Source organism: Arcicella gelida (assembly GCF_034931025.1).
GTDB lineage: Bacteria > Bacteroidota > Bacteroidia > Cytophagales > Spirosomataceae > Arcicella > Arcicella gelida.
Map to the genome: position 1 here is coordinate 115,344 of NZ_JAYGIL010000002.1, position 57,671 is coordinate 173,014.

Annotated in this window: 49 protein-coding genes and 1 pseudogene (2 of these 50 cut by a window edge); 23 read left to right on the top strand and 27 right to left on the bottom strand. The window is 34.3% G+C overall.

The features are described from left to right. On the bottom strand, nucleotides 1–163 hold the 5' end (the start) of the coding sequence (locus tag VB776_RS00530; protein ID WP_323324963.1) for a porin family protein. The gene continues 446 nt to the left of window position 1, outside the view; 163 of the gene's 609 nt are visible here — the first part of the coding sequence; the start codon lies at nucleotides 161–163; its stop codon lies beyond the left edge, outside the window. 299 nt (nucleotides 164–462) lie between these two features. Here VB776_RS00530 and VB776_RS00535 point away from each other — a divergent pair, with 299 nt between their 5' ends. Beyond that, nucleotides 463–897, top strand: coding sequence for a KTSC domain-containing protein (locus tag VB776_RS00535; RefSeq protein WP_323258869.1), 435 nt, complete (start codon nucleotides 463–465; stop codon nucleotides 895–897). 38 nt (nucleotides 898–935) lie between these two features. Here the strand turns inward: VB776_RS00535 and VB776_RS00540 are convergent, their stop codons facing one another. The 7 genes from VB776_RS00540 to leuC form a co-directional block, all read right to left on the bottom strand. Then, complete coding sequence (locus tag VB776_RS00540; protein ID WP_323324965.1) at nucleotides 936–2,138, bottom strand: DUF1501 domain-containing protein; 1,203 nt, start codon at nucleotides 2,136–2,138, stop codon at nucleotides 936–938. A 27-nt stretch (nucleotides 2,139–2,165) separates the two neighbouring features. Further along, nucleotides 2,166–3,587 (bottom strand): DUF1800 domain-containing protein, encoded by a 1,422-nt coding sequence (locus VB776_RS00545; RefSeq protein WP_323324967.1) that lies wholly within the window; start codon nucleotides 3,585–3,587, stop codon nucleotides 2,166–2,168. Between the two features lie 173 nt (nucleotides 3,588–3,760). Continuing rightward, nucleotides 3,761–4,822 (bottom strand): 3-isopropylmalate dehydrogenase, encoded by a 1,062-nt coding sequence (gene leuB, locus VB776_RS00550; RefSeq protein ID WP_323324969.1) that lies wholly within the window; start codon nucleotides 4,820–4,822, stop codon nucleotides 3,761–3,763. Nucleotides 4,823–5,038: 216 nt separating this feature from the next. Beyond that, nucleotides 5,039–6,550, bottom strand: a complete 1,512-nt coding sequence (locus VB776_RS00555; protein WP_323324972.1) for an alpha-isopropylmalate synthase regulatory domain-containing protein — start codon at nucleotides 6,548–6,550, stop codon at nucleotides 5,039–5,041. Between the two features lie 136 nt (nucleotides 6,551–6,686). Beyond that, on the bottom strand, nucleotides 6,687–7,283 hold the full coding sequence (gene leuD, locus VB776_RS00560) for a 3-isopropylmalate dehydratase small subunit (RefSeq protein WP_323324974.1): 597 nt from the start codon (nucleotides 7,281–7,283) through the stop codon (nucleotides 6,687–6,689). 75 nt (nucleotides 7,284–7,358) lie between these two features. Then, complete coding sequence (locus VB776_RS00565; RefSeq protein WP_323324976.1) at nucleotides 7,359–7,715, bottom strand: four helix bundle protein; 357 nt, start codon at nucleotides 7,713–7,715, stop codon at nucleotides 7,359–7,361. Nucleotides 7,716–7,850: 135 nt separating this feature from the next. Continuing rightward, complete coding sequence (gene leuC, locus VB776_RS00570; RefSeq protein ID WP_323324978.1) at nucleotides 7,851–9,248, bottom strand: 3-isopropylmalate dehydratase large subunit; 1,398 nt, start codon at nucleotides 9,246–9,248, stop codon at nucleotides 7,851–7,853. A 307-nt stretch (nucleotides 9,249–9,555) separates the two neighbouring features. Between leuC and VB776_RS00575 the strand changes: the two genes are divergently transcribed. Then, nucleotides 9,556–11,781, top strand: a complete 2,226-nt coding sequence (locus VB776_RS00575) for a sodium-translocating pyrophosphatase (protein ID WP_323324980.1) — start codon at nucleotides 9,556–9,558, stop codon at nucleotides 11,779–11,781. Nucleotides 11,782–12,433: 652 nt separating this feature from the next. Here the strand turns inward: VB776_RS00575 and VB776_RS00580 are convergent. Next, the gene (locus VB776_RS00580) at nucleotides 12,434–13,168 is read right to left on the bottom strand and encodes a hypothetical protein (RefSeq protein WP_323324982.1); all 735 of its coding nucleotides are present in this window, start codon (nucleotides 13,166–13,168) and stop codon (nucleotides 12,434–12,436) included. Between the two features lie 462 nt (nucleotides 13,169–13,630). On the opposite strand from VB776_RS00580, the gene VB776_RS00585 reads away from it, so the two are divergent. Beyond that, nucleotides 13,631–14,149 (top strand): hypothetical protein, encoded by a 519-nt coding sequence (locus VB776_RS00585; protein ID WP_323324984.1) that lies wholly within the window; start codon nucleotides 13,631–13,633, stop codon nucleotides 14,147–14,149. A 607-nt stretch (nucleotides 14,150–14,756) separates the two neighbouring features. Here the strand turns inward: VB776_RS00585 and VB776_RS00590 are convergent. Further along, entirely contained in the window at nucleotides 14,757–15,389 is a 633-nt protein-coding gene (locus VB776_RS00590; RefSeq protein WP_323324986.1) for a nitroreductase family protein, read from the bottom strand. Between the two features lie 208 nt (nucleotides 15,390–15,597). On the opposite strand from VB776_RS00590, the gene VB776_RS00595 reads away from it, so the two are divergent. The 3 genes from VB776_RS00595 (at nucleotide 15,598) to VB776_RS00605 (ending at nucleotide 17,624) form a co-directional block, all read left to right on the top strand. Then, entirely contained in the window at nucleotides 15,598–15,849 is a 252-nt protein-coding gene (locus VB776_RS00595; protein WP_323325451.1) for a winged helix-turn-helix transcriptional regulator, read from the top strand. 155 nt (nucleotides 15,850–16,004) lie between these two features. Beyond that, entirely contained in the window at nucleotides 16,005–16,574 is a 570-nt protein-coding gene (locus VB776_RS00600; protein WP_323324989.1) for a hypothetical protein, read from the top strand. A gap of 57 nt (nucleotides 16,575–16,631) precedes the next feature. After that, nucleotides 16,632–17,624, top strand: a complete 993-nt coding sequence (locus VB776_RS00605) for a hypothetical protein (protein WP_323324991.1) — start codon at nucleotides 16,632–16,634, stop codon at nucleotides 17,622–17,624. 80 nt (nucleotides 17,625–17,704) lie between these two features. Here VB776_RS00605 and VB776_RS00610 read toward each other — a convergent pair. The 4 genes and pseudogenes from VB776_RS00610 to VB776_RS00625 all read right to left on the bottom strand — a co-directional run bounded on the left by VB776_RS00610 (nucleotide 17,705) and on the right by VB776_RS00625 (nucleotide 22,505). Then, nucleotides 17,705–19,413 (bottom strand): annotated as a pseudogene (locus tag VB776_RS00610) (alpha/beta hydrolase-fold protein). An 80-nt stretch (nucleotides 19,414–19,493) separates the two neighbouring features. Continuing rightward, the gene (locus tag VB776_RS00615) at nucleotides 19,494–20,606 is read right to left on the bottom strand and encodes an XdhC family protein (protein ID WP_323324993.1); all 1,113 of its coding nucleotides are present in this window, start codon (nucleotides 20,604–20,606) and stop codon (nucleotides 19,494–19,496) included. A 171-nt stretch (nucleotides 20,607–20,777) separates the two neighbouring features. Continuing rightward, a complete protein-coding gene (locus VB776_RS00620; protein WP_323324995.1) occupies nucleotides 20,778–21,926 on the bottom strand; it encodes a cysteine desulfurase family protein in 1,149 nt (382 codons plus the stop codon). Nucleotides 21,927–21,980: 54 nt separating this feature from the next. Next, nucleotides 21,981–22,505: a DUF937 domain-containing protein gene (locus VB776_RS00625; protein ID WP_323324997.1), complete on the bottom strand. Its 525-nt coding sequence runs from the start codon at nucleotides 22,503–22,505 to the stop codon at nucleotides 21,981–21,983. 110 nt (nucleotides 22,506–22,615) lie between these two features. On the opposite strand from VB776_RS00625, the gene VB776_RS00630 reads away from it, so the two are divergent. Further along, entirely contained in the window at nucleotides 22,616–23,044 is a 429-nt protein-coding gene (locus tag VB776_RS00630; protein ID WP_323324999.1) for a nuclease A inhibitor family protein, read from the top strand. Between the two features lie 41 nt (nucleotides 23,045–23,085). Here the strand turns inward: VB776_RS00630 and rplT are convergent, their stop codons facing one another. Then, nucleotides 23,086–23,430 carry a 50S ribosomal protein L20 gene (gene rplT, locus VB776_RS00635; RefSeq protein WP_184136617.1) on the bottom strand — a complete coding sequence of 115 codons (345 nt, stop codon included), beginning with the start codon at nucleotides 23,428–23,430 and terminating at the stop codon, nucleotides 23,086–23,088. A gap of 120 nt (nucleotides 23,431–23,550) precedes the next feature. After that, complete coding sequence (gene rpmI / locus VB776_RS00640) at nucleotides 23,551–23,745, bottom strand: 50S ribosomal protein L35 (RefSeq protein ID WP_323298683.1); 195 nt, start codon at nucleotides 23,743–23,745, stop codon at nucleotides 23,551–23,553. Nucleotides 23,746–23,921: 176 nt separating this feature from the next. Between rpmI and VB776_RS00645 the strand changes: the two genes are divergently transcribed. The 7 genes from VB776_RS00645 (at nucleotide 23,922) to VB776_RS00675 (ending at nucleotide 34,146) form a co-directional block, all read left to right on the top strand. Then, nucleotides 23,922–25,094, top strand: a complete 1,173-nt coding sequence (locus VB776_RS00645; RefSeq protein WP_323325001.1) for a tetratricopeptide repeat protein — start codon at nucleotides 23,922–23,924, stop codon at nucleotides 25,092–25,094. A 166-nt stretch (nucleotides 25,095–25,260) separates the two neighbouring features. Further along, nucleotides 25,261–27,207, top strand: a complete 1,947-nt coding sequence (gene thrS, locus VB776_RS00650; protein WP_323325003.1) for a threonine--tRNA ligase — start codon at nucleotides 25,261–25,263, stop codon at nucleotides 27,205–27,207. 177 nt (nucleotides 27,208–27,384) lie between these two features. Next, nucleotides 27,385–27,945 carry a translation initiation factor IF-3 gene (infC, locus tag VB776_RS00655; protein ID WP_184136626.1) on the top strand — a complete coding sequence of 187 codons (561 nt, stop codon included), beginning with the start codon at nucleotides 27,385–27,387 and terminating at the stop codon, nucleotides 27,943–27,945. Between the two features lie 166 nt (nucleotides 27,946–28,111). Then, nucleotides 28,112–28,483: a hypothetical protein gene (locus VB776_RS00660; RefSeq protein WP_323325005.1), complete on the top strand. Its 372-nt coding sequence runs from the start codon at nucleotides 28,112–28,114 to the stop codon at nucleotides 28,481–28,483. Nucleotides 28,484–28,661: 178 nt separating this feature from the next. Further along, entirely contained in the window at nucleotides 28,662–29,915 is a 1,254-nt protein-coding gene (locus VB776_RS00665; protein ID WP_323325007.1) for a TolC family protein, read from the top strand. Nucleotides 29,916–29,961: 46 nt separating this feature from the next. Beyond that, nucleotides 29,962–31,056, top strand: coding sequence for an efflux RND transporter periplasmic adaptor subunit (locus VB776_RS00670; protein ID WP_323325009.1), 1,095 nt, complete (start codon nucleotides 29,962–29,964; stop codon nucleotides 31,054–31,056). Between the two features lie 12 nt (nucleotides 31,057–31,068). Then, the gene (locus VB776_RS00675; RefSeq protein WP_323325011.1) at nucleotides 31,069–34,146 is read left to right on the top strand and encodes an efflux RND transporter permease subunit; all 3,078 of its coding nucleotides are present in this window, start codon (nucleotides 31,069–31,071) and stop codon (nucleotides 34,144–34,146) included. A 217-nt stretch (nucleotides 34,147–34,363) separates the two neighbouring features. Here the strand turns inward: VB776_RS00675 and VB776_RS00680 are convergent, their stop codons facing one another. The 5 genes from VB776_RS00680 to VB776_RS00700 all read right to left on the bottom strand — a co-directional run bounded on the left by VB776_RS00680 (nucleotide 34,364) and on the right by VB776_RS00700 (nucleotide 38,888). After that, complete coding sequence (locus VB776_RS00680; RefSeq protein WP_323325013.1) at nucleotides 34,364–35,260, bottom strand: class I SAM-dependent methyltransferase; 897 nt, start codon at nucleotides 35,258–35,260, stop codon at nucleotides 34,364–34,366. A 97-nt stretch (nucleotides 35,261–35,357) separates the two neighbouring features. After that, entirely contained in the window at nucleotides 35,358–36,956 is a 1,599-nt protein-coding gene (locus VB776_RS00685) for a hypothetical protein (RefSeq protein ID WP_323325015.1), read from the bottom strand. Nucleotides 36,957–36,983: 27 nt separating this feature from the next. Next, nucleotides 36,984–37,391 (bottom strand): EVE domain-containing protein, encoded by a 408-nt coding sequence (locus tag VB776_RS00690; protein WP_184136599.1) that lies wholly within the window; start codon nucleotides 37,389–37,391, stop codon nucleotides 36,984–36,986. 128 nt (nucleotides 37,392–37,519) lie between these two features. Further along, the gene (gene menB / locus VB776_RS00695; protein ID WP_323325017.1) at nucleotides 37,520–38,332 is read right to left on the bottom strand and encodes a 1,4-dihydroxy-2-naphthoyl-CoA synthase; all 813 of its coding nucleotides are present in this window, start codon (nucleotides 38,330–38,332) and stop codon (nucleotides 37,520–37,522) included. Nucleotides 38,333–38,435: 103 nt separating this feature from the next. Continuing rightward, on the bottom strand, nucleotides 38,436–38,888 hold the full coding sequence (locus VB776_RS00700; RefSeq protein ID WP_323258827.1) for a DUF2452 domain-containing protein: 453 nt from the start codon (nucleotides 38,886–38,888) through the stop codon (nucleotides 38,436–38,438). Nucleotides 38,889–39,283: 395 nt separating this feature from the next. On the opposite strand from VB776_RS00700, the gene VB776_RS00705 reads away from it, so the two are divergent. The 5 genes from VB776_RS00705 (at nucleotide 39,284) to VB776_RS00725 (ending at nucleotide 45,801) form a co-directional block, all read left to right on the top strand. Further along, nucleotides 39,284–39,778 (top strand): QcrA and Rieske domain-containing protein, encoded by a 495-nt coding sequence (locus VB776_RS00705; protein WP_323325019.1) that lies wholly within the window; start codon nucleotides 39,284–39,286, stop codon nucleotides 39,776–39,778. A gap of 77 nt (nucleotides 39,779–39,855) precedes the next feature. Beyond that, complete coding sequence (locus VB776_RS00710) at nucleotides 39,856–40,920, top strand: AMP-binding protein (protein ID WP_323325021.1); 1,065 nt, start codon at nucleotides 39,856–39,858, stop codon at nucleotides 40,918–40,920. A 33-nt stretch (nucleotides 40,921–40,953) separates the two neighbouring features. Next, nucleotides 40,954–41,721 carry a hypothetical protein gene (locus VB776_RS00715; RefSeq protein ID WP_323325023.1) on the top strand — a complete coding sequence of 256 codons (768 nt, stop codon included), beginning with the start codon at nucleotides 40,954–40,956 and terminating at the stop codon, nucleotides 41,719–41,721. Nucleotides 41,722–41,795: 74 nt separating this feature from the next. Beyond that, nucleotides 41,796–44,720, top strand: coding sequence for a BamA/TamA family outer membrane protein (locus VB776_RS00720; RefSeq protein WP_323325025.1), 2,925 nt, complete (start codon nucleotides 41,796–41,798; stop codon nucleotides 44,718–44,720). A 55-nt stretch (nucleotides 44,721–44,775) separates the two neighbouring features. Next, nucleotides 44,776–45,801, top strand: a complete 1,026-nt coding sequence (locus VB776_RS00725) for a sensor histidine kinase (protein ID WP_323325027.1) — start codon at nucleotides 44,776–44,778, stop codon at nucleotides 45,799–45,801. Between the two features lie 37 nt (nucleotides 45,802–45,838). On the opposite strand, the gene nhaD is transcribed toward VB776_RS00725, so the two are convergent. From nhaD to VB776_RS00750, 5 genes are all read right to left on the bottom strand, one after another. Next, nucleotides 45,839–47,110: a sodium:proton antiporter NhaD gene (gene nhaD / locus VB776_RS00730; protein WP_323325029.1), complete on the bottom strand. Its 1,272-nt coding sequence runs from the start codon at nucleotides 47,108–47,110 to the stop codon at nucleotides 45,839–45,841. A gap of 285 nt (nucleotides 47,111–47,395) precedes the next feature. After that, nucleotides 47,396–48,763, bottom strand: a complete 1,368-nt coding sequence (locus VB776_RS00735; protein ID WP_323325031.1) for a HAMP domain-containing sensor histidine kinase — start codon at nucleotides 48,761–48,763, stop codon at nucleotides 47,396–47,398. Between the two features lie 95 nt (nucleotides 48,764–48,858). After that, a complete protein-coding gene (locus VB776_RS00740; RefSeq protein ID WP_323325033.1) occupies nucleotides 48,859–49,551 on the bottom strand; it encodes a response regulator transcription factor in 693 nt (230 codons plus the stop codon). A 320-nt stretch (nucleotides 49,552–49,871) separates the two neighbouring features. Continuing rightward, on the bottom strand, nucleotides 49,872–51,155 hold the full coding sequence (gene hemL, locus VB776_RS00745) for a glutamate-1-semialdehyde 2,1-aminomutase (protein ID WP_323325035.1): 1,284 nt from the start codon (nucleotides 51,153–51,155) through the stop codon (nucleotides 49,872–49,874). Nucleotides 51,156–51,317: 162 nt separating this feature from the next. After that, complete coding sequence (locus VB776_RS00750) at nucleotides 51,318–52,925, bottom strand: ABC transporter substrate-binding protein (protein WP_323325037.1); 1,608 nt, start codon at nucleotides 52,923–52,925, stop codon at nucleotides 51,318–51,320. Nucleotides 52,926–53,007: 82 nt separating this feature from the next. On the opposite strand from VB776_RS00750, the gene VB776_RS00755 reads away from it, so the two are divergent. The 4 genes from VB776_RS00755 to VB776_RS00770 all read left to right on the top strand — a co-directional run bounded on the left by VB776_RS00755 (nucleotide 53,008) and on the right by VB776_RS00770 (nucleotide 56,970). Further along, on the top strand, nucleotides 53,008–53,463 hold the full coding sequence (locus VB776_RS00755; protein WP_323325039.1) for a GNAT family N-acetyltransferase: 456 nt from the start codon (nucleotides 53,008–53,010) through the stop codon (nucleotides 53,461–53,463). Nucleotides 53,464–53,612: 149 nt separating this feature from the next. Continuing rightward, complete coding sequence (locus VB776_RS00760; protein WP_323325041.1) at nucleotides 53,613–55,730, top strand: Tex family protein; 2,118 nt, start codon at nucleotides 53,613–53,615, stop codon at nucleotides 55,728–55,730. Between the two features lie 139 nt (nucleotides 55,731–55,869). Beyond that, a complete protein-coding gene (locus VB776_RS00765) occupies nucleotides 55,870–56,397 on the top strand; it encodes a DinB family protein (RefSeq protein ID WP_323325043.1) in 528 nt (175 codons plus the stop codon). Between the two features lie 18 nt (nucleotides 56,398–56,415). After that, entirely contained in the window at nucleotides 56,416–56,970 is a 555-nt protein-coding gene (locus tag VB776_RS00770) for a C40 family peptidase (protein WP_323325045.1), read from the top strand. On the opposite strand, the gene VB776_RS00775 is transcribed toward VB776_RS00770, so the two are convergent. Further along, nucleotides 56,967–57,671, bottom strand: partial view of an AEC family transporter gene (locus VB776_RS00775; protein ID WP_323325047.1) — the 3' portion only. It continues 225 nt past the right edge of the window; the window shows 705 of its 930 coding nt (coding positions 226–930); the start codon falls outside the window, past its right edge; the stop codon is at nucleotides 56,967–56,969. The genes VB776_RS00770 and VB776_RS00775 overlap by 4 nt on opposite strands.

Sequence of the window (57,671 nt, forward strand, 5' to 3'; positions counted from 1 at the left end):
AAAATACTCCTGTGGCTAAACCCGTTTTAGTAGAAGTATTTGAGTTGGAAGATAAATTAGAGAAATTTACACCAGCCGATGGACCGAAAGATAAATTTTGAGCTTTTGATAAGCTAGCTACTAATAAAATAGCTACGATGAATAATCCTGATTTCTTGTTCATAATTTTAAAGAATAATTGAATGATAATTGATTACGATAAATAACTTCAAAATATCATTCCATTCTTTAAAACTTGTCTTTTGTTGAGTAAAAGACATAGAAATTCGAAAATTTTCCTCAAAATTCCCCAAAGTGTATGCCCATTTTATCTGTTATGACTAGTTCATTTTTCGATTATCTCACAGATTGATAGACAAGTAAAGCAACAGATTGAATTTTAATCCCTAATTTTGCACCCGAATAATATTTTGCAAAGTATTAACAGGTGTTTAATGCGGTTATTCACATTTTGACAAATTCATGAAAAAAATCAATTCTTATAGAACATTATTTGGTGCAACAAAAACAACTGAGCTTTCCGAATTAAAAAAAACATATAGAAATTTAATCAAAGAGTGGCATCCTGACAAAATTCAAGATAATGAAGAGTTACAAGCTCAGGCGGCTATTAAAAGTAAAGTAATCATCGAAGCTTATAATCTTTTGGTGGCGATTGCTCCTGAAACGCAAGCAGCTAATTTGGAAGAATATACTCGTATCACTACGACTTCTATCATTGAAGATTTTGATTATAAAGACGAAACTTTAAAAATCATTTTTCAAGATAATGTAGTTTACGAATACTTTGGTGTACCTAAAAATACTTATGTAAAATTAGTGAATGCTCCGTCTTTGCCAAGATTTGCCAAAAGACATATCTATCATTCATTTACGTATAGAAATGTAAGTAAATAATTTATTTGGGGAGTTTTTAGCTCCCCAAATAATATTTTCTAAACAAAATTTAAGCTATCAAAACGCTTACCAAGTATTAATTCGTCATTTACTCCTAACCAATTTCGTAAAAGAGTAGCGTAAATTTTACGGAAATCTACAGAGTATTTCAAATCTCCTTCATCTAAATCTGTCAGATTGGGTGCTTCATTCATTACTTTGTCTGATTTTAGCTTTCCTCCCATCAAAAACACATTATTGGCTGTTCCGTGGTCAGTTCCTCCGCTGGCATTTTGTTTTACTCTTCTGCCAAATTCAGAGAAAGTCATCAGCAAAACATCATCCAACTTATTGTTTTGTTTCAGCTCATTCAAAAACACATCCATTGTTTCGGCATAATTTCTCAATAAACGCTCTTGCTGACCAACTTGATTGACATGCGTATCAAAACCAGAAATACTGACATAATACACATTGGTCGGCATTCCTGAAAGTATCAATTCTGAAATAGTTTTTAGTCTTTGCCCTAATTCCCCATTTGGGAAACTCGCTTTTGTTTGATAAACCTTCGATTTTGTGTGTAAATACTCTGCCGAAGAAGCTGTTTCTGCCAAGGTTTTATACAAATAACTTACATTATCTGAATGCTCTGCTGGCTGAGATTTTGCAATTTTAGCAATAAAATCTCCATGTACTTGTCGATATAATTTTTCAGGTTCTAATACCGAAAGTGCTTTAAGCTTCTCTCCTTTCATGGCTAAACTCAGAGTATCATCAATTTCCAACGCTTTGTAAGAAGCACAATTTCCCGTACAATTAGCATCCAAATATCGCCCTAACCAACCCGTTTGTAAATATTGGTCAGCATTAGAAGCCGTCTGCCAAATATCCATTGAACGAAAATGAGAACGATCTGGATTTGGATAACCAACGTTATTGATAATACGCATAAAACCGTTGTCGTACCAAGAACGTAACTTTTCCAAAGCTGGATTCAAACCAATTTCATCATTCAAATTCAATACTTTATCTCTATTAATAGCGATTGTCGGACGCTCACGATAGTAAATATCATTTCTAAAAGGAATTACAGTATTGAGTCCATCATTTCCACCCGACAATTGAATGATTACTAATATTTTATCGGAATTACCATTTAGACCTAAATGTTGCTGCTCAAAGGCTTTCAAGAAATTCGGAATCATTAAGCCACCAGCGGTTGCCAATGCCGAACGTTTGATAAATTCTCTACGATTAACCATAGTATTTCGAATTAGTTAATTTAAAACTTAACACAATTGATATTCAGGAAGCATCATTAACGCTAAAACCATTTTTTTAATGGCTTCGGGCTGATTTTCCTTTTCCATTTTGGCTATAAATCCTTTTTTGAGTTCTTCGCTGATAGAAACCTGTAAGAAATACTCCTCTAATTCATCCAATAATTCTTTGCGATTTTCTTGTGTAAACTGTTTTGAAAATACTTCCCAATTCATCGTTGTTTCAAGCGTATTCTTCTTTCCTTTTTTGGTTTGAAAATCTGTATTGACATCTCCATCGGATTTAGCAACTGTTCTTACAATCGAATTATTAAAAGCTAAATAAGGCAACTGCATCCTGAAAAGTAAACTTGAACTATCAATCCAATTTTTTCCACCAGCCCAACCTGCCACATTTGGCGGATAAAGTATTACTTGCCCCAATACTCTCTGAATAAATAATAAAGATTGCTTTTCAACAAAATGAGAACCAGTACTTCTTTGTAAACTGACCAGTAACTCAACAGGAGATTTGATATGAGTACCGATATTTTTAACATCATAAAACCATGAACTCGTGAAAATTGTCTCCATCAAATCTGAAATATCATAGTCATTTTTGTAGAAATGTGCAGATAATTCTTGGACGATTTTTGTATCAATTTGTTCGTTGACGAAGTTTTTATAGATTTTACTAACAATGAAATTTGCGGTTTCTTTTTTAGCTAAAATCATTTTAATAATGTCTTCTCCATCAAATTTTCCAGTTTTTCCAAGAAATTCCTTCGTTTCAAAATCATGTTGTCGAGTATTAAAAAAGAAGCCGTTTTCTCTTCTATCAAATTCCCAACCAGTAAAAGCTCTTGCCGCTTCTTTTACATCATGTTCAGAATAATTTCCTCGTCCTAATGTGAATAATTCCATTACTTCACGAGCAAAATTTTCGTTGGGACTCTTTTTTTTGTTTTGTTGATTATTCAAAAACTGTAGCATGGCTGGTTCTTTAGAAACTGCCATCAATAAATCTCCAAATTTCCCCAAAGCGTGCTGACGAATGGTATTCAAGTAATGCTGTGCAAAAAGTGGATTGCGAGTTCTACAAGCAAAATGACCATGCCAGAAAAGTGCCATTTTTTCACGCAAAACAGCTTTAGAATCAACCATTTTATTAATCCAAGCGATATTGAGCGCACCCTCCTCCTCTTTAATCATTTTATTTAATTGCTTTCTACGCTGTTCAGTCGTTAGAAGTGTATCTTTTTTCATTGCTTGTAGCTCTGAATAAATATCCATTTTATCGACAACGTTGATAGGCTCAAAATTTTCTGAGTCTTTCAATAATTGTTTTACATTTTTTTTGATTGATTGTCGGCTATACTGATTAATGATTTCTGGCTTTTCGCTAAAGCCTGCTCGCCATAGAAGATGTTGGATGAGTTTTTCCTTAGCCATAATTTTGTCGAGTTTAATTTTAATGACTCTTAGAGTGTAGAACGTGCGGAAAGGTTTAATTATTAAAATGATAATCAATATTATTTAATTTATATTCCTGTAAGAAAAATCTATAAAAACAAAAATCCGCTCTTTGGAAGCGGATTTTGTTTCAATAAATTATGCAAAAAAACTTACGCAATCTGTGCAGCTAACCAGTCTCCTACTTCAGAAGTAGAGAATGCTTTTCCGCCATCTGCAATATCAACCGTAACAACACCTTCTGCTAAAGATTTGTTAACGATGTCTTTGATTTCGTTAGCTTCGTCCATCAATTTGAACGCATATTCAAACATCATCGCTGCTGAAAGTACAGTTCCCAATGGATTAGCGATGTTTTTACCAGCAGCTTGTGGGTAACTTCCGTGAATTGGTTCGAATACTGAAGTATGTAAACCGATAGAAGCTGAAGGCATTAAGCCCATTGAACCAGAAATTACTGAAGCTTCATCAGTTAAAATATCACCGAACATATTTTCAGTGACCATTACGTCGAATCCTTCTGGCCATTGGATAATACGCATAGCCGCAGCATCTACGAATAAGTATTCAGTTTCTACTTCTGGATATTCTTTTTCGATTCCTTGAGCTACTTCTCTCCAAAGTCTTGAAGTTTCTAATACGTTTGCTTTATCAACGATACATACTTTTTTGCGACGTTTCATTGCGTATTCGTAAGCCAAACGAACGATTCTATCAACTTCTGGTTTTGTATATTCGCATACATCCCAAGCTTTATCACGAGTTTCGTTTCTTCCTTTATCACCGAAGTAAATACCACCAGTTAATTCACGAATACAAACGAAATCTGCATTTTCGATTAATTCTCTTCTTAATGGAGATTTGTGTAATAATGACGGGAATACTAAAGTAGGACGAATATTGGCATATAATCCTAATTTCTTACGCATTGCCAATAAACCTTGCTCTGGACGAACTTTTGCTGAAGGGTCATTATCAAAACGTGGATGACCAATTGCACCGAACAAAACTGCATCTGCTTGCATACAAACTTCGTGCGTTTCGTCTGGATATGGATTACCAGTAGCATCAATCGCTACAGCACCTGTTAAAGCGTGAGTAAGATTGATTTCGTGGTTATATTTTTTACCGATTGCATTAACTACTTTTAATGCTTGTTCAATTACTTCTGGTCCGATTCCGTCACCAGATAAAACTGCAATATTTAATTTCATTTATTTTTTTGTTAGACTTGAGGACTTTGGACTTTAGGACTCAAGGATTTTTTATTAGATTTTAAGATAGATTCAAGACACAAGAAGCAAGATTCAAGAATTGAGGATTTTTGATTTTTATGACTTGAAAATTGAAGACTTTAGGATTTTAATTTAGCATTAAAAAAAATCACTAAATCACAATTCACTAACTCACTCAATAGCAACTCACTAATTCTAAATAAGATTAAGCATTTTTTGTGTTGCTTTAATGGCTGAAACTGTTTGGTCAGAATCTAAACCTCTGGTTTTAAATTCTTTTCCGTTGTGTTCCCAAGTAATAATGGTTTCACAAAGGGCATCCGTATTTCCTCCTGGCGGAATCCTTACAGCATAATCAGTCAACATCGGAAGCAATACTTCTTTTTTAAGATATACTTTTTTCAAAGCATTCATAAAAGCATCATACTGACCATCTCCTTGAGCACTTTCTTCAAAAATATGACCATCCACTTTTACTTTTAATGTAGCTGATGGACGAAGATTTTTAGAATGAGTCAACACATAATTGATTACTTCTACTTTTTCTTCTACGATATTGGTATCAATTACATCGGAAATAATATATGGCAAATCTTCCTGAGTAACAACTTCTTTACGGTCGCCCAATTCAATAATTCTTTGGGTTACTCGCTTCAAATCTGCTTGCGATAATTTAATCCCTAATTTTTGAAGATTCTTCTCAATATTAGCTTTACCAGAAGTTTTACCCAAAGCATATTTACGTTCTCTGCCAAAACGTTCTGGCATCAAATCGTTAAAATATAAATTGTTTTTATTATCTCCATCAGCGTGAATTCCTGCGGTTTGCGTAAAAACGTTTTCACCAACTACAGGCTTATTCACTGGAATTCTAAAACCAGAAAATGTTTCAACCAATTTACTCACAGAGTAAAGCGATGCTTCAACGACAGAGGTTTCTACTTCTGGCATAAAATCCTTCAAAACCGCAATCGTACTTGCTAAAGGTGCATTCCCTGCCCTTTCGCCCATACCATTTACCGTTAAATGAAGTCCGTGAACGCCAGCACGCACACCTTCCATCACGTTAGCAATACTTAAATCATAATCGTTGTGTGCATGAAAATCAAAATGTTGATTTGGATAACGCTGTACGATTTGTGACAAAAAGTCATAACATTCACGAGGAGTCAACACACCCAAAGTATCGGGTAGCAATACTCGCTTGATAGGCTGTGTACTCAAGAAATCCAAAAACTGAAATACATAATCAGGCGAATTACGCATACCATTACTCCAGTCTTCTAAATAAACATTGCATTGAATATCTTTAGAACGAGCCAAAGCAATTACTTCTGCTATTTCTGAAAAATGTTGTTCAGCCGTTTTCTTGAGTTGATGCGTTAGATGATTCATCGAACCTTTTGTAAGAAGATTCATCACTTTAGCACCCGCTTCAATCATCCAATTCACCGAAGTTTCACCATCAACAAAGGTTAATACCTCGATTTTATCAATCAATCCGTTTTCGCTTGCCCAAGCAGTAATTTTTTTCACTGCCTGAAATTCACCGTCGGATACTCTTGCAGAAGCTACTTCCAAGCGATCAACTTTTACTTCTTTTAATAATAATTGAGCGATTGCTAATTTCTCAGTAGCCGAAAAAGACACTCCACTGGTTTGTTCACCATCACGGAGTGTCGTATCCATTATTTCTATTTGTCGCATATCTTTGCTGTAAGCAGAAGGCTTTAGGCTGTAGGCTATAAGCTTTAGGCATTAAGTAAAGCTACTGGATGGTTATTCTAATAGCATAATGCATAATGCCTAAAGCTTAAAGCCTATTGCCTAAAGCACAAAGCTCTTAATAAATACTTTTACTAGCAAAACCACCTATTTCTTCTTTCATCGCTTGAAGATAATCAATATCATCAAAACCGTTAGTTAGGTTGTTTTTCTTATATCCATTGATAGCAAAGCTTTCTTGTTCACCTGTAGCAACAATTGTAATTGTTTGTGCAGGTAAATCAATTTCTAATTCTGCCGCTGGGTTTGCTTCGATTGCCAAGAAGATTTTATCTAAAAACTCTGGACTTACTTGTACTGGCAAAATACCGACATTGATAGAGTTTCCTTTGAAAATATCTGCAAAGAAACTTGATACTACACAACGGAAGCCATAATCATAAATAGCCCAAGCAGCGTGTTCACGACTTGAACCGCTTCCGAAGTTATGTCCACCTACAAGGATTTTTCCAGTATAAGTTGGGTTGTTTAATACGAAATCTTGTTTCGGTGAGCCGTCAGTATTATAACGCCAGTCACGGAATAAGTTATCGCCAAAGCCTTCACGTTTAGTAGCTTTTAAGAAACGTGCAGGGATAATTTGGTCTGTATCAACGTTCTCAATTGGCATTGGTACAGCCGTTGAACGAAGTATGTTAAATTTGTCGTATGCCATTTGTTTTTGCTTTAGGCTTTAGGCTGTAAGCTTTAGGCTTTTATAAAATAAAAGACTTCTACTTATTTTGTAAAGCTAATTTCCTATTAATTTTTGACTCAAATGATAGAGCTTCTTTTTAATTAAATTTACTTTGACCGCTAATTCTGAATGTTTTTCTACTGTCACAAAATTCAAATCAGTAGATAATTGTATTAAATATTCAACCTCGTGTGCTGAACCTAAAGCAATTTGAAGAAATCTATTAAAATCTGCATCGCTACTTCTTCCACAACCTTCACTAATATTTGTTGGAATAGAAATAGAGGCACGCCTCAATTGGTTAGTTAATCCATATAACTCGGATTTAGGAAAATCTTTCGTTAAATCGTAGATTTCTAAAACCAAATTATGAGCTAATTGCCAAACGTCATATTTTCTAAAATCTCTCATTTTTATTATTTGCTTTAGGCTTTTAGCGATAGGAAGTAGGCTTTAGGCAATAAGCTTTTTGTATACTTCTTGAAGTCTGGTCTGAAGGACTATTCAATATAAAACGCCTAAAGCTTACAGCCTAACGCCTATAGCCTAAAGCAACGTCCGAGGATCTGTAACCACCCCAGTAACCGCAGCAGCAGCAGCAACTAATGGACTTGCTAATAATGTACGAGAACCTGGCCCTTGACGACCTTCAAAGTTTCTGTTTGAAGTACTTACTGCATATTTACCCGCTGGAATTTTATCGTCATTCATTGCTAAACAAGCTGAACAACCTGGCTGACGTAATTGGAAACCTGCATCTGTAAGAATGTCATAAATACCTTCTTCACGGATTTGTGCTTCAACAATGTGTGAACCCGGAACAATCCAAGCAGTAACATTATCAGCTTTCTTGCGTCCTTTTACGATAGAAGCAAAAGCACGGAAATCTTCGATACGTCCGTTTGTACAACTTCCGATGAAAACATAATCTACTTTCTTGCCAAGCATACTTTCTTGCTCGCCAAAACCCATGTAGTTTAATGATTTATCATAAGTAGCTTTACCGCCTTCTACCGATTCAGCCGTTGGAATATTTTTAGAGATACCAATACCCATACCCGGGTTTGTACCATAAGTAATCATTGGTTCAATATCAGCAGCATCAAAAGTATATTCTTTATCGAATACTGCATCAGCATCTGTTTTCAATGTTTTCCAATACGCTAATGCTTTATCCCAAGCTTCGCCTTTTGGTGTTTGTTCACGACCTTCAAGATAATTGAAAGTAGTTTGGTCTGGAGCAATCATACCTCCACGAGCACCCATTTCGATACTCATGTTACAAACCGTCATACGACCTTCCATTGACATATTTTCAAATACATCACCAGCATATTCTACAAAATAACCAGTCGCACCAGCCGTAGTTAATTTGGAAATGATATATAAAGTAACGTCTTTGGGAGTAACACCTTTGCCCAATGGACCATTTACGTTTACACGCATTTTCTTTGGCTTAGGTTGCATAATACACTGAGATGAAAGTACCATTTCAACTTCAGAAGTACCAATACCAAAAGCAATTGCACCAAAAGCACCATGCGTAGAAGTATGTGAGTCACCACAAACGATTGTCATACCCGGAAGAGTGATACCATTTTCTGGTCCAACTACGTGTACAATACCATTTTTAGGATTATTCAAACCCCAGTGAGAAATACCATATTTCGCAGAGTTCGTTTCCAAAGCTTTCAACTGATTAGCAGAAAGTGGATCAGCTACTGGAAGATGTTGGTTAATCGTTGGCGTATTATGGTCAGCAGTAGCGAAAGTACGATTCGAGAACATCACCCCGATACCTCTTGTTTCTAAACCTAAAAAAGCAACTGGGCTAGTAACTTCATGAATAAAATGACGATCAATGAAGAATACATCTGGGCCGTCTTCGATTTTACGAACAACGTGGGCATCCCATACTTTGTCGAATAATGTTGTTGGTTGCATATTGTTTTTAATAATTAAATTTCGATGCTACAAATTTGAGAAGAATTGAAGATAAAGTATTAACGAATTAAGTTCAAAAAATGCCGTTTTTAGTTCAATATCAATTAATGGTCGTAAAAAAGCATCTACTATTCTTTCAAAGACCGAAATTAATTAGAATTAAGCATTATTTAATTGTCATATTAATATTTACAGTCCAATTTTTTCTTGAAATAGTTTTTTTATAAGAAACTTAAAAATGTATATTTGTAACAGTAGCTATGAATTTTAATCATTAATTTTAAACTAAAACCCTTCAATTACCATTATGAATGACATTATTTACTTAGTACCTGCCTTCGGAATAGTAGGATTACTCTACACTGCATGGCGTTTTAGTTGGGTTTCTAAACAACCTGCAGGAAATGCCGAAATGCAAAAACTCTCTGGTTATATAGCAGACGGGGCTATTGCATTCTTAAAAGCTGAATGGAAAGTATTAGCATACTTTGCCATCCTTACTGCTTTATTATTATTCTGGTTAGGTTCTGATGAAGGCACACCAGAACACCCTATTCATTCTTCTCCATTAATTGCAGTATCATTCTTGATTGGTGCATTATTATCAGCAACGGCTGGTTACATCGGGATGAAAATCGCTACCAAAGCAAACGTTCGTACTGCCGAAGCAGCTCGTACTTCGCTTTCTAAAGCCCTCGATGTTTCCTTCACTGGTGGTTCTGTAATGGGTATGGGTGTGGCTGGTTTAGCTATTTTAGGACTTGGAGGCTTATTTATTGCCTTTTATAATATCTTCGCACAGGGTCAAGCACTTACTTCTGATGAAATGAAAACTGCTATCGAAGTATTAGCTGGTTTCTCTTTAGGTGCTGAATCTATTGCCCTTTTTGCTAGAGTAGGTGGTGGTATTTATACCAAAGCAGCCGATGTTGGTGCTGATTTAGTGGGTAAAGTAGAAGCTGGAATTCCAGAAGATGATGTCCGTAACCCTGCTACTATCGCCGATAACGTGGGTGATAACGTAGGTGACGTGGCTGGTATGGGTGCCGATTTATTTGGTTCGTATGTAGCCACGATTTTAGCAACAATGGTACTCGGACAAGAGATTGAAGTAACTGATAATTACGGTGGCTTCTCTCCTGTTTTGTTACCGATGCTCATTGCAGGTGTTGGTTTGCTGGCTTCTTTGGTTTCAACTTTCTTTGTGAAGATTAAAAGTGAAACTTCTTCGGTTCAAAATGCTTTAAACTTGGGTAACTGGGTTTCTATCATCATTACTTTTATTACTTCGTATTTCTTAGTAAAAAATATCTTACCAGAAACACTCAATCTTCGTGGATTTGAATTTACTGCTAACGGTGTATTTTTAGCTATTGTAGTTGGTTTAATCGTTGGTGCGTTGATGTCGATGATTACTGAATATTATACTGCAATGGGCAAGCGTCCTGTTTTGTCTATCATCGAAAAATCTGGTACTGGACACGCTACCAATATCATTGGTGGTTTAGCAGTTGGGATGGAATCAACAGTATTGCCAATTTTAGTCTTAGCAGCAGGGATTATCCTTTCTTACAAATTCGCTGGACTTTACGGAGTATCAATTGCTGCCGCTGGGATGATGGCTACAACGGCTATGCAATTGGCTATTGATGCTTTTGGCCCTATTGCTGATAATGCAGGAGGTATTGCTGAAATGTCGCAATTGCCTCCAGAAGTACGTGAGCGTACAGATAATTTAGATGCTGTAGGTAATACTACTGCGGCAACGGGTAAAGGTTTTGCAATTGCTTCTGCTGCCCTCACTTCATTAGCATTATTTGCGGCATTTGTGGGTATTGCGGGTATCAAAGCTATTGATATTTATAAAGCCGATGTTTTAGCAGGTCTGTTTATCGGTGGAATGATTCCATTTATCTTTAGTGCTTTGTGTATTTCGGCTGTTGGAAAAGCAGCGATGGAAATGGTGAATGAAGTTCGTCGTCAGTTCCGTGAAATTCCGGGTATTATGGAATACAAGGCTGAACCAGAGTATGAAAAATGCGTTGCCATTTCTACGGAAGCAAGTATCAAACAAATGATTTTGCCGGGTGCTATTGCATTAATTACGCCCGTATTAGTAGGTTTCACAATGGGACCAGAAGTATTGGGTGGTTTATTAGCAGGCGTTACTGTTTCAGGTGTATTGATGGGTATTTTCCAGTCAAACGCTGGTGGTGCTTGGGATAATGCTAAAAAGTCATTCGAGAAAGGAGTATTAATTGATGGTACGATGTACTACAAAAAATCAGAACCACATAAAGCGTCTGTAACGGGTGATACTGTGGGTGACCCTTTCAAAGATACTTCTGGACCATCAATGAACATTCTGATAAAACTGATGTCTATCGTTTCATTAGTAATTGCACCTTACATTGCGGTTCATACTACGGATGTTGGGGCAACATTAGAAAAACAGATTATCCCAATTGTAAAAACGATTAAGAATATTCCTGCTGATGTTAAGGTTACTGTAGTTACGAAGCGTGTTGAATAGAATGCTTTTATTTGGTTTAAAATAGATTCAGTTTTTATTCTGAGTAATGGCTCATACATAGCCGTATAACCTCACCCCCAACCCCCCTCTCCTGTCGAGAGGGGGCTTTTTATTGGTTAATATTTAACTTTTGTTATCTAATCTTTTTAGAAAAAGATATAGTTTCACAAACAATAGATTAAGCATTTGATAATCAATTATTAAAGCCAACAAACTGCTCCCCTTCTCAACAGGAGAAGGGGCTGGGGGATGAGGTTAAATAGCCTATTTTACCCTTACGATTATCCATCCCATTCGTGCGATTGCCTATATTACCCTTACGATTATTCATCCCATTCATGCGATTACCTATATTATCATTACGATTATCCATTCCGTCCGTGCGATAGCCTATCCCGTCCGTAAGATAGCTTATTCAATTCTTGCGATAGCTTATTCTGTCTATAAGATAGCTCATCCCGTTCGTAAGATAGCTTATTCAATTCTTGCGATAGCTTGTCCCGTTCATGCAATAGCTTATCCCGTCAGTGCGATAGCCTATCCCGTCCGTGCGATGGCTTATACCATAATGTACACCGACTAAATATAAAAATGCCCAATACTTATGTTAAAATACAAAAGCATTGGGCATATATTAATTGGTTATTTTATCCTATCGAACGTTTCTAAATGCAATCCCTTTTACCTTCCCATACTCCAAACTGCCTGTTCCAAAAGTCACTTTGATATAAGTCTTAACATCCAAAGCAATATCTACTAAACCAGTCTTTGGGGCATACAACAAAGTATTTCTATTACCACGGGCAATATCCAAAGGCGTATGAGTATTAATCACAGCATTGTTGGCATTGCTCAAATCAGTCGCCAAAGCTTTTAAAGTAGTCACTTTTAAATCAGTTTCGTTAGGATTATACGCTGAATGAAAAGACACCAAAGAAATCAAGGCATTCAAATGCTCTATCATATAATCAAAACTTTGTTGCGAAGAAGAATTCGTTTTTGGCGTAGTCAATACACCGTCCACCATCACAGGCTCAGGTTTTGCCGAGGCTCTTTGACCTTGAATTTTACGGTTAATTCCTTTTGCATCTTCAACAACGGCATCCTCCACGCCACAAATCGAAAATGCCCCACAGACTTTAGTACTTAAAGGACGTAAATCAGCAAACAATTTCTTTCGGTGATTTACCGCATCATCATGTTCCGTACTTAAATCATGAATAACAAGCATAATACTTTTAGCCTCCGCCAATAAAGCTTGCAATTGGCTAAGCTTCAAAGCATCTCTGCTAGGATTATACGCAGCACCAAAATTTTCGCAATAAGAAATAAGGCTTTGGAAATTTGCAATGTTAACAGCATTGCCCGTGTCTTGTAGTGTTGACATAACGATATAATTTAGGTTTGAAAAAACTATTGAGTAAAAATCTTATAATTGCCCATTTATCACAAGCAATTAATATATGTTGAACTTATATCAGTGGCGTATCAACCTGAATAACAGATTGTTGTTTTTGAATGTTAGGTAATTAAAATTAATAAAGAAATTTTTAAAAATTACAATTTTGCTCAAGAAAATTTTATTGGATATATGGTAGGCTGACTTTGCAAAATCAGGATTTAGTAAATCTATTTTAAAATCCCTTGATTTGATGTTCGTTATTCTTTTTTCAATAGGATTGGGTTTAAACCCAATCCTATTGAAAAAAAATTTATTTCACATTACTAGCCAAATTTTGCTTAATATTATTACCTTATCTTAATCGCAGGAATGACAACAACTATCTTTAAAACACAACCTAAACTTTTTATTATATCGCTCTCTTTGTTAGGATTCATATTTTTTACGATGCTCTTTATATTAACAATTTCGGCTTTAAACGATACTATTAATATTGGATTTATCGTTTTTCCTCTCATCTTCTTAGGTTTTTCTTTAGCCTCGCTATATTACTTTCTAAGTATAAAAATCTTAAAATTGACAGCCAATAATCTTGAAATTACTTATTTATTCTTACCAATTTCTCAGCAATATGAGCTTAAAGATATTACAAGTATTAGTCAGAAAAGTAAAAAAGTTTCTTCAAATGCTTTAAGTTCTTCATTAAAAGAGACCTATATCTATACAGATATTATCACTACAATAAAGCTTTTGGGAGGTAAAACAATTCATTTGAATAGTGTTGGAAGATTGGATTTTGATATATTTTATAAAACTTTTAAGCAATTAAAAAGAGGTGAAGTAAATATTAAAGTTCAGAAGAAAAGTTTTAAAAAATATCTAATGGATAATTATGATGGGATGTTTTGGGTACTTATATCACTCTTTCTAACCATTGGTTTAAGTGTAGGTGTGTTAAATAAATAAAGGTTTAAAAAAAGAGATTGGGTAAAGTCATTCTACTATTTACCTGATTGGATATTTTTATTAATTAAAATAATTCTAAAAGTAAAATAAAAATCCCGAAGGGATGTCAGGATTATAGAGAAGCCATTTTAGCAAAAACAAAACCCAGAAAGGGTGATACAATAACAATTTATGAATTCTTTAACCAAATTTTTTCAAGTACTAAATCAATTTTCATAGCATCGGAAGGCGTTTGTGTCACCCTTTCAGGGTTTTGTTAATAACGTTCCTAATATTTCTATAATCCTGACATCCCTTCGGGATTGTTTAATGATAAAACAAAATCCTGAAGGGATGTCAGGATTATAGAAAAGCATTTTCAGCAAAAACAAAACCCTGAAGGGGTGATACAATAATGTTTTATGAATTCTTTAACCAAATTTTTTTACGTGCTAAATCAATTTCCATAGCATTAAAATGCGTTTCTCTCACCCTTTCAGGGTTTTGTAAAAATCATTCTTATTATTGCTACAATCCTGACATCCCTTCGGGATTAATAAATTACAAAAAAAAACTTTGTCAACTATTTGAAAGTTGACAAAGCTAAAACTAAATATCACTCCATCCCTTACTTAATCTCAGTAACAAAAACTTCTTTGGCTGTTCTTACTTTTTTAAGATTCACTAACCAGTCATGTGCTTCATCACGGTAGCCCAAAGGTAGAATTACTGTACTTTTTAATCCTAAAGCTTCTAAACCTAAGAGTTTATCTAATTCAGAAGGAACAAATCCTTCCATCGGAGTAGCATCTACTTTTTGCTCTGCAGCAGCAGCCATAGCTAAACCTAAAGCGATATAGGCTTGTTTTGCAGCGTGCGTTGCATGCCATTCTTTACCAAGTGGCTCGTACATTCCCCATAATCTTTGTTTATAATCATCCATTTTATCTGCTGGCAAACCTCTTTCTGCTAAGGTTTTAGCAAATACTTTCTCTATTTTTTCTAACGAATATCCATCCCAAGCAGCAAAAACTAATAAATGTGAACATTCTGTTATCTGACTTTGATTGAAAGCGATTGCTTGGATTTTTGTTAATAGCTCTTTATCGCTAATGACAAAGATTTGATAAGGTTGTAATCCAGATGAAGAGGGTGCTAAACGTGCAGCTTCAATGATATAATCTACTTTTTCTTGAGGAACGATATTTCCGTTCATTTTCTTCGTTGCATAACGCCACTCTAAAGCATTTAATAATTCCATTTTGGTTTTTCTTAAGATTTATGTTGTAATACTTAATCAACAACATGAACAATCGTAACTTTGTTACCAAAAGTAACGTGACAAAAAAGTAACTAACTGACAAATGATAGAAATTACTGAAAGACCAACGAAGAAAGAATGTGTTAAAACAATACTGGCAATACACGATGTAATGGATATAATTGGCGGAAAATGAAAAATATCAATCATTGCTTGCCTATGCCATCAGAAGATGAGATATACAGATTTATTAAAAGAAATCAACGGAATTTCGGGGAAAGTACTGAGTAGAGAATTAAAAGATTTAGAGATGAACCAACTGATTACAAGAACAGTACAAAATACCAAACCTATTACCGTTGAATATGAAATTACAGAATACGGTGCAACATTAAGACAAGTAACAGACGTAATTGCCGATTGGGGCATTGAACATCGTAAAAGGATAATTGGAGGATAGCTTAATAAGATTTTAGTTCTTTTATATCAAAGATTGAAGCACTTATGTAATTGTAAGTGAATGTATATTTATTTCATCTAAAAATCTTTACTTTTGTACAATATAATAGCCTCATATTCTAACAATTTGGCTTTACACAACATAAATACACTCTAATGATTATTTCATCAAAGTTTTACTACAAACTATCAGTATTATGCTTTCTGCTTTGCTTTAGAACATCCTTATTTTCTCAAGATAAAATTGCATTAGGAGTTTCTGGCATGTATAATTTTCCACTTAATAGTGTTGGTGTTGGTTTAAGAGCCCAAATTCCAGTTATTCCAAGAGTTCAGCTAGTACCACAATTTAAATACGCTCCTCCTTTCAATACAATTCATGAATTATTTGCGGGTTTAAACATCAATTATATTGTCTTCAAAGGGAATGTCAGACGCAATGGTTTTAAGAAAGGAATGGAAGTAGAAAAGCCTACTATTTATTTAACAGGTGGCGTAGAATATAACCGTTGGATAAACTATATTGAAACAAAACAGAGTAACTCAAAACAAAATAATTTTCTTCCAGAAGTTGGTATTGGCACTTCTGTTGGAAATTATAGTGTTAGACTTTTCGGAGAAATAAAATATAATATTCGTTGGCAAGAAAGTTATGGAGAAATAGGTTTACTTATTTGCCCTGCCTATATCAAGAGTAAAAGAAAAGCAAGTTGCCCCATTTATTAACCCGTATAAACATCAAATATTTTTTACACAAACGATTATTCTAAAACAATACCTAAAATGAAAACACATACCTTTAAATTATCGACTATCATTGCTACACTCTTGATATTCCTTTCAGGTTGTTCAAAAGAAAGATTCGATGCCATCAAGAAAGATGAGGTAATTCCTCCACCTGTAGTTAAAGTAGAAGTTTTTCCTGCTGTAGATGAACAGGTAAAAAAGACTTCTATTGTTCCTTTAGAAACTATAAAAAAGAAAATAAACAACGGTGCTGATTTTTCGTTCACCACAAAAAAAGGAACAACGATTAAAGCAAACAAATATGATTTTATGCTTCCAAATGGCGATTGGGTTGACTATCCAATAGATATTGAGATAAAAGAATTATATACACCCGCTGATATGATATTAAACAGGGTTTCTACCGTATCAAATGGTAAAATGCTCATAACTGGCGGACAAGTAAATATTTCGGCTAGTAAAGATGGAAAACCATTGGTTTTAAGTCCATACAATAACACATTTTCAATCAATATTCCATCATCTGGTACTACAGATCCTAACATGAAAGTATTTTATGGCAATGAGCAAAGTAATGGAACTGTAGATTGGCAACCAGCAGTAATGCAACAAGTGCAACAAACGCCTGCTGACACTACTAAGAAAGATTCTGTCGCTACAAAAATGTATTTTGAGGAAGGACATTATAAAATTTTCCCTACACAAATTGGTTGGATTAATGTAGATAAATTCATGAATTCACCAGTAGAGAAAACCGTATTGAAATTTACTTCTAAAACACCAGCGATTGGTTCAATATTTATCTTCCTTTATTTTGATAGAATTAAATCTGTAATGGAAGTTTATAATGGTTCTGCAAAAGAAATTCCAGTGGGTGAACACATTAAATTAGTTTGTTATGCCGTCAGTGAAGATGAAAATCTTTATTCTTATTTCAAAGATTTTAACGTAGAAGCTAACCAATCCATTGAGATACAATTAGAAAAAACTACCAAAGAAGAGTTTTTGAAGTATTTACAAGGTTTGTAGCTTAGAAATATTGAGATACTTCGAAAAGCCACAAACAAAAAGTCCTCAGTAAGTTGAATTACCGAGGACTTTTCTATTTATCAATACTTCCAACTAGTCAAATCAGCACCTTTGGGGGCTGATTCTTCAATACGTTTCAAAATTTTAGGGATATACATCGTATTATATCTTAATCTTGAAATATAGTTTGGCTGATTAGGATCACCATTCCAGCAATGTTCTGCACGGTCGCCATAAGTTACTTCACCACCATAACTTGGATTTTTGACTCCTTTCAAAAAATCTTCCATCAAATAAACAGCATTGTTCAAATAGTAATTATCCATATCACCACAATAAATATGGATTTTCCCTTGCAATTTAGGGCCTAATGTAGCCCAATCTCTTTTTAAAATATGTAGCAAGTCATAATGTTCTTTCCAGTATTCAGCTACTTTTTATCAATGACTCCCGTAGTTTTATCAAAAATTCTTTGCGGATAACCGTCACTTCCTACAGGTGAGTAAACAGCTTCCCAAATATCCCATTGTCCTCCTGAACGAGTTTTATCACCGAGTGCCAATTCATGATAATTCATGTCTTCAACAGTACATTTTACTTTGCCTAAGTAATCTCTTTTACCGGGAATAGGCGTTCTTTTCCAAGGACTTTCGTAATAGTAAGCATTAGGATATTTATATAAATCTATCGAAGAATAAGCCTCAAAAGAAATTGGGTCTGGACAAGCCGCAAAACAGCCATTGTATTCATCAGGATAAAATATTTGTGCTGCCAAAGCTTCCCAACCACCTGTAGAACCGCCATACATAAATCTTGCCCAACCTTTCCCGATACCTCTGAATTGTTTTTCTATGTATGGAATCAACTCATACGTAATGGCATCACCGTAAGGACCAATATTCTCTGAATTCACAGCATAAGAATCATCATAAAACTGGTTAGCGTGCTGAATTTCAACAATTAACATTCTTGGAAAATCTTTACTTGTCCATTGCTTGTAGAAATTATAGGCTTCTTCTTTTACAATTTTGTTATAGCCATAAATGTTAAATCTCGCAGAATAATCATCCGTTTTCATATCGGCTGGCGGAGGCGTTTCACTAAAGCCATCAAAATCAGCGGGGAAATGTCCGTGAAAAATAGCTAAAGGATAATGTGCTTCTGGATGAGTATCAAAGCCTTCTGGAATTAAAATGTTTGCACCTAAATAAATATCTCTTCCCCAGAATTTACTGAGCAACTCACTTTTCATCTTTATATGCTTGATGTACTTAGTGTCTAGTGGAGCAGGAATGGGAGGAATTTCTTGGTCAATCTTAAGTTTAATAAGCTGATTGTTAGCTTTTTTCAAAGTAATTTTAACAGGAATACTATAAATATTGCCAGGAGCTTCATTAAATTGTTGCCCTTCTCCCCTATCCATAGGTAGCTTTACGGTATGTCCATCGGCTCTATGAAAAGTTTCGTACTTATGCAGTAAAACCTGAGCATAATACACACCATCAGGAATTTGCTTGACACTTCTGATAGGATAACCAAAGGCTTTACTATCAATGATTTGTACTTGATTGGGCTTCCAATTATCAACATTCATCCCAAACATTAATTGAGAATCAGCATCATCACTGATTTGCTTGCGAGGTTCTTTTTTATTGTTGTCGGCAATAAAAAGCATTAGTCGCCCATCAAGAGGAACTTTACTAAGATTTTCGCCGAAAATAACCGCAAATTGCTGTGCCTGAATAAGAGAAGGAAATACGATTAGAAAGAGTAGTAAGATTTTTTTCATGATAAAGATTTGAAGATGAAACGATTAGTACTCAATATATCAAAAAATAATGTAAGCTCAGCATTTCATACTTCTAATTTTTACTCATAAATCGGTTTATCTCTAAACTTCAATCTTTCTCCACTTCTTTTTGAAAAGACAGTTTTAATTTCGGCGATGATAGAAATAGCAATTTCTTCTGGAGTAATGGCTCCAATATCTAAGCCAACAGGTGAGGCAATTCTTGCGGAATCACTTTCGGAAATGGCTTTTCCTTCTTCAGCTAAAGCTTTATACATCTTTTCACTTCGTTTTTTAGGACCAAGTAAACCGATATAGGGAATTTCGGTTTTTAATAAATGTTGTAAATTATTGAAGTCCGTATTATAATCATGTGCCATCAATAAGGCAACAGTATATTCATCAATACTTACTTCCGTTCCTTTTTCTTTTTCAATCACTGCATCAGCCCAATCAAAAAGGCTTTTCTGTACTTTCAATGGATTACAAACTACACTTACTTTCCATCCTATCTCTTTCGCCAATTTTACCATCGGATAAATATCATAATTCCCTCCATAAACCACCAGATGAATCGCTGGCAATAATACTTCTAAGAAAATCTGAACTTCACCATTTTCTGTTTGATAAGTATTACTTTGGGATTTGCCGATACTTAAACAAGTTTCAACATCAGTGATAATTGCAGATAAAAGTGCTGGAATAGGAAAATTTTCAGTAAAATATTCAGGAGAATTAAATAAGTAAGTATCACCCAGATTCACCAAAGGTTGATTTCCTTTCACTTTGGTAAAAGTGAGTAAAACATTTCGTTTACGTGTATCAGCACATTGTGAAAGAATTTGTACAGGATTGTCAGGGTTAGTATTATCCAAAGGTTTTAATAATACATCAATAATGCCATTACAACCCAAACCCACACCAATTTGGTAAGGGTCATCATCAGAAGTATCATAAGTAACAATCGTCGCTTTGTTTTGAGCCATTGTCAATCTTGCACGCTTCAAAGCATCACCCTCTAAACAACCTCCACTGATTCCACCGACAAATTCACCTGTATCTGATACCAACATTCTAGCTCCTGTTCTTCGGTAAGACGAACCTTCAACTCTTACAACAGTCGCCAAAGCAGCTTTATGAGTATTAAAATCTATTTGTTGATACGCTTCAAGAATTGTTTTTATTTCTTTCATTGTTGGTTAAAAGTATAGCTTTCTGCATTCAGTTGTCAGCTATCGGATTTAATTTTCTATCTAATTTATTGACAATTATTGACAGGTAAATAATTATTATAAATCATCTTTTCTTGTTTATAATTATTGTTAAAATAGGCTTAAAGCATACAGCCTATCGCCTAGAGCTATTTAAGCCCTCAAGCTTTCCACAACTTCTTTAACATATTGTATTGTAAAATCAATTTCAGCTTGTGTTGTAAATCTTCCTAAACTAAAACGAATAGAAGAATAGGCTAATTTATCAGCAACACCAATTGATTTTAACACATGAGAAGGCTCTACAGAAGCAGAAGTACAAGCAGAACCGCTAGAAACCGCAATATCTCTGAACGAAGAAAGTAATAATTCGCCATCAACACCTTCAAAAGAAATATTGGTAACGTTTGGCAAACGATTATTCGTATTGCCATTTACTTTTGTCCCTTTAACCTTCGATAAAATTCCAAGCTCTAAACAATCTCTTAGTTTTGATAAAGTAATACTTTCATTGAATAATTCAGCATTGGCGATTTCACAAGCTTTACCTAAACCTACGATGGCAGGCACATTTAAAGTACCTGAACGGAAACCTCTTTCATGTTTTCCGCCATCCATTTGAGCAACCAAATCTTGATTCTTTAAGTTTCGACTAATGTACAAAGCCCCAATTCCTTTTGGTCCATAAAGTTTATGTCCCGACAAACTTAATAAATCAATCTTAGCGGATTTTACATCAATCTGTACTTTCCCAACTGCCTGAGTGGCATCTGTATGAAAAAGTATTTTATGCTTTTGGGCTAAAGTACCAATTGCCTCAATCTCTTGAATTGTCCCAATTTCATTATTGGCATACATGATTGAAATCAAAAAAGTTTCAGGACGAATCGCCTTTTCTATTTGTTCAATCGTTACACTTCCAAATTCATCAGGTTGTAAATAAGTAATTTCAGCTCCTAACTTTTCAAGATGCAAACAAACATCTAATACTGCTTTATGTTCCGTTTGAACGGTGATGATATGTTTTTTATGAGGGAAAATACTTTCAAACACTCCTTTCAAAGCCAAATTATTAGCTTCGGTTGCTCCACTTGTAAAAACGATTTCTTTCGGATTCGCCTGAATCAATTCAGCAATTTGCTCACGAGCAGTTTCAACAGCATCTTTGGCTGTCCAACCCAATAAGTGTGAACGAGAAGCCGCATTGCCGAAATGTTCAGTAAAATATGGAAGCATCGCTTCTAAAACCCTTGGGTCAACTGGGCAAGTAGCGTTATAATCTAAGTAAATGGGATATTTCATAACAAAAAAAGGTAAGCCTAAAGCTTACCTCGAAAGATACAAAATCTTATGGAATTATTTTCCTCCAAACAGTCCACCAAGCATACCGCCAACACCACTACCTCCGCCATTTCCGCTCATGAATTTGCCAGCAATATTTTTTACATCGTTCATATCAAACTGACCATCGGCAAATGCACCAGTAATATCATTCAAATTAAATGAAGTATCGTTCGGGTCGTTTGTTTTTGTAATTAAAGAGTTCATTACATTCGGTAAAACCTGTGATACAATACCAGCCGCCGCAGTTTTATCCAAACCAAATTTTTGCATTAAACCCGTGATAGCTTGTTGAGCAATGTTCGCTACAATTGGATTCGACATCAAAGTACTTGCATTTAAGCCCGTTTGTCCGCCTAACAAACTTGTTAAAGCTCCCAAACCACCAGCACCATTTTGTGCTTGACCTTTCAAACCATTCGTTACTGCACTCATGATAGTTTGCATCGCATCTTGATTTTTTTCGTTTGGTATAGCTGGATTTTTAACGATAGCTTGCTGAGAATTGTCTTGAATAAGACTCATTAATTGTTCTAACATTTGGAATTGTTTTTATGAGTTTTTATGATTTTGAGTAAAAGTATAGACAGATTTTTCTAATTTCAAGAATTATTCAAAAAGAATCAGGAAATATTAAATTAATTAATACAATGCTCGACACAAGCACAAATCAAAACGAAGTGAACACTTTGAAAGAACAAATTCTACCTCTGATTGATGATTTACGATACCCAAGTGAATCTGACGAAGCTGTTGAATACTTTGAAATGGAATACACTACTGCTGAAAGTATTTCTGTACAAGAGTTTAAACTATTCAATGGAATTGAACCAGACAAAGAAGTAGAAGCGATTACTTTGGAAGATTTCTTCGAACCATTAACTAGAGTTGAAGATTGGTTTGGCGAAGAAGAAAAAAAGTACGTTGAAAATGCTTTAAAATTACAAGCTTTACTCACTGAAAAATTAACAGATATACAAGTACTAAAAATCGGAGCAGTAGAAATTGATGTTTTTCTATTCGGAATCTATGAAGAAAATAAATGGATTGGCGTGAAAACAATTTTGATAGAAACATAGGAACAAAAAAAAGAGCGATTCAGTGAATCGCTCTAATCTTTCTATTTTACTTTCGCTACTACTGCTTTGAACGCCTCTGGGTGGTTCATTGCTAAGTCAGCTAATACTTTTCTGTTTAACTCGATACCTTGTTTGTTTAATTTACCCATCAAAGCTGAGTAAGATAAACCTTCTTGACGTGCAGCAGCATTAATACGCTGAATCCATAAAGCACGGAAATCTCTTTTCTTAACCTTACGGTCACGGTAAGCATATTGAAGACCTTTTTCAATTTTGTTCTTCGCTACCGTCCAAACGTTTTTACCTCTTCCGTAAAAACCTTTAGCTAATTTGAGCACCTTTTTACGTCTTGCTCTCGACGCTACGTGATTGACGCTACGTGGCATAATCTTGGTTGTTTTTTGAAATATGGCGGTTAATGCTTAACACTTAATGAGCCAATTTTCTGGTTGAACAATAACTAAATTTTAATTTGTTTCAATTGAATAATTCTCAAGAAACGAAAATTACATTACTAACATTAACGTTACTCTGTCCATGTCAGATGAACTTACTAAAGTATCGTGAACTAAGTTACGTTTACGTTTAGTAGATTTTTTTGTAAGAATATGGCTGTGGAAAGCGTGCTTACGCTTGATTTTGCCTGTTCCTGTAACCTTAAAGCGTTTTTTCGCTCCAGATTTGGTTTTAATTTTTGGCATTTTATTAAACGTTTTAAATGAAAAATATAAATTTTGTAAAATAGGTTGCAAAGATACGGAAAAATATGATAGACAATACTCCTACTTCAAATAAAATACCATCTTAGAAGATTTTCTTTGAAAGATTTTCCGATTTAACATATAAATTCAAATACTAAGTTTGTAATTTTGACTTAATGAAAAAAAATCGAAACATATCTCTTTATTTTTTATTAATCTTGTTTTTGGTAAGTGCTTGTATTTCTGAATCAAAAAAAGGAATCAATATTCCTCCTGTGCCAGAAGTAACAGAAAAAGCTCGTAGAGAAGCCGCCATCGCTTTTTTAACAGATGCCATTGAAGCATCACCAAGTAGTTCCGAAAACTATTACAAGCGTTCATTACTTTATTTGGAAAATGAAAAAATAAGTGACGCCCTCGACGACATCAATACTGCAATCAGTATCAAACCCAATGTCGGCACTTACTTTCAAGCAAAAGCGCTGATTCTTAGAGCATCCAATCAACCAGGATTGGCTCTTGAAGCCGCATCCAAAGCAGAAGTACTCAATGCTGAATCGCCAGAACTTTATACACTTTTAGGCGATTTGTATCAGCAATTAAATATGTTTGAAAAGGCAAAAGCTTATTTAAGAAAGTCTTTACAAATTTCTCCCAACAATGGTGAAACCTATTTTGTACAAGGAGAAATTTCAGCCAAAATGGCTGATACGGCTACTGCTTTAGGATATTTTCAGCAAACATTAAGTCTTAAACCTAGTTTTTTGCCTGTTTATTTAAAACTAGCACAAATTCATACCAATCTCCGAGAGTATGATTTAGCACTACTTTATGCTAATAAAGGTTTAAGATTCTATCCCAAAAGCGGAAATTTATTTTTACAGAAAGGAAATACATATCAAAAATCTTGGAAATTAGATAGTGCAATTCTTTGTTACAATAAAGCAATTACATTAGATAGTTCACTAATTGAAGCTAATTTCAATACAGGAATGATTTACTTTAAATCAAGAGCTTACCGTTTTGCCCTTCCATTTATTGAAAAAGCATTTCAGCAAAATGCAAAGTATCCTGAAGTGAAATTTTTATATGCTCAATGTTTGGAATATACAGGTAATTTCGCCAAAGCTGAAACTTACTACAGTGAATTATTAGCCAGCAATAGCCAAGATTACAGAGCATTGAATGGAGTATATAGAACACAACACAAACAAAAGTACGGTATTTATTCAACGGATTTGGACACAAAATTTGACACAACTTCATATCCAAGTTTTGAAGCACCCGCCCGAAAAGTTGATACGACCAGCATTCGTCCATTAAAACCCAAAGGAATTCTGAATGACTAAAAACATTAACTTGTATTTTGAATAAAAACAGATACTTTTGCCCCCAATATTTTCAAAATATTACTCAACACAATTAAAACAAGCCGTTTGAGATTCCGTTTTGATAAGAAATGTTATTTGTAGAGCATTTTCTTCCAAAACAAGGCTCAAAACAAACAAAATCCTCATGATTAAAATTAAATTACCCGACGGTAATGTCAGAGAGTATGCTCAGGGAACAACTGGGATGGACATTGCCCTCAGCATTTCAGAAGGCTTAGCCCGAAATGTTTTAGCAGCCAAAGTAAATGGTAAAGTTGTTGATGCTTCCTTACCAATCAATGATGACTGCGACTTTCAGTTATTAACATGGAATGACACCGACGGTAAAGCTACCTTCTGGCACTCTTCAGCACACTTATTAGCCGAGGCAATCGAAGCCTTGCATCCTGGAACAAAATTCGGTATCGGACCAGCCATTGAAACTGGTTTTTATTACGATATTGATATGGGTGAAAAAGCACTTAGTGCTGATGAGTTCAAGAAAATTGAAGATAAAATGTTGGAATTGGCTCGTCAGAAAAACCAATATCAACGTTCTGAAGTTTCTAAAGCTGATGCCATTCAATACTTCACTGAAAAAGGAGATGAATACAAACTTGAACTTTTAGAAGGTTTGGAAGATGGTTCAATCACTTTTTATCAGCAAGGAAATTTTACAGATTTATGCCGTGGACCACACATTCCGAATACTGGTTTTATCAAAGCGGTAAAATTAATGTCTGTGGCGGGTGCCTATTGGAGAGGTGATACTTCTCGCAAACAAATGACACGTGTGTATGCGGTTACTTTTCCTAAGCAAAAAGAATTAGACGAATATTTAACTTTATTAGAAGAAGCTAAACGCCGTGACCACCGTAAATTGGGAAAAGAATTAGAACTTTTCGCTTTTTCTGAAAAAGTAGGCATGGGTTTACCTTTGTGGTTACCAAAAGGTACAATGTTGCGTGAACGTTTAGAGAATTTCTTGCGTAGAGCTCAGGTTCGTGCAGGTTATTCGCCAGTAATTACTCCACATATTGGTTCTAAACAATTGTATGTTACTTCTGGTCACTATGCGAAGTACGGAGCAGATTCGTTCCAGCCGATTCATACACCAGATGAAGACGAGGAATTCCTCTTGAAACCAATGAACTGTCCTCATCACTGCGAAATTTATAAGACTAAACCTCGTAGTTATAGAGATTTACCTTTACGTTTGGCAGAATTTGGTACTGTTTATCGTTATGAACAGTCAGGGGAATTACATGGTCTGACTCGTGTACGTGGATTTACGCAAGACGATGCTCACATTTTCTGTCGTCCAGACCAAGTAGAAGACGAGTTTATGAAAGTAATTGATTTGGTGTTGTACGTATTCAAAGCTTTAGGTTTTGATAATTATTCAGCACAAATTTCATTACGTGACCCAGAAAATAAAGAAAAGTACATCGGTAAAGACGAAGATTGGGATAAAGCAGAAGCAGCCATCATCAAATCTGCGGCTGCAAAAGGCTTACCAACAGTAGTAGAATTAGGCGAAGCGGCATTCTATGGTCCAAAGTTAGATTTCATGGTGAAAGATGCTTTAGGACGTAAATGGCAATTAGGTACTATTCAGGTAGATTACCAATTACCACAACGTTTTGAATTAGAATATACAGGTTCAGATAACCAAAAACATCGTCCTGTGATGATTCACAGAGCGCCATTTGGTTCATTAGAACGTTTTGTGGCAATTTTAATTGAAAACACTGCTGGTAATTTCCCTCTTTGGTTATCGCCAGAGCAATTGGCAGTGTTGCCCATCTCTGAAAAATACGAGGACTATGCTAATGAAATTTTCTTGCGTTTACAAGAAAGTGACTTGCGTGGCTACATTGACCATAGAGATGAAAAGATTGGTCGTAAAATCCGTGATGCAGAAGTTAATAAATTACCGTTCATGCTGATTGTTGGAGAAAAAGAATCTGAACAAGGCATGGTTTCTGTCCGTAAAAAGGGAGAAGGCGATTTAGGAATGATGCCAATTGACCAGTTTATTAACATAATGCAAACAGAAATAAATAAAAATGTTGTAAGATTTAAAGAATAAGAACTAAAAATTAAACTTGCATTTTTTTATTTTTTGAATTAGCTTTCGGAAGATTCGTAATTAAAGCGTTAATTTGTAACCTTTTATACGGATTTTCCGTTAAATTAGCATTGGCAGTTCAATTTTGAGTTCTCAAATCTGCTATTGTATCATTTTAAAACAAATCATTTAGATAATATGGCGTTACGCCCGAATAACAATTTTAGAAATAATCGTAGAGAAGAAGAGCCTTACAGAATAAATGGTCTCATCAAAGGAGTACAAAATGTACGTTTAGTTGGTGAAAACGTTGAGCAAGGCATCATGGACATAAAGCAAGCCTTGGCTATCGCTGTTCAGCAAGGTTTAGATTTAGTAGAAATCTCGCCAAAAGCAGATCCTCCCGTTTGTCGTGTTACAGATTACGCTAAGTTCAAATACGAACAAAAGAAAAAACAAAAAGAAATTAAAGCAAACGCTGCAAAAACAGTATTGAAAGAAATTCGTTTCTCACCTAATACTGATGACCACGATTTTAATTTCAAATTAAAACATGCCATCAATTTCTTGAAAGAAGGTGCAAAAGTGAAAGCTTATGTACACTTTGTTGGTCGTTCAATCGTATTTAAAGAAAGAGGAGAAATCTTATTATTGAACTTTGCAAAAGGTTTAGAAGAAGTAGGAAAAGCCGATGAACTACCTCGTTTAGAAGGAAAAAGAATGTCAATTATGTTTTCTCCGAAAGAAAAGAAGAAATAATATTGACGCTAAAAAATTGAGTGATTTAATGAATGAGTAATTTAGTGATTGATATTTTTTTTAATCAATAAATAGTTTCATTAGCAATAAATTTATCCATTTTGATGGTTTCACTTAATTTTGGTCTCTTATTTGCTCTACTTAATTGTAGCATTCCTTACATCTTGTGAAATTCAAATTCATCAAATATCTAATTCCCTTTATTTTCCTAAGTTTAGGATTAAAGGGAATTTTATGTTCTACTGAATTTCAACAAGTTAGTTCTTCAAAAACTACCAAATTCAAACTTCCTGCCCGAAGTACGCATTCTGATTCTCCAGACGTTGTTGATGATTTTGTTGCAAATAGTCATTTTAACTCTGAGGAATCTGATGATACTGAGGATGAAGATTTTTACACTCTTTGGTTTTCAAAAACTAGTAAAGATGCCCATCATGTTTACATCAATTACATCAGCGAAAGCTACGTATTCAGCCATCAATTAGTACGCAATTATCTTCCTAAAATATATTTAAAAATCAGAGTACTTCGTCTTTGATTTCCTTCCTTTATTTCTTGAAAAATAATATTCTTATGGTTTTGTAAGCTAGTATAAATTACTGTCTTGCATTAGACCTGTTTCGTATTATTTTATCAATTTCATTAGAAGCTAAATGTACTTCTAATGCACAATCCTATGTTGTATTCTCTTTTTCTCTCATTATAATATCACTAAAATGAAACGTTTATGGATTATTCTGCTGTCTTTGACTTGCTTCAAGACATTCTCGCAGGATACTTTAAAACTTGCTTTAAACGACGTAGAAGCAGTTTTCTTAAAAAACAACGCACTTTTACTGGCTCAGAAGTACAATATCGAAGCCTCTAAAGCCCAAATTATTCAAGCTAAGTTGTGGGATAACCCAACTTTTTCGGGAGAACAACAAATCTATAATCAAGAAACAAAAACGCCTTTCCCACTCGGAAACATGGGACAAAGAGCCTTTCAAATTCAGCAGCTTTTTTTGTTGGCAGGCAAACGTAACAAACAAATTGAGTTAGCGAAAATCAATACAGAGGCAAGTGAATATAATTATTATGATTTACTGAGAACTCTAGCCATTGAATTAAGAACTAATTTTTATGATACTTTCTTCATTATAAAATCTGTAGCAATGTATGATGAGGAAATCCTGACGTTTCAGAAATTGCTAGTTGCCTATGAAGAACAATATGGGAAAGGTAATATTCCTCTGAAAGAAGTGATTCGTTTAAAAGCTTTTTTATTCTCCTTAAAAAAAGAACAAAATGAGCTTCGTCAACAAATTATCGAAAAACAAAGTACTTTAAGAACATTACTTAATACAAAAGAGACTTCGTTTATTGCTCCAAAAATTGATGAAAAAGCATTGGATAGTCTTGGTATCAATCATTTAAAATTAGAACAATTAACAGCGACAGCTTTTGAAAATCGTTATGATTTGAAAATGCAAGATGCTTCTGTTCGCTACGAAAAAGAAAATCTGCTTTTACAAAAAGCGATGGCTACGCCTAATCTTAGACTTGGCTATTCGTATGACCGCAACGGAAGTTTTATTCCAAACTATCACGCCATTACTTTACAGATAGACCTTCCTGTTTTCAATAAAAATCAAGGCAATATCAAAACTTCATCTTTCAGAATTGAGGCTGCTCAAAAAACGTTGGAACAAGCACAAACTAGTTTACAAAACGACGTACTCAGGGCTTTTATGAAAGTACAAGAGAATAATCGCTTGGCGCAAAGTATTGATAGTAAATTCATTGGAAGTTTTGACACATTGATTGAAGGTGCTGTAGCGAGTTACCAGAAAAGAAATATTTCTTTAATTGAATTTGTAGATTTTGTTGAATCATACAAAACTTCGGTTGTAGAACTCAATGCTTTAAAAAGTGATAGAATGCGTTCAATCGAAGAACTCAACTTTGTTGTTGGGAAAAAAGTACTTTAATAACCACTATTTTTTGCTAAAAATTAAAAACTATTTCACGTACATCATGAAAAAGAATAAAATCATAATAGGCTTAATGCTCTTGGCTACTTGCTTAGCTTGTCAATCAAAAAAAGAAGAAACAAAGACTGACAATTCAGAAGAATTTGTTCTTTCGGATAAACTTCGTAAAGAATTGGTTTTGGCACCAGCCGTCGTTGAAAACATATCAAGTGAATTACAATTGACTGGAAAGCTTGCTCCATTTGAGGAAAAACAAGTAAAGGTATCTCCTTTGGTAGATGGCGTAATTGAGAAAATTTCTATTACACTCGGCGATTATGTTAGAAAAGGACAATCAATGGTGATTATTCATAGTTCTGAAGTTGCTGATGTTGAAAACCAAATTGTAAGTGCAAAATCTGATTTTTTGACCGCACAGAAAAACTTACAAGTACAACAAGATTTGTATAAATCAGGCTTAACTTCTGAAAAAGACATCACAATCGCTCAAAATGAATTATTAAAAGCAGAAGGAACATTGAGAAGAGCCAATGAAATCTCAGGCATTTATGGCGTTAAAAATTCTTTTTATACCGTAAAAGCTCCAATAGATGGCTATATCGTAGATGTGAACAGAAACATTTCTGAAAAAATGGCTTATCGGGAAGGCGACATTGGTCCATTCTTTTCAGTAGCCGATCTTTCTACCGTACAAATTATCGCAAATGTGTATGAATCTGACATTGCTAAAATTAAAGTGGGTTATCAAGCATCCATTAGATTGGTAGCTTATCCAGATAGAGTTTTTCAAGGAAAAATTGATAAAATCAACAATGTTCTTGACCCACAAACAAGAACAATGCAAGTGCGAATCAACTTGCCCAATCCCGAAAAAATTCTAAAACCAGAAATGTTCGCAAAAGTAACTGTGAGTTATTCTGATAATCAAAAAATTGTATCGATTCCTTCCGAATCTATCATTTTCGATAAAGATAGAAATTTTGTAATTGTCTATAAAAATGCTAAAGAGGTAGAAGCCAGAAGAGTGCAAGTAGCAAAAGTATTAGACAACAAAGCTTTTGTATTCAACGGCTTAGCTGAAGGAGAAAAAGTAGTAGTAAAAAATCAATTAATGATCTATAATGCCTTAAATAATTAAGGAATCGATACAATGAAGACACTATTGGCTTTATCGCTTAAATTCAAATTTGCCGTATTTTTTTTTACGGCCGTTATCGTTGTTGGTGGTATTTTTAGTTTTATTAATACTCCTATCGATGCTTTTCCTGATGTTACCAACACCCAAGTAACTATCATTACACAGTGGCAAGGGCGAAGTGCAGAAGAAATAGAAAAGTTTGTAACTGCTCCACTCGAAATTTCCATGAATGGAGTGCAGAAAAAAACGACAGTTCGCTCCACGACACTTTTCGGTTTATCGGTTGTCGTTGTAATGTTTGATGATGGCGTTGATAATAATTTCGCTAGAATTCAAATCAATAATGCCTTGCAAGGATTGAGTCTTCCTGATGGCGTTGAACCTGAAATCCAACCTCCTTATGGTCCAACGGGTGAAATTTTTAGATACACTTTAGACTCTAAATCACTGAATGCCAGAAAATTGAAAGAAATTCAAGACTGGGTAGTTGATAGAAATTTACGTTCAGTTCCTGGCGTTGCAGATATTGTAAGTTTTGGTGGAGAAGTAAAAACTTATGAAATTAGTGTTAATCCGAATCTATTACAAGCGTATAATATTACTCCGTTAGATGTCTTTCAGGCAGTTCAAAAAAGTAATATCAACGTTGGAGGTGATGTAATTACAAAAAATAATCAAGCTTACGTTGTTCGTGGAATTGGTTTATTAGCCAAGATTTCTGACATCGAAAATATCTTAGTTGAAAATATTAATGGTGTTCCAGTTTACGTAAAAACGGTTGCGACGGTTAACGAATCTGCTTTACCCAAATTAGGACAAGTAGGTCGTGGACAAAATAATGATGCAGTTGAAGGTATTGTTGTTATGCGTAAAGGCGAAGACCCTTCGGCAGTTATCAAAAGTTTGAATGAAAAAGTTGAAGAATTGAATACCAAAATTCTTCCTGTTGATGTAAATATCAAAGCGTTTTACAATCGTCAAACTTTACTTGATTTCTGTATTGAAACCGTTTCTCATAATTTAATGGAAGGAATTGTTCTGGTAACTTTGATGGTACTCATCTTTTTAGCTGACTGGCGAGCTTCTTTAATTGTGGCGATGATTATTCCATTAGCTTTACTTTTTGCCTTTACTTGTTTAAAATTAATGGGAATGTCAGTGAATTTACTTTCGCTGGGAGCAGTCGATTTTGGGATTATTATTGATGGAACCGTCGTCGTGGTTGAAGGATTGATTGTGGTACTGTCTCATAAAGCCCACGAAGTTGGCATGGAACGTTTTAATAAATTAGCCAAATTGTCGCTAATTAAACGTACTGGTACTTCGATGGGTAAGGCAATCTTTACCTCAAAAGTAATCATTCTGGTTGCACTTTTACCGATTTTCGCTTTTCAAAAAGTAGAAGGAAAAATGTTTACACCTTTAGCTTGGACTTTGGGTGCTGCCTTGTTAGGTGCTTTGATTTTTACACTGACACTTGTACCTGTAATGGTGAGTATTTTGATGAATAAGAACGTTAAAGAAAAATCTAATTTCTTTGTAGATGCTATTCTGAAATACTCTATGAAACTGTTTAATTATTGCTTTTCTCATCAAAAGAAAACCTTTATTGTAACAGCAATCACAACTATAGTTGGTTCATGGACGCTCACAATTCATGGAACGGAATTCCTGCCACAATTGAACGAAGGTTCTATTTACGTAAGAGCAACCATGCCAAGAAGTATCAGTTTGAACGAATCTGTCCGTTATGCAAATGATATGCGTAAAGTATTTGAAGGTTTTCCTGAAGTACGACAAGTAATGTCGCAAGCTGGGCGACCAAATGATGGAACAGATCCAACGGGTTTTTATAATGTAGAATTTCACGTTGATATTTATCCGCAAAAAGAGTGGAAAAGTGGTTTGACGAAAGCCCAATTAATTGAGCAAATGCAAAAGAAATTAGACGTATTCCAAGGAGTAAGTCTTGGTTTTTCTCAGCCAATTATGGACAATGTTGAAGAAGCCGTTTCGGGGGTTAAAGGCTCTATTGCAGTAAAAATCTATGGTCAAGATTTTGAGTATTTAGAAAAAGAAGCTGAAAAAGTAAATGGTGTTCTGAAAAAAATTGAAGGAATTGAAGATTTAGGAATCATCAAAAACTTAGGACAACCAGAATTACGCATCGAACTCGACCAACAAAAAATGGATTTATACGGTGTGCAGGCAGCAGATGCTGAAGCGGTTGTATCAATGGCAATTGGTGGACAAACGGCAAGTCAATTATTTGAAGGTGAACGTAAATTTGATATTAGAATTCGTTTTCAATCTGAATATCGTAAATCAGAAGCAGAAATTGGCGACTTGATGGTACCAACAATGAACGGAACAAAAATTCCAATCAAAGAAATTGCTACCATTCGTACTTTAACTGGTCCAAGTTTGATTTTCAGAGAAGATACAAAACGTTTTATCGCTGTAAAATTCTCAGTTCGTGGTAGAGATATGGGAAGTACCATCGAAGAAGCACAAACAGAAGTAAACAAAGTAATTCATTCCTTACCAAAAGGTTATGAAATGAAGTGGAAAGGTGATTTTGAAAACCAACAAAGAGCTTCAAAACGTTTGGCTCAAGTAGTTCCAATTTCAATGATTACGATTTTCTTTATTCTTTATTTGATGTTTGGTAGTTTGAAAGATGCAGGTTTGGTGTTTACAAATGTTCCTTTTGCCATTATTGGTGGTTCTTTGGCATTATTAATTACGGGAACAAATTTTAGTATTTCGGCAGGCATTGGCTTTATCGCTCTCTTCGGAATTTGTATTCAGAATGGTGTTATTATGATTGAAGTATTCAAAGATAATCTTCATCGGAAATTATCACTGCATGAATCTATTATGCAAGGAGTACAATCGAGAGTAAGACCTGTAATGATGACTGCTTTGATGGGAATTTTTGGGATGCTACCAGCCGCTACTTCTTCAGGAATTGGTTCTGAATCACAAAAACCTTTAGCGATTGTAGTAATCGGTGGAATGATTGGTGCAACGATTCTAACATTATTCATCTTTCCATTATTTTACGAAAGAGTATATCGCAATAAATAGAATGACTTGGTAAAAATTTGGTGGTTAATTATTCTAGTACAATATTATTTTTCTATAAAAACTGTTTTTTTGAAATATTTTCTTTTGAAAAACGAATAGAATATAACTACTTTTGTATCAAATAATTAACCACTAAAAAATAAAACATACCAATGAAAAAAATGTACTATTTCGTGCTTTTTTTAATTCTATTAAAAGCAATTGAAGTATTTGCCCACTAAACGCTAGCAAATCTGTAAAACACTCCTAAAGGAAGTTTTTTCTTGAAGTTATCTTGTAAATATAATTCTCCAAACTCATGATTTAGTGTTTGGCTAAAAGAACATTTGACTAAATTTTCAACAATCAGTGAAGAAAAGCCCATTGAGTACATATTCAAGATTAAGAAGTAATTTTCTTTATCTAGGATTTGTGCTACAGTTTTCAATAATTCATTGATTTGTTCTTCTAAAATCCATTTTTCGCCATCTGGTCCACGACCATAAGCTGGTGGGTCTAAAATAATTCCTTGATAAATATTACCACGTTTGGCTTCACGCTTTACGAATTTAAGTGCATCTTCAACCACCCAACGTATATTCTCTAGGTTACTCGCTTCCATATTTTCTCTCGACCATGAAATTACTTGTTTGATAGAATCAACATGAGTAATATCTGCTCCGGCTTGTTTAGCAGCAATTGAAGCACCACCCGTATAAGCAAATATATTGAGTACTTTCGGGTTTTTAACAGGGAGTTTTTTTACTTTATCCATGATAAATTCCCAGTTTGAAGCTTGTTCAGGAAAAATACCAACGTGTTTGAAAGAAGAAAGTGCTAACTTAAAATTCAAATCTAAAGCATCTGTTTTATAAGGCATAAACCAACGCTCTTCCATTCCTTTCTTTAGAATCCACTCCCCTTTTTCCTGCGAACCTTTATCTTTTTTAAAAGTAGCGTTTGCGGTTCTCTCCCACTCTGTCTCTGGCATCGATTTATCCCAAGCAGCTTGTGGCTCTGGACGACGCAAAATATACTTTCCAAATTTTTCTAATTTCTCAAAACCTCCAGAATCTATCAATTGGTATTCTTTCCAGTTTTGTGGGGTTTCAAGTTTAATAATTTCTTGTTGCATAATGTAATGTCTATGAAATCTGTAATGATTTTTTCATTCATAAAAAAAGCGGTATCCGTAGATACCGCTGCAAGTTACTCAAAAGCCTTTGTTTGAACTAAAATGAAATCTTATTCATGTAAAATACATTTCTTCTTCCGCCTTCACTATCATTCGAAATTCGCTGATAACCAGAAGCAATGAAATAATTTTTATACCAATAATCAATTGCATCAGAAGTTGTTTGTTTTACTTTATCTCCTTCCAACTGAGTGGCTACTTTAGCACTTTGAGTATCTTCAAGTACTTTATCAGCTTTAATTATTTTAGTAAAAATTTGTCCTTTGTTACTGTATGAAAGTGTAATTTCATCTCCTTTTACAGATGCTTTTACTTTTTCACTTAACTTTTGTTCTTTTACATCCTTCATTTCGATACTATTGTCCCAAAGTAAATTCCCTTTTTCATCAAAAGCGGCTACGATTGCATGGGTGTAAATCCAACCGTCGAAAGTCTGTTGGTTTCCATAATATCTGTTTCCCCAACCCCACGGACTATAATATGAACTAAAAGGCGAATACAAACCATAGTAACCATAACCCCAACGATATGGATTATAAAACGAACTATACGGGCTACCAAAACCATTATAAGTACCAAATGGACTATAATTATTATAACGATAATCAGCATAAAAAGCCTCGGCAACCATGATATACTTGTCGTCTTGTTTGATGATGTCGTGTACTAACAAACGATAATCTAAACGTAAGTCCTCACCTTTTTCCTTTTTATCCTGAATTTTCTTTTCTTGTTTTTCCTTTTGGCGTTCGCCCATGAAATTGAAGAAATTCTTGAATTCAGTAAAACTATGGAATTTTAAATCGGTAATTTCATTGTCGAGTAACTTAGAAAAATAAATTCCTTGAGAAGTTGGTCCACGAGATGAACCAATTGAATTTTTATGTCCATAAGTACCAAACATTACTTCGGTAGAGTCTGAAACTAGATTCAATTTTCCATTCATCATGGCAAATTCGTTTTCTGGATTCATTACTACTTGAGAAATCTGCTTACCATCTTCATCAAACGATTTTACGACCAGTTGATAATTTTTACCTCTTGTACCCACCGCATAAGTAACATTGACAATGGCTGTACTCGTATCCAATTCCATTGATTGAATCTCTGCTTGACTTTTCAAAGCACTTGGTAATACTTTAGTTTTGCGTTCTACAAGATTCGTAAACAAAATTACAGGTTGATTATTCACCATTCCAGCAATAAAAATGGAAGCGTTTATTGCTTGAAAATCAGAAACCTCCATTCTATCAACCGACATAATTTGATACTTCTCGATAAAACCTGGGCCAATATTTACTTTAATTACTTCATAAACATTACTTCTGTAACGGCTAAAAAGCAAGTAAAGATTTTTACCATCATAACAATGTTTTACATAATCCAAACTTCCATCAATGGTGCCATTTATTGACCAAATCTGGTCTAAATTTGTATCAAACCTAGTAAGTGTAAAATTGGTTTTACTTAGTTGAGTAAGTACCAAAACGCCTTGATCATTTATTGGAATGGTAAAAAGTTCGGAATTGCTTGAAGGCAAAGGGATTTCAACTCTTTTTACACTTTGTGCTTGAGAGAATTGAAAACAGCATGTCATCAATACAAAAAAAATAATCCTTTTAACGACGGTTTTCATATTTTTAAATTAAATGTTTGAGCTTGTTTATTCATGCGCAAGACCAAGGATAATATCAAATTCTTCAGGTTTGATATGTGCAACCGAAAGGCGAGATTGTTTGATTAAAGATAAATCCTTTAATCTTTCATCGGCTTTCATTTGCTTTAAAGTAACCGTTTTAGGAAGTTTTTCAACAGGAACAAGATCTACAACTACCCAATTTTTATCATCGGTAGTTGGGTCTTGATAAGCCTCTTTTACAATTTTGGCGATTCCTACTACTTCCATACCTTCATTTGAATGATAGAACAAAACCAAATCATCCACTTTCATGGCCTTTAAATTATTTCGTGCCTGAAAATTTCGCACACCATCCCATACGCCTGTGCCTTGATTAACGAAATCATCCCAAGAATATTTGAAAGGTTCTGATTTTACGAGCCAATAATTCATGCTTTTCTAAATTTTATTTTTTTGAGAAATTTTTAATTGATGAGAATGAAATTACTCTTTTTCATTAATTATTACTCCATTAATGGAATAAAAAAATCCGAAAGCGTTTAAACTTTCGGAAGTTAATATCAAGGAAATTTAGGGAATTTGCTAAAATCTGGTTTACGTTTTTCTAAGAACGCATTTTTACCTTCCTTCGCTTCTTCTGATAAATAATATAATAAAGTTGCATTACCTGCCAATTCCTGAATACCTGATTGTCCATCTAATTCAGCATTGAATGATGATTTTAACATTCTTAAAGCTAATGGACTTTTCTCTAAAATCTTTTTACACCAAGCTACAGTTGTTTCTTCTAATTTATCCAATGGCACTACTTTGTTCACTAAACCCATATCAAGTGCTTCTTCGGCATTGTATTGGTCGCACAAAAACCAGATTTCACGAGCTTTTTTCTGGCCAACTACTCTAGCTAAGTATGAAGCACCAAAACCGCCATCAAAAGAACCTACATTTGGGCCAGTTTGTCCGAAACGAGCATTTTCAGCTGCAATTGATAAATCACAAACAACGTGTAAAACGTGTCCTCCGCCAATTGCCCAACCAGCGACCATCGCAACAACAGGTTTTGGAATCGAACGAATTTGTTTTTGTAAATCTAACACGTTTAATCTTGGCACAGTATCTTCGCCAACATAACCACCATGTCCACGAACTGATTGGTCACCGCCAGAACAAAATGCTTTTCCACCTTCACCTGTTAAAATGATTACGCCAATTTCTTCTGTATCACGACAAATGTTCATGGCGTCAATCATCTCTTTCACCGTCAATGGTGTAAAAGCATTATGCACTTGTGGACGGTTGATTGAGATTTTTGCAATTCCTTCATGAAAAGTAAATAAAATCTCTTTGTATTCTTTAAGGGTTTCCCACTTCATATTATTGTATAATTATAATGTTTATACTTTTATAATGTTTATGCTTTTTAAAGTAAATGACTTCAAAATTAATCACTCATTTACAAAGCTCCAATTATTCTTTTCAAGCTTCTTCGTTATACTGTACATCCCAAGTATGGTCTGCCAACAATAAACACTTCGCTAAATATCTGCTGTATTTAAACGAACGCCCCCATTCATTTGGTGCAATTAATGAAAGTAAATCCGTACCATCTTCTTTCTCGTACATGTAGTAAGTTTCATTAATAATGGGTTCAAAACCGATGGCAGCATCATAAATTCTTTCTGAAATTTCTTTGCGTTGGGCTAATAATTTTGCCTGACGAGCCAAGGTTTCCATTTGTTCATACAACTGATTCATTTGTCTATCAGTTTGTTGACGCATTGCTAAAACAGAACGGCCTTTTGATTTCCCTAAATCTTCAGGTTTAATAACGGCACTACCTGCCGTGTGAGCATAAGGAAGTAAACCGGGATTTTCGGCTACTTTATCTTTATTGATAGGGTTTAAAAATTTATCTTCAGATGCTGCCATAACGAGCTTTTAATTAATTGAATGATTAAATGATTTGAACATTGATTAGTCTTTGTCTCTAGCTTAAAACCTTGAATTCTCTAAAGTCAAATCTATAAATATCTACCAAAATTAACAAATAAGGATAATATAATTACTTTTCAATAAAAATGAAGATAATAAATCTACAAAATATAAAAATAGGAGAATATTACTTTAAAAATATCTATAAATAGATTCCTAAAAAGACATTTTCCCTACAAATAAAGGACTTATTGAGTCCATTATTTTATATCAAAAATATTTTTAATCAATTTTCAATCATTTAATAATGATAACAAACGCAACCCCGTCAAAGTTTTTGGCGTATGGTTTAAAAAACTAAATCTTCTCATTTAATTTAAAATTTCAGTCCTATGGAACGCAAAGAATTTTTATCGTTGGTTGGAGTAAGTGTTGGTGCCGTTATATTACAAAGCTGCTTGTCGGGTTGTTCTAATTCGTCAGATCCAACGCCTTCAAACAATAACAACAATGGTAATACTGGTGGAACTGGTGGTACAACAACAGGTTTAACAGGCAATAATACAATCTCAAAAGGTACAATTAATTTTACCTTAGATTTAACAAGTTCAAGTTTTGCTGATTTAAAAACCGACGGAAAAGCAATCGTAACTGGCGATGTAATTGTTGCCAGAACAAAAGCAGGAAATTACATTGCAGTTGCCAAAGCATGTACTCACCAAGGAACTACGGTTGATTTCCAAGCAGACAATAACCGTTTTAATTGTTCAAATCATGGTTCAAACTTTGATTTGACAGGTAAAGTAATTAATGGCCCTGCGGCTAGTCCACTCACACAATTCTCTACTTCTTTTGATAGTGCTAAGAACACGCTAAAAGTATCTTAGAAAAATGGAGCTTTTATCCAGAACACTCCTCAAAAATGCTAACTTTGGTATTTTTAGGAGTGTTTTTTATTTGAAAAATGATGTTGATTGAAGATTATAATAATTTACCGAAGTCCAATTCGGACTATGAAGAAAAAGTAATAGCCTTCTGTAAAATTTGGCTAGAAGGACAAGAAAGTTTTATTTTAAAAACTTCTGGCTCAACCGGTGAACCTAAACCCATTTCGTTGAGCAGAAAGCAAATGGAAGCGAGTGCTTTATTAACAGGCAAAACTTTTGGCTTAAAAGAACGAGATTTAGCTTTAGTTTGCTTGAATGTAGAGTATATCGCAGGAATTATGATGTTGGTAAGAGGGATGGTTTTGAATTTAAAACTGCTGATTATTCCTCCATCAAGTAATCCGTTATTGAATATTGAAAATCAAAAGATTGATTTTGCGGCTTTTGTTCCTTTACAATTACAAAGTATTTTAGAAAGTAATAATCAAAATCATCTAAATGTTTTAAATCAAATGAAAGCCATTATCGTCGGCGGAGCGGCTGTAAGTCAACAAATGGCTGAACAAATTCAAGTATTATCAGTTCCAGTTTATAGTACTTATGGCATGACGGAAACGGTTTCTCACATTGCCACTCGCAAGATTAACGAAGAAAATACTTCTCAAAACTTTAAAGTTTTAGCAGGCGTAAAAATCGGAATTGACGAACGAAATTGTTTGAATATTTTGGCAGCAGCCAGCAATTTTGAATTAGTTCAAACCAACGATTTGGTTGAAATAATTGCTGAAAATGAGTTTAAATTAATCGGACGTTTTGATAATATTATCAATAGTGGCGGTGTAAAAATTCAGCTAGAAAAAGTAGAAAAAACTGTTGAAACCTTTATAGAAGCACTTCAAATTAATCGTTTTTTTGCTTTTGGCATAGCAGATGAACGCCTCGGACAAAAATTAATTTTAGTACTAGAATCCGAAAATCTGGACGATGAAATAAAACGTAGATTATTAGAGGAAATTAAAAGCGTATCAGATACTTATCAAATTCCTAAAAATATTTTTACTATTTCTACTTTTTCAGAAACACCAACAGGAAAAATTGATAAAAAAGCTACCATAAAAAGATTAAATTTGCAAGAAAAATAGCGAAGTCAACATGACTAAAGGAAAATAGAAAGCATGAAAGTAGAAAAATTATCACAATTAGAAATCAAATTCGAGACGGCAGACATTTTGCCTCCTCCTTTTTCACACCAAATCCTCCTCACTTTAGATTTTAAAGAAAATTTTATTGATACAAAATTTGAGATTGCCTATACTTACAGAGATGAATTGACCGACGAAGAAATCTTAGAAGAAGGTTTTACTGGCAATGAAGATTTAGCTTGGGCTGGCGAATTATCAAAAGCTTGGGAAGCACCCATTCTCAATTTAATTGGTAAAACTTCTGAAAAATTTAATACAAAAGCCTTGGAAGAAGAGCAGAATTTTCTGGAAATATCAATCAATCAAAAAATAAAAGGAAATCCAACCAATCAAGAAGCTTGGGAATATTTACTACAAGAACTTACGCAAGCTGTTTATGAAACTTATGGAAAAGAAGCTCCTTTTCAACTGGTTTTCAAAAAGATTGAAAAAGATAAAAGTACTTCAACCTTTGAATTGAATTTACATTATACTAATAGAAAAGTACTTGCTTCAACCACTACAAATGGTATTGAAGAAAGTAAAAATCTTTCTTGGGAAGAAGCTAGCGATTTATTACAACACATTTTCATTGGTGATTTTATCACTGATAAAGCACAAAAAGCTGAACCCAAAACCGTTGGAAAATTTATTTCAATTGGTGATGGTTTCTGGTATGAATTCACAAAAAGCTTAAAAAATCCTAATGGAAACAGAGCTTACATTGTAGATTTATATCAAAAATTTGAAGCGTATTTTTAGTAAAAAAATAAAAATAGTCGTTCTCGTGGAGCGACTATTTCCATTTCCTAACCAATTTTTACTGTGTGAAATCTATGAGAAGAGTATTCTTTTTTTTATTCATCATGATTGGTGGATGCCAAATTTTTGCTCAAGAAAACGCTGTCAATTTATCTCAAAACCCTGCTTCGCTGAAATGGTCGCAGATTAAAACACCTCACTTTCGCTTAATTTTCCCCTCCAATATTCAGTCATTAGGCGAAAGAACCGCCAATGTTTTAGAAACAGTTTATCAGCCTGTCAGTAAAACGCTTGGGAAAAACCCACGTCCTATTTCTATCCTTCTCCAAAATCAAACGAGTGTTTCAAATGGTTTTGTTACTTTGTTTCCCCGTCGTTCAGAATTTTATATTACTCCTCCACAAGACTATACTTTACTTGGCACAAACAATTGGTTAGATTTATTGGCTGTTCATGAATTTCGGCACATCGTTCAATACGATAAAGCTTTGACAGGAAGTACCAAATTAATGCACACTCTTTTTGGAAGTAATGGTTTGGGCATCATCAACTCTTTGGCTGTTCCTAATTGGTTTTCAGAAGGCGATGCCGTTGGAACAGAATCTGTATTGTCTCATTCTGGAAGAGGTAAAATTCCAACTTTCGATATGGCTTTGCGTACACAATTGCTAACAAAAGGTGCTTATAGTTATGCCAAAGCCGTAAGTGGTTCATATAAAAACTTCATCCCAAATCATTATGTAAATGGTTATTTGATGACGTCTTATATGAAAACCAAATATGGGGCTGATGCTTGGGATAAAATTTTGGAAGGAACATACAAAATGCCTTTTTATCCTTTTTCTTTTTCGAATAATATCAAAAAAGTAACAGGTTTAAAAACAGAGCAACTTTACAAAAATGCTTTTGATAATGCTAAAAATGCTTGGGAAACACAGTTAAAAGATGTTCAAGAAACAACTGTTTCATCATTAAAAACTACTAAAAATAAGTTTTTTACTCAGTACGAATTTCCACAAATAATACCCGATGGTAGAATTTTAGCCTTAAAATCTGGCTTGGCTGATATTCAACAATTTGTATTATTAGACAAAGAAAATAATGAAGAAAAATTACTTGAATTAGGTATTTTCAATAATGCTGGAATACTCTCTACGGCGGGTTCAAAAGTAGTTTGGGCTGAATTTAATTTTGATGTCCGTTGGGGACAAAAAGATTTTTCCGTTATCAAAATCTATGATTTCAATACAGAAACGACAAAAACACTTACGCACAAAACGAAATTTACGGCACCAGCTTTATCAAACGATGCTAGTAAAATTGTAGCCATAGAAAATAGCCCTGAAAATAAATGTAGTTTAGTCATTTTAGATGCCGAAAATGGACAGGAAATTTCAAGAATTCAGAATACTAGAAATGCTTTTTACTTGCATCCACGCTGGACAGAAAACACTGAGATTCTTGCTGTAAAATTACTTAATGGCAAAAAAAGTATTGTTGCTATTAACCCTGAAAATGGTTTTGAAAAGGAATTATTTGCAGTAAATACTGAAAACATTGCACATCCAATAAAAGTTGGGAATTACATTTTGTTTAATTCAGGCGTAACAGGAATTGATAATATTTTCGCTTTTGATACAAAAACACAAAAACGTTTTCAAGTAACCAATCGAAAATTCGGTGCTTTTAACCCAGTTATTTCTACAGATGGTAAAACACTTTACTTCAATGATTTTACAGAGAATGGAAATCGAATTGTTGCAATGCCTTTTAATCCTGACAACTTTTTGCCTTTCGATGAATCTTTGACTAAACCTGTGAAGTTCTTTGGACAAATGTTGGTGCAAGAAGCAGGAGAAAATTTATTGAAAAATATTCCAACCCAAACTTACGAAACCAAGCCTTACAGCAAAGCCAACATTTTTAATATTTATAATTGGGGAGCAGTTTTTAGTTCAAACAGTAACAATCTTAATGTTGGTCTTTCTTCTCAAGATTTATTAAGTACTACTGCCATCAGTACTGGTTATTCATACAATGCCAACGAAAAAACTGGACAATTTTTCGCTGATTTAAGTTTTGAAGCTTGGTATCCAAAAATCAATCTGAACTATACCAACGGACAACGCCAAACTGACATTTATATTGACAAAAGTAGTCCAAGAGATAGTTTAAGGTCGGATAAATGGAATCAGCAACAAATTGTATTAGGGTTGAGTTTGCCCTTTAATTTTACTCGTTCCAAGTATTATGAATCAATGGAAATTGGTGTAAATACGGCTATTACACAAGTAAGTGGTTATGATTTACAAGACCGTTATCTTTCTGAAAGTTTCAACGGCAATGTCAATTCAATGATTTATACTTTTGCGTATTCAAGACAATTAAAAAGAGCTTTGAGAGATGTAGCACCACGTTGGGGACAAAGTATCAGTTTTTATGCAAGAAATATGCCTTTTGGCGGAGAGTTGAATGGTGGCTTGACATCTATTCAAGGAAGTATATATATTCCAGGATTCTTCAAACATCATAGTATTCGTTTAAGAGCTGCTTTGCAAAACCAAAGTAGTTTCAAAAATCCTAATGGTTCACCAAACAGTAAATTATATATTTTTGGTAGCCCAACATTTTTTCCTAGAGGTTATAGTTATCGTGCTTTTGAAAACCTAAGTACTGGTTCAGTAGAATACCGTTTACCGTTATTAGACCCCGACTGGAATTTTGGCAGATTAGTTTATTTAAAAAGATTGAAAGCTAATTTCTTCGCAGATTTTGGACAGGGTGAAACCAATTATAATTGGAAAGAAGTTCGAAATGGTCAAACGGTTACTTACAGAGGTTCAGATAAAGGAGATTTTACTTCAATCGGTTTTGATTTTACGGCTCAGTTTCATCTTTTACGTTTCTCACAACAATTTGAAGCAGGTTGTAGAGGTATTTATTTGCCAAATCAAGGACGATTTATCTTTCAGCCTTTAGTAATTGATATTGGTTTTTAAGAAAAAACCTTTATGTTTGAGAAATAATCTATCAGTTCAACATTATACATCTAATATGAATTTTTTCTCTTACCGAGTTTACTGGATAATGCAAGTTTCTTGGTGGCTCTTTACGACTATTGTTCTTAGACAACCAACAACAAAATACTTTGAACAACCCATGCACTTGGGTTCCTACCTAACGATTAATTTCTTTGTAGGTCTTCTTTTTACGCACTTTTATGCAAAAACATATCTCAATAAAGACCGTGAAAACGGGCAAATGATTGTTTTCCCTTTAGTGTCTTCATTATTGTTGGGGCTTGGCTTTTTTATAATTGATTATTTTTTTGGTTTTCAACGTTACCGAAAACCGAGTTTGGGTATTGCTTTAGAAGCTTATGACTATTATCAATTCTTTATAGAATCGGTTCGGTATGTTATCATTTGGTTTTTATTTTTTCATCTCTTTTTAAGCAACAGAAAAGCCCAAAGAAAAGAATTACAATTGGCTAATGCCGAAATGTCTTTGAAAACTGCTGAACTTGAAAATCTTAAAAATCAGCTCAATCCGCATTTTCTTTTTAATGCTATCAATAGTATTAAAGCACTTACGATTTTCGACCCAGAGCTTGCTCGCCAAGCTTTAACGGAGCTTTCTCAATTACTTAGAACTTCCTTGAGCATGGGCAACCAGCAATTAGTGCCTTTGGATATGGAATTAAAATTAGTGAGAGATTATCTTTTCCTAGAAAAAATAAGGTATGAAAAACGTTTAGATTACTCTTTCGATATTAAGCAAGAAACATTGAATTTAAGTATTCCTCCGATGTCTGTACAACTATTGGTAGAAAATGCCATTAAACATGGAATTGGGAAGAATAAATTAGGAGGAAAATTAAGAATCGTTTCGGATTACAGTCAGAATGTTTTTACGTTAAAAGTAATCAATACTGGAAAAATAATAAGTACAGCTAGTGAAGACGGCGTTGGAATGAAGAATTTACAAAAACGTTTATTATTGAATTTTCAAGATAAAGCATCTTTTGCATTAACGCAGGAAGATGATTCTGTTATAGCGACAATCACAATTATGGTATAGCGAGTTGTAAATAAAATTCACAACTCGCTATTATCCATTAAAAAAGTATCAAATAAGTAATTGCTCCAGCTAAATACCCCACAAAAGCTAACAAACTGATTTTTTTTAGATACCACATAAAATCTATCTTTTCCATTCCCATTACTGCTACACCAGATGCCGAACCGATGATTAAAATACTTCCACCTGTACCTGCACAATAAGCCATAAATTCCCAAAGTTTTGAATCAGTCGGGAAACTTGCTAAATCGTACATCCCCATAGATGCCGCCACTAAAGGCACATTATCTATCACTGCTGAAGCCAAACCTATGGCAAACACAATTAAGTCTTGATTGCCAATGCTACTGTTCATCCAAGTAGCGAGCCCCGTCAGTAAATGAGTTGCTTCTAAAGAACCAATCGCTAACAAAATTCCTAAGAAAAATAAAATACTTGAAGAGTCTATTTTACTAAGTGCATGAGCAACTGAGAAAGGTTTTTTCTCAGCTTCGTCTCTGCCATGATGAAGTATTTCAGAAACAACCCAAACAACTCCTAAACCTAATAATACACCCATATAAGGCGGCAAATGTGTAATGGTTTTAAAAATTGGTACGAATAGTAGCATGCCCAAACCTGTAGAAAGCATTATTATAGAGTGTTTTCTAGCCAAATACGTTTCATTTTCTACACTAATTTTAGAAGTTGGAGAAGTGATATTTCCTTTCATTGTAAACGAAAGATAAATCAATGGCACAAAAAGCGACACTAAGCTAGGAAGCAATAATCCTTTGATAATAGCAGTTGCCGTAACTTGTCCACCAATCCAAAGCATGGTTGTTGTAACATCTCCGATAGGTGACCACGCACCGCCTGCATTGGCTGCTATAATGACAATTCCTGCAAAAAACATTCTTGTTTCTTTATCCTTAATCAGTTTTCTCAACACAGAAACCATCACAATGGCTGTTGTAAGGTTATCTAAAGCTGCCGACAAGAAAAAGGTAATCAAACTAATTATCCAAAGTAAAGTAACTTTGTTTTTACTAGTAATTTTATCTGTAATTATTTTAAAACCATGATGAGAATCTATCAATTCAACAATAGTCATCGCTCCTAAAAGAAAGAAAAGTATTTCAGAAACACTGCCTAAATGATGTGATAATTCTTCCCCAACTTTAGCGGGTTCATGGTCGAAAAGAATGTAGATTGTCCAACATAATACACCTGTAATTAAGGCTGTTGCTGTTTTGTTGAGATGAATAGGATGTTCAAAAGCAATTGCCAAGTAGCCAATTACAAAAGTAAGAATCAGTAAAGTTTGCATCGTTGCGGTTTAAGTATATGAATTTGGTTAAATATTTACAGGTATGTTTATTCACAAAAATCACCGTCAGCATAACTAACGGTGATTCCTTAACAGATCAAATTATTCTACTACGTTATAACAGAAATCCCATCATTATTTCATGTATATCAATTCCTAAATCATTATCTAAATTCCTAAATCATTATCTAAATGATGATGAACAATGTTTATAGAACAAATGTCTGGTTTTTATCTTAAAAAAAGCTTAATCTAATATTAGAATTCGCTTAGAAAGCAGAAATATCATTGATGAGGAATTTTCACAACAAATTCTGTTCCTAAATTCAATTTACTTTTTACTTGAATGATGCCATTGTGAAGTTCAATAATATGTTTCGCTACAGATAAACCCACACCAAAACCTTTGATATTATTAGTATTTCTGGCACGATAAAAAGGATTAAAAATATTTGGCAAATCACTTTTAGAAATCCCAATTCCTTTATCTTGAATTTTTACGATACAATACTTTTTATCAAAGCTTAGCAAAATATTAGCTTGTTGATTAGCAGAATATTTACAGGCATTTTCCAACAAATTGACAAAAAGATTTTCTAATAAAACTTGATTTCCCTCAATTAAAGTAAGATTATCTTCTTCTGGAATAATTTCAAAATCAAAAGTAATCCGATAATCTTGATGAATTTGCTGTACAGATTTTTGGGCATTTAATAAAATATCCTCCATTCTTAGTACCTCAAAAATAAACTTTTCACCGTCATCCGTTGCCTTTGCTAATTGTAGCAAACCATTGGATAATTGAATAAGTCTTTCGGTATCATTCAAAATATTCTTTAAAATTTGTTGATACTCTTGTGTAGAATACTCCTCATCCAAGCCTACTTGTACTTCTGTTTTTAAAGCAGCCAAAGGCGTTCTGAGTTCGTGCGATGCTTGTGAAACAAATTGCTTTTGTTGAATAAATGCCATTTCCAATCGATGAAGCATACTGTTGAAATTAACAGCTAGTTCTGCAATTTCATCTTTACCATTGCCTTCGTCCAACCTTTGTTTGAGATTATGAGCTGTAATTCTAGAAATCTCTTCATTCACTGACTGAATCGGTTTCAATGCCTGACTGGCAAAAAACACACCCAAAGCTATTGTGATAAGTATTCCCGATAGCAAACCTATTGCCAAGGTTTTGATAAGATTCTCTTTTTGCTCAATTCCAACACTATCGGTTGCAGAAGCTAACACGACAAAACGATCGAATTTTCCTTCAAATAATACTCCAATTACTTGTCTTTGGTTGCTTTCAAAAGTTACTCTTCCCTCCTTCCGAACCATTTCCAATAAATGATTATTGAGATAATCTGCTCGCTTTTCTACATTGGCATACAAAAGTTCATTTCTAAAATTATAAACAAATACTTCTTCATCAGATAAACGTAAAGAAGAATTACTATCCATTAATTTTAATAATCTTGGAGTAAATTCTTGGACATCAACCAACAAACGAGCGGTTGTATTTGAACGAGCTTGCAGACGATCGTAGAAGTTTTTTTTGCGTTGATTTTCAGCCCGAAGAAAAACAATGGCAGAGAAAATCAGCAAGATAATCGCTACAATAATCGTAAACTGAATGGCTATTTTATACCGAATTTGCATGTATAATTAAGAGTGATGAATTGTGAATGATGAGTTGTGAATTTTAATACCACAATTAATCCATACAATGAAGTCGTTTATTTTACAGATGCGACTTACAACGTTTTTAATACATATCCCAAGCCTGTTTTGGTATGAATGAGTTTAGGTTCAAACTCACGGTCTATCTTTTTGCGGAGGTAATTAATATACACTTCAACGATGTTGGTACTTGTATCAAAATTCAAATCCCAAACATTTTCTACAATATCCATTTTGGATAATACTCTACCCTTATTTCTGAGCATATATTCCAGCAGTTCAAATTCTCTAGCTGTTAATTCTATAGCTTGGTCATCACGAGTAACTGTTTTACTTCTTAAATTTAATGCCAAATTGGCTTCTCTTAATATTTCAGTTCCTGAATCCTGTTGTTGGTTCGCACGTCGAATCAAAGCCTGAATTCTAGCGGTTAACTCCCTGAATTCAAAAGGTTTAACCATATAATCGTCAGCACCTTCTTCAAAGCCCTTTACTTTGTCATCTACTTCTCCCATTGCCGTAAGCATCAGAATCGGCGTAAGAATATTGTTTTGACGAATGATTTTACATACTTCAAAACCATTCATCAAAGGCAAATTGACATCTAGCAAAATTAAATCATAGGTATTATTAGTAGCCAAACTAGCTCCCATAAAACCATCGTATGCTGGTTCGATGATATAATTCTTTTTCTCTAATCCATTTCTCAGACTATCAGAAACCCTTTTATCATCTTCGATGAGTAATATTTTTTTGTTGTTTTCCATAAAATCTGTAGGTCGGATTGATAACCTAAACCGTAACTCGGGTTTCTAATCCGATGAAGAGATACATTGCAGTCGTTCACATAGTTAGATGTTATATAAAGGAAATCCTACTGGTGAAATCATCTTGAACTTATTTATGCAATTTTTTCTTGATAAAAAGTCTTATAAGTCGGGTTGGAAACCCGACCTACGGTTTTAATTATGCCTATTTAATCTTGTGATAGAAGCATTTCATTTTAGTTTATGCTTATTCAATCTTACAAGATGACCATTTCATCAAGTATTTTGCTGATAAAATGTTCTCGGATTGGAAATCCGAGCTACTGGATTTCTTGTAAACTTTCGTAATTGGCTTGTAAAATAGTTGCGATGTGTTCGTCTGTCAAGGCTGTTGAAAGGAACATGGCTTCGTATTGCGATGGTGCTAAATAAATTCCTCTTTTCAACATGGCTTGGAAGTATTTTCCAAATGCTACAGTATCAGAAGTTTTTGCATCTTCAAAATTATTTACGGCTTGGTCTGTAAAGAATAAAGTAAACATAGAACCAACATGATTTAAGGTATAATTCAAACCTAATTTGCTCATGTTTGCTTTCATTCCGTCGGTTAATCTTATGCCTACTTCTTCCAAACGGGTATAAACTGATGGTGTTTCGTTTAAGTGATTCAACATTGCTAAACCTGCTGCCATCGCAATTGGATTTCCTGATAGTGTTCCTGCTTGATACACAGGACCTGCTGGCGAAACGCAATCCATAATTTCTTTTTTACCGCCATAAGCTCCTACTGGCATTCCTCCGCCGATGATTTTTCCCATCGTCGTCATGTCAGGAGTAACGCCACAACGTTCTTGGAATCCTCCTTTTGATAAACGGAAGCCTGTCATCACTTCATCAAAAATCAAAATGATTCCTTCTTTATCACAAATGGCTCTTAAACCTTCCAAGAATCCTTCAACTGGCTTTACCAAACCCATATTTCCGACTACGGGTTCAAGAATGATACAAGCAATGTTTCCTTTATTGGCATCTACCAAGGTTTGAACGGCTGCTAAATCATTATAAGGAGCTGTTAATGTATCATTGGCTACGCCTTTGGTTACGCCTGGTGAATCTGGACTTCCGAATGTCATTACGCCTGAACCTGCTGCTATCAAGAATGAATCTCCGTGTCCGTGATAATTGCCTTCAAACTTTATCATTTTATCTTTTCCAGTAAAACCACGAGCAACTCTTACTGCCGACATCGTTGCTTCTGTTCCAGAATTTACCATACGTACTTTTTCTACGGATGGAATCATTGAGCAAATTAATTCTGCCATTTCTACTTCTCTACGAGTGGGCGCTCCGAACGAAAAACCACTTTGAATAGCATCTGCTACGGCTTTTTCTACTAATTCGTGGGCATGACCTAAAATCATTGGTCCCCATGAATTGATTAATTCAATGTATGAATTTCCGTCTTCGTCGTATAAGTATGCTCCTTTGGCAGATTTAATAAAAATGGGATTCCCTCCTACTGCACGAAATGCTCTCACTGGCGAATTCACGCCTCCTGGAATAAAGTTTTTAGCTTTTTGAAAAAGTTGTTCTGATTGTGTCATTGTTTTTGTTTTGTGGAGAAGCAAGATATTAGATACAAGAGGCAAGATTTAAGACATAGTTTTCTCAAATCTCAAATCTCGTTTCTTGTATCTTAGTTCTTGCTTCTTGCCACTTCCGTCTTGTGTCTTGAATCTTATGTCTTGCTTCTTAACTCTAAAATTCTACTTCGCCAATACAAACTTATAATTTTGTAAAGTAGTGATTGGGCAAATTTGATTGTCTTGAGATTTAAAATAGTTAAAGCCCATTAAAGTATAAGCATTGTTGTAGGTAGCGGGCGTATCCAAGCCTTTCCTAATATTATAACCATTTTTACCGAATAATCTTCCCCAAAAAAGTGCTAAATCATAACCATGAAAAGCATAATATGAAGGAATAACACCATACTTACCTAGATATTCTTTACGAAAAGCATCTACTTCTGGTTTTTCATTATCTACAAATTCAGGATTAATGCAATAAATTTCTCTTCCTGACAAAGTACCATTACTCAAATTGTAAGTATTAAAAGCCTCCGCAGTGGTTACAAGTGGTGCCATTATTTCTTTTTTATTCAAAGCCGTAATCATCGAAAGCCCCGCTTTTTTATCAGAAGTTGACATAAAAATATGGCTTACTCTTTTTTCAGGTAGTTTGGCGATGATATCTTCTGAATATGATTTAATCTTCTCGAATTTCACAATTTCGTAACCAATCTTTTCCATTTGTTCACGATAGCTTACTGCCATCAATGAATCATTCTGAGCATCAGAATAATAAATCGCAGTATTTCTTCCTAAAAAAGCTTGTCTGCTCACAAAATCAGCAGCTTTGACAGCTTGCATCGCCAATGAAGGCTGTGCCAAGAAAGATAAGTTATAATCTTGCAAAATTTTTTGATTATTAGACATCGGATTCACAATCGGAATCTGATTGGCATCACAATAAGCTGTTGCAATTTTATTGGTTTCGGTATAAAGTGGACCGACCAATAAATCCATCATTTGAAAAGAACGATTATTCACTAGCTCAAGCATTTCGTCTGGCTCGTTTATCATGTCATAAACAAAGCAATTCAACGTAATTCCTTCTTTCAAAAGTTGTGCTTTTGCTAGTTTCATACCTTGATATAAATCTAAAGCATATTGATTTTTACGGATTTTATCAGGACTAAAACTATTGATTTCAACTGGTAACAATAAGCCAAAATTGAAATATCCTTTACTTGTTCTTGACTTTGTAACTCCTGCAGAAGTAGTACTAATGACAATATTTTGTTGAACCTTATCAGATAAACTTGTTTCGTTAGGATATTTCTTCGATAAATCTTGAACTAATTTAGCATTATCAATCTTACGGACGTAAAATACTTTCATCTCGTTCAAATCATCCTGTAAAGAATCTGCTGGAATTTTTTGAGCAATACCAAAAGCCTCTGTATATTTTTTTTCTTCAAAAGCTAACATGGTTAACAAAAAGTTAATTTCAGCTTTGTCAGCCCAAGAAGGGTAAACTGTAATCAAATTCTTCAGTGCTGTTTTCGCCACAGTGTATTCTTTCAATTTTATCGCACTTAATGCTGAAAAATAAAAAGAATTAGGTACAAGTGCAGAAACCAATTGGCTATTAGAAAGATTCGTGAAGGCAAATTTAGCTTTTTCGTACTCGTGATTTTTATAAAGTTCCAGTGCTTTTTTATAGGCTAACTCATATTCAGGAAGCGAATTCTGAGCCTTACCGACGTGGAAAGTAAACAGTAGCAATAAAATCCAGATAAATCTATTTAGCATATTTGAAAGTTTGAGTTTTACAAAGATAATAAACTTTGTATATTCACGATTGTATCAATTACTCATCAAAACTAATTTCATAATGAACATTCACTGGTACCTCAAGCATTTTAGAGACTTAACTACAATCGAATTATACCAAATTCTACAACTTCGTAATGAGGTTTTTATTGTTGAACAAAATTGCCCTTTTCAAGATTTAGACGATAAAGACATCATCTCATTTCATTTTATTGGTTTTGATACCAGCAGCCAAAAAATAGTAGCCTATACTCGTTTAATAGCACCGAGTATTTCTTATGAAGAGGCATCAATTGGTAGAGTTGTTACTTCTCCTTTAGCTCGTGGCGGTGGTTTTGGTAAAACTTTAATGCTTAAGTCAATTGAAATGATGGAAGAAATCTTTGCAGGTAGCCCAATCAGAATCGGTGCACAATTATATTTAAAGCAATTTTATGAATCTTTTGGCTTTCAACAAGTTAGTGAAATTTATTTAGAAGACGGCATCGAACATATAGAAATGTTGAGGAATGAATAAAACAAATCCGTATTTTAGCGAATAAAAAATCAATATTGCTTCAAAAATAAAGCTTTTTAAAGCATTATCTTTTTGAGCAAAAACAAGATTCAAACACTGTCAGATGCGGTTAATTACTTCTCTGACACGTTCATATTTTATACAAATTCATGAATAAAACACAGCTTTCAATTATTGCCAAAACCGTTGGCGTAAATCAAACACAAGTACAAAATACAATAAATTTATTAGAGGAAGGAGGAACAGTTCCGTTCATTGCACGATACAGAAAAGAAGCAACAGGAAGTTTAGATGAAGTACAAATTCTTGATATTAAAGAACTTTTAGGCAAGCTAAAAGAAGCCGATAAACGCAGAGAAGGCATCATAAAATCCATTGAAGAACAAGGGAAAATGACGCCAGAGTTGTTAGAAAAACTTAACAACGCTTATTATTTACAAGAACTAGAAGACCTTTATTTACCTTACAAACAAAAGCGTAAAACCAGAGCAAGTATTGCGATTGAAAAAGGTTTAGAGCCTCTAGCAAAATTAATTTTCGAACAAAAAGAAGCTAATGTTCTTAAAAAAGCCGAAGCATTTTTAAACGACAAAGTAGCAAATGTAGAAGAAGCATTACAAGGTTCAAGAGATATTATTGCAGAATGGATTAACGAAAATGTGGAGGCAAGAAATGCTGTTAGAAAAGTATTTGAGCGTGAAGCAATGGTTTATGTCAAAGTAAAAAAAGGCAAAGAAGAAGAAGGAATTAAATACAAAGATTACTTTGATTTCTACGAACCGTTGAAAAAAGTACCTTCGCATCGTTTATTGGCTTTACGCCGTGGCGAAGAAGAAGGATTTTTGAGCGTAAGTGTTTCTCCAGAGGAAGACAACGCTTTAGGAGCATTAGATAGAATTTTCTTAAAAGGCTTACCTGATGCTAAAAAAATCGTGGAAGATTCAATCACAGATTGCTACAAACGATTGATGAGACCTTCTATTGAAAATGAATTTGCGGGCTTTTCAAAAGAAAAAGCAGATACTGAAGCCATTAAAATATTTGCACAAAACCTTCGTCAGTTATTATTAGCTTCACCACTTGGACAGAAAAAAGTATTGGCGATTGACCCGGGTTATCGTACAGGCTGTAAAACAGTGGTGTTAGATTCACAAGGAAATTTATTGGCAGACACCGTTATTTATCCATTTGACAAGTCGATTGAAGCACAAAATACCATTTTAACGCTTTCTGAAAAATATGAAATTGACGCCATTGCCATTGGAAACGGAACAGCAGGAAGAGAAACTGAAGATTTTGTCAAGAAATTAGCTTTCAAAAAAGCACCACAAATTTTTGTCGTTTCAGAACAAGGAGCATCTATTTACTCCGCCTCTCCTATCGCTCGTGAAGAATTTCCAGATAAAGATGTAACAGTTCGTGGAGCGGTTTCTATTGGTAGAAGATTGATGGATCCTTTGGCTGAATTAGTTAAAATCGACCCAAAATCAATTGGCGTTGGGCAATACCAACACGATGTTGACCAGTCGATGCTAAAAGGAACTTTGGATACAGTCGTAGAAAGTTGTGTAAATGCTGTGGGTGTAAATTTGAACACCGCTTCAAAACATTTATTGAGTTATGTTGCTGGTTTAGGACCATCTTTAGCTGCGAATATTGTGAAGTATCGTCAAGAAAACGGAGAGTTTAAATCTCGTCAGCAAATTAAAAAAGTAGCACGTTTGGGTGAAAAAGCTTTTGAGCAATGTGCAGGTTTCTTGAGAATTCATAATGCAGAAAATCCTTTAGATAATTCGGCAGTCCACCCAGAAACGTATCCAATTGTTGAAAAAATGGCAAAAGATTTAAAATGTTCAGTAAAAGATTTAATGAGTTCAGCAGAACTTAGAAAACAATTGAATCTGAACGCTTATGCCAACGACAAAATTGGTTTATTGACACTTCAAGACATTTTAAAAGAATTGGAAAAGCCTTCTCGTGACCCACGTGAACAATTAACAGCTTTTGAATTTGATGCAAATGTGAAGAAAGTAGAAGATTTATATGAAGGAATGGTACTTCCGGGTATCGTTACAAATATTACTGCTTTTGGATGTTTTGTAGATGTTGGCGTAAAACAAGATGGTTTGGTTCATATTTCTCAACTAGCCAATCAGTATGTTTCAGACCCAAATCAAGTGGTGAAATTACAGCAACAAGTACAAGTAAGAGTAATGGAAGTTGATATCGCCAGAAAAAGAATTGCTTTGAGTATGAAGGCGGTTTAGTATTTAGATGCAAGAAAAAAGACATAAGAAGCAAGAAAAAATTGATAAAATGACTAAAACTATTTTCTCTACTAATTTTACATCTATCTTGCTTCTTATGTCTTGCTTCTTACTACTCTTTAAAAAAGTCAAATAAAAAATGAACAACTTAGAAGTGTGGATGCGTGGACCAATTGCTGGATTGGCTCCATTATTACAACCTGTAGCTCATGCTATTTTGCAGGCTCGTGAAGAAGTAAATCTAATGATGATTGATTTTCCAGAAGAATTACTTTGGGAATCTCCTGCGGGTTGTGCTTCTGTGGCTTTTCATTTGCAACACTTGGCGGGTGTGTTAGACAGACTTTTTACTTATGCCAACGACCAGTTATTGAGCGAAGAACAATTGGAACTTTTACAATTAGAATCTGTAAAAAATCAATATAATATAAACGTAAAATCATTACTTACACGTTTTAACAATCAAGTAAACAAAGCTCTCACACAGTTAAAAAACACTGATGAGAAAACATTATTGGAAGCAAGAGGAATTGGACGCAAAAGAATTCCAACCAATGTTTTAGGCTTACTTTTTCATGCAGCAGAACATACTCAACGTCACACTGGTCAGCTTTATGTTACTGTTAGAATTTTGAAAAATGCACAAAATGGAACAATCCAACTTTAATAATTTTATTGATTCCTTATGAAACAAAACCATTTGAATACTTTTTATCGTTTTTCTGTACTCATTAGTGTAGTCCTATTGTTAGATTCTTGTAAATTATTTCGTAAAAAAGAAGATAATAATGTTGTTGTTACTCGTCCAAAATCAGCTCCCACAACAAATACTTCTAAAACTTACAATGCTAAAACAATCAATAGTTTAATTTCAGCAGCAAGAAGCTACACAGGTGTTCCTTACAGAGCAGGTGGCACAGATAGAAATGGAATGGATTGTTCAGGTTTACTTTTTTGTGTTTACAATCAACTAGGTTTTAAAATCCCAAGAATTTCATATCAGCAATCAGATTTTGGCAAAGAAATCTCAATTGATGATCTTCGTCCAGGTGATTGGGTATTTTTCGTAACCAATAAAGGAAATGTAAGCAACATCAATCATGCTGGATTAATCACAGAATTAAGGAGTAAAACAGAAGTAATGTTTATTCATGCCTCCTCTTCAAAAGGAATCAGAGAAGACAATCTTTACAGCAAATATTGGATGGGTTGTTTCGCTAAAGCAAGCAGACCGTTCTAAGCCAAATTCAAACCAATTACCAAAGCCCACATCATTGCGAAGCTTATCAGCATCGAAACGTTTACCAACATTCCTGCAATTTTGGTATCATAATTTAGTTCATCAGAGAAAGGTAAAATTGTCATTCCAACAGGAATTATCAAGACAATTAATAAAACGTTTCTGTACAATTGCTCAACTGGGAGAAAGTAAAAGAAAAGAAAACCTAACAAAAAACCCCAGAAATAACGAATCAAAAGTACTTTAGAAACCTTTTTCAGGATTTCTCCAGAAGTAGAAATATTCAAATAAATTCCCATGATTAATAATACAATTACTTTATTTCCTCTTGCAATCACGTCTATTACATCAATCACAATTGTGGGAATTTCTATTTTGGCTAAGTTTACAAAAACGCCCAAAAGTATGGCTTGAAAAGGCAATAAAGTAAATATTTTTAAGATGGCTTTTTTAGCGTTTTGTGAAATACTTATGCCTTCATTTTTATCCGACATAAATACTCCCGTACCATAAACTAAGCCAAAAACTGCAAAAGAATTTCCAAAATCAAACATGGCAGCATACACCATTCCAGCTTGTCCCCAAATACCTTCAATCAATGGATAAGCAAAAAGACCAAGGTTAAAACCACCACTTCCCATAATCAAAATTGCTTTCATTTTCTGCGTTTGATTCTTGAATAATTTAGCAGCAGTAAACAT

Coding starts and splice junctions, on each gene's coding strand:
- nhaD (WP_323325029.1), bottom strand. CDS start 47,110: ATGCAAACTTTACTGATTCTTACTTTTGTAATTGGCTACTTGGCAATT.
- VB776_RS00575 (WP_323324980.1), top strand. CDS start 9,556: ATGAATGACATTATTTACTTAGTACCTGCCTTCGGAATAGTAGGATTA.
- rpmI (WP_323298683.1), bottom strand. CDS start 23,745: ATGCCAAAAATTAAAACCAAATCTGGAGCGAAAAAACGCTTTAAGGTT.
- VB776_RS00735 (WP_323325031.1), bottom strand. CDS start 48,763: ATGCAAATTCGGTATAAAATAGCCATTCAGTTTACGATTATTGTAGCG.
- VB776_RS00620 (WP_323324995.1), bottom strand. CDS start 21,926: ATGAAATATCCCATTTACTTAGATTATAACGCTACTTGCCCAGTTGAC.
- VB776_RS00700 (WP_323258827.1), bottom strand. CDS start 38,888: ATGGCAGCATCTGAAGATAAATTTTTAAACCCTATCAATAAAGATAAA.
- leuD (WP_323324974.1), bottom strand. CDS start 7,283: ATGGCATACGACAAATTTAACATACTTCGTTCAACGGCTGTACCAATG.
- VB776_RS00555 (WP_323324972.1), bottom strand. CDS start 6,550: ATGCGACAAATAGAAATAATGGATACGACACTCCGTGATGGTGAACAA.
- VB776_RS00755 (WP_323325039.1), top strand. CDS start 53,008: ATGAACATTCACTGGTACCTCAAGCATTTTAGAGACTTAACTACAATC.
- VB776_RS00605 (WP_323324991.1), top strand. CDS start 16,632: ATGAAAACACATACCTTTAAATTATCGACTATCATTGCTACACTCTTG.
- VB776_RS00615 (WP_323324993.1), bottom strand. CDS start 20,606: ATGAAAGAAATAAAAACAATTCTTGAAGCGTATCAACAAATAGATTTT.
- VB776_RS00545 (WP_323324967.1), bottom strand. CDS start 3,587: ATGGCTAAGGAAAAACTCATCCAACATCTTCTATGGCGAGCAGGCTTT.
- VB776_RS00705 (WP_323325019.1), top strand. CDS start 39,284: ATGGAACGCAAAGAATTTTTATCGTTGGTTGGAGTAAGTGTTGGTGCC.
- VB776_RS00750 (WP_323325037.1), bottom strand. CDS start 52,925: ATGCTAAATAGATTTATCTGGATTTTATTGCTACTGTTTACTTTCCAC.
- VB776_RS00740 (WP_323325033.1), bottom strand. CDS start 49,551: ATGGAAAACAACAAAAAAATATTACTCATCGAAGATGATAAAAGGGTT.
- VB776_RS00725 (WP_323325027.1), top strand. CDS start 44,776: ATGAATTTTTTCTCTTACCGAGTTTACTGGATAATGCAAGTTTCTTGG.
- VB776_RS00715 (WP_323325023.1), top strand. CDS start 40,954: ATGAAAGTAGAAAAATTATCACAATTAGAAATCAAATTCGAGACGGCA.
- VB776_RS00675 (WP_323325011.1), top strand. CDS start 31,069: ATGAAGACACTATTGGCTTTATCGCTTAAATTCAAATTTGCCGTATTT.
- VB776_RS00765 (WP_323325043.1), top strand. CDS start 55,870: ATGAACAACTTAGAAGTGTGGATGCGTGGACCAATTGCTGGATTGGCT.
- VB776_RS00710 (WP_323325021.1), top strand. CDS start 39,856: ATGATGTTGATTGAAGATTATAATAATTTACCGAAGTCCAATTCGGAC.
- VB776_RS00720 (WP_323325025.1), top strand. CDS start 41,796: ATGAGAAGAGTATTCTTTTTTTTATTCATCATGATTGGTGGATGCCAA.
- VB776_RS00665 (WP_323325007.1), top strand. CDS start 28,662: ATGAAACGTTTATGGATTATTCTGCTGTCTTTGACTTGCTTCAAGACA.
- VB776_RS00760 (WP_323325041.1), top strand. CDS start 53,613: ATGAATAAAACACAGCTTTCAATTATTGCCAAAACCGTTGGCGTAAAT.
- rplT (WP_184136617.1), bottom strand. CDS start 23,430: ATGCCACGTAGCGTCAATCACGTAGCGTCGAGAGCAAGACGTAAAAAG.
- VB776_RS00535 (WP_323258869.1), top strand. CDS start 463: ATGAAAAAAATCAATTCTTATAGAACATTATTTGGTGCAACAAAAACA.
- VB776_RS00565 (WP_323324976.1), bottom strand. CDS start 7,715: ATGAGAGATTTTAGAAAATATGACGTTTGGCAATTAGCTCATAATTTG.
- VB776_RS00540 (WP_323324965.1), bottom strand. CDS start 2,138: ATGGTTAATCGTAGAGAATTTATCAAACGTTCGGCATTGGCAACCGCT.
- infC (WP_184136626.1), top strand. CDS start 27,385: ATGGCGTTACGCCCGAATAACAATTTTAGAAATAATCGTAGAGAAGAA.
- leuC (WP_323324978.1), bottom strand. CDS start 9,248: ATGCAACCAACAACATTATTCGACAAAGTATGGGATGCCCACGTTGTT.
- VB776_RS00645 (WP_323325001.1), top strand. CDS start 23,922: ATGAAAAAAAATCGAAACATATCTCTTTATTTTTTATTAATCTTGTTT.
- VB776_RS00580 (WP_323324982.1), bottom strand. CDS start 13,168: ATGTCAACACTACAAGACACGGGCAATGCTGTTAACATTGCAAATTTC.
- VB776_RS00600 (WP_323324989.1), top strand. CDS start 16,005: ATGATTATTTCATCAAAGTTTTACTACAAACTATCAGTATTATGCTTT.
- VB776_RS00590 (WP_323324986.1), bottom strand. CDS start 15,389: ATGGAATTATTAAATGCTTTAGAGTGGCGTTATGCAACGAAGAAAATG.
- VB776_RS00585 (WP_323324984.1), top strand. CDS start 13,631: ATGCTCTTTATATTAACAATTTCGGCTTTAAACGATACTATTAATATT.
- VB776_RS00680 (WP_323325013.1), bottom strand. CDS start 35,260: ATGCAACAAGAAATTATTAAACTTGAAACCCCACAAAACTGGAAAGAA.
- VB776_RS00625 (WP_323324997.1), bottom strand. CDS start 22,505: ATGTTAGAACAATTAATGAGTCTTATTCAAGACAATTCTCAGCAAGCT.
- VB776_RS00630 (WP_323324999.1), top strand. CDS start 22,616: ATGCTCGACACAAGCACAAATCAAAACGAAGTGAACACTTTGAAAGAA.
- hemL (WP_323325035.1), bottom strand. CDS start 51,155: ATGACACAATCAGAACAACTTTTTCAAAAAGCTAAAAACTTTATTCCA.
- leuB (WP_323324969.1), bottom strand. CDS start 4,822: ATGAAATTAAATATTGCAGTTTTATCTGGTGACGGAATCGGACCAGAA.
- VB776_RS00690 (WP_184136599.1), bottom strand. CDS start 37,391: ATGAATTATTGGCTCGTAAAATCAGAACCTTTCAAATATTCTTGGGAT.
- VB776_RS00770 (WP_323325045.1), top strand. CDS start 56,416: ATGAAACAAAACCATTTGAATACTTTTTATCGTTTTTCTGTACTCATT.
- thrS (WP_323325003.1), top strand. CDS start 25,261: ATGATTAAAATTAAATTACCCGACGGTAATGTCAGAGAGTATGCTCAG.
- VB776_RS00670 (WP_323325009.1), top strand. CDS start 29,962: ATGAAAAAGAATAAAATCATAATAGGCTTAATGCTCTTGGCTACTTGC.
- VB776_RS00685 (WP_323325015.1), bottom strand. CDS start 36,956: ATGAAAACCGTCGTTAAAAGGATTATTTTTTTTGTATTGATGACATGC.
- menB (WP_323325017.1), bottom strand. CDS start 38,332: ATGAAGTGGGAAACCCTTAAAGAATACAAAGAGATTTTATTTACTTTT.